General features: G+C 47.7%; 60 protein-coding genes and 12 tRNA genes (1 of these 72 only partly in view). 53 read left to right on the forward strand and 19 right to left on the reverse strand.

The genetic code is table 11. The features are described from left to right. Window positions 1-86 precede the first annotated feature (86 nt). The 12 genes from ACTRXI_RS06545 to ACTRXI_RS06600 all read left to right on the forward strand — a co-directional run bounded on the left by ACTRXI_RS06545 (window position 87) and on the right by ACTRXI_RS06600 (window position 1,249). Window positions 87-163, forward strand: a tRNA-Met gene (locus ACTRXI_RS06545). A gap of 3 nt (window positions 164-166) precedes the next feature. Next, window positions 167-242: transfer RNA gene (locus ACTRXI_RS06550), tRNA-Asp, on the forward strand. 91 nt (window positions 243-333) lie between these two features. Then, window positions 334-409, forward strand: a tRNA-Phe gene (locus ACTRXI_RS06555). Between the two features lie 10 nt (window positions 410-419). Further along, a tRNA-Thr gene (locus ACTRXI_RS06560) sits at window positions 420-495 on the forward strand. 3 nt (window positions 496-498) lie between these two features. After that, window positions 499-583: transfer RNA gene (locus tag ACTRXI_RS06565), tRNA-Tyr, on the forward strand. Window positions 584-590: 7 nt separating this feature from the next. Further along, window positions 591-664 (forward strand) — tRNA-Trp (locus ACTRXI_RS06570). Between the two features lie 24 nt (window positions 665-688). After that, window positions 689-764, forward strand: a tRNA-His gene (locus tag ACTRXI_RS06575). A 10-nt stretch (window positions 765-774) separates the two neighbouring features. Then, window positions 775-849 (forward strand) — tRNA-Gln (locus ACTRXI_RS06580). Between the two features lie 3 nt (window positions 850-852). Next, window positions 853-927: transfer RNA gene (locus tag ACTRXI_RS06585), tRNA-Gly, on the forward strand. A 34-nt stretch (window positions 928-961) separates the two neighbouring features. Beyond that, window positions 962-1,036, forward strand: a tRNA-Cys gene (locus ACTRXI_RS06590). Between the two features lie 23 nt (window positions 1,037-1,059). Continuing rightward, a tRNA-Leu gene (locus ACTRXI_RS06595) sits at window positions 1,060-1,149 on the forward strand. A 14-nt stretch (window positions 1,150-1,163) separates the two neighbouring features. Beyond that, window positions 1,164-1,249, forward strand: a tRNA-Leu gene (locus tag ACTRXI_RS06600). Window positions 1,250-1,372: 123 nt separating this feature from the next. Here the strand turns inward: ACTRXI_RS06600 and ACTRXI_RS06605 are convergent. Continuing rightward, a complete protein-coding gene (locus ACTRXI_RS06605) occupies window positions 1,373-2,074 on the reverse strand; it encodes a hypothetical protein (protein WP_474261672.1) in 702 nt (233 codons plus the stop codon). 85 nt (window positions 2,075-2,159) lie between these two features. On the opposite strand from ACTRXI_RS06605, the gene queG reads away from it, so the two are divergent. Genes queG through ACTRXI_RS06630 form a run of 5 tightly spaced genes read left to right on the forward strand, consistent with a single transcriptional unit; the run spans window position 2,160 to window position 5,251 of the window. Then, entirely contained in the window at window positions 2,160-3,305 is a 1,146-nt protein-coding gene (gene queG, locus ACTRXI_RS06610) for a tRNA epoxyqueuosine(34) reductase QueG (RefSeq protein WP_474261673.1), read from the forward strand. A 29-nt stretch (window positions 3,306-3,334) separates the two neighbouring features. Then, on the forward strand, window positions 3,335-3,862 hold the full coding sequence (locus ACTRXI_RS06615) for a methylated-DNA--[protein]-cysteine S-methyltransferase (protein WP_474261674.1): 528 nt from the start codon (window positions 3,335-3,337) through the stop codon (window positions 3,860-3,862). 20 nt (window positions 3,863-3,882) lie between these two features. Beyond that, complete coding sequence (gene trmL / locus ACTRXI_RS06620) at window positions 3,883-4,356, forward strand: tRNA (uridine(34)/cytosine(34)/5-carboxymethylaminomethyluridine(34)-2'-O)-methyltransferase TrmL (protein ID WP_474261675.1); 474 nt, start codon at window positions 3,883-3,885, stop codon at window positions 4,354-4,356. Window positions 4,357-4,372: 16 nt separating this feature from the next. After that, complete coding sequence (locus ACTRXI_RS06625) at window positions 4,373-4,678, forward strand: antibiotic biosynthesis monooxygenase family protein (protein ID WP_474261677.1); 306 nt, start codon at window positions 4,373-4,375, stop codon at window positions 4,676-4,678. A gap of 15 nt (window positions 4,679-4,693) precedes the next feature. Next, window positions 4,694-5,251 carry a DUF5366 family protein gene (locus ACTRXI_RS06630; protein ID WP_474261678.1) on the forward strand — a complete coding sequence of 186 codons (558 nt, stop codon included), beginning with the start codon at window positions 4,694-4,696 and terminating at the stop codon, window positions 5,249-5,251. A gap of 13 nt (window positions 5,252-5,264) precedes the next feature. Here the strand turns inward: ACTRXI_RS06630 and ACTRXI_RS06635 are convergent, their stop codons facing one another. After that, window positions 5,265-7,136: a transglycosylase domain-containing protein gene (locus ACTRXI_RS06635; protein ID WP_474261679.1), complete on the reverse strand. Its 1,872-nt coding sequence runs from the start codon at window positions 7,134-7,136 to the stop codon at window positions 5,265-5,267. 185 nt (window positions 7,137-7,321) lie between these two features. Between ACTRXI_RS06635 and lepB the strand changes: the two genes are divergently transcribed. Next, window positions 7,322-7,876, forward strand: a complete 555-nt coding sequence (lepB, locus tag ACTRXI_RS06640) for a signal peptidase I (RefSeq protein ID WP_474261680.1) — start codon at window positions 7,322-7,324, stop codon at window positions 7,874-7,876. A 57-nt stretch (window positions 7,877-7,933) separates the two neighbouring features. Here the strand turns inward: lepB and msrA are convergent, their stop codons facing one another. After that, a complete protein-coding gene (msrA, locus tag ACTRXI_RS06645; protein WP_474261682.1) occupies window positions 7,934-8,491 on the reverse strand; it encodes a peptide-methionine (S)-S-oxide reductase MsrA in 558 nt (185 codons plus the stop codon). A gap of 118 nt (window positions 8,492-8,609) precedes the next feature. On the opposite strand from msrA, the gene ACTRXI_RS06650 reads away from it, so the two are divergent. The 5 genes from ACTRXI_RS06650 (at window position 8,610) to ACTRXI_RS06670 (ending at window position 15,326) form a co-directional block, all read left to right on the forward strand. Next, window positions 8,610-9,155: a glycerol-3-phosphate responsive antiterminator gene (locus ACTRXI_RS06650; RefSeq protein WP_474261683.1), complete on the forward strand. Its 546-nt coding sequence runs from the start codon at window positions 8,610-8,612 to the stop codon at window positions 9,153-9,155. A gap of 26 nt (window positions 9,156-9,181) precedes the next feature. Continuing rightward, a complete protein-coding gene (glpK, locus tag ACTRXI_RS06655; RefSeq protein WP_474261684.1) occupies window positions 9,182-10,678 on the forward strand; it encodes a glycerol kinase GlpK in 1,497 nt (498 codons plus the stop codon). A gap of 153 nt (window positions 10,679-10,831) precedes the next feature. Continuing rightward, the gene (locus ACTRXI_RS06660; protein ID WP_474261685.1) at window positions 10,832-12,520 is read left to right on the forward strand and encodes a glycerol-3-phosphate dehydrogenase/oxidase; all 1,689 of its coding nucleotides are present in this window, start codon (window positions 10,832-10,834) and stop codon (window positions 12,518-12,520) included. A 169-nt stretch (window positions 12,521-12,689) separates the two neighbouring features. Further along, window positions 12,690-14,429, forward strand: a complete 1,740-nt coding sequence (locus ACTRXI_RS06665) for a phospho-sugar mutase (RefSeq protein ID WP_474261687.1) — start codon at window positions 12,690-12,692, stop codon at window positions 14,427-14,429. 72 nt (window positions 14,430-14,501) lie between these two features. Further along, on the forward strand, window positions 14,502-15,326 hold the full coding sequence (locus ACTRXI_RS06670) for an arylamine N-acetyltransferase (protein ID WP_474261688.1): 825 nt from the start codon (window positions 14,502-14,504) through the stop codon (window positions 15,324-15,326). A gap of 48 nt (window positions 15,327-15,374) precedes the next feature. On the opposite strand, the gene ACTRXI_RS06675 is transcribed toward ACTRXI_RS06670, so the two are convergent. The 6 genes from ACTRXI_RS06675 to ACTRXI_RS06700 form a co-directional block, all read right to left on the reverse strand. Then, window positions 15,375-15,647, reverse strand: coding sequence for an acylphosphatase (locus ACTRXI_RS06675; protein ID WP_022793755.1), 273 nt, complete (start codon window positions 15,645-15,647; stop codon window positions 15,375-15,377). A gap of 21 nt (window positions 15,648-15,668) precedes the next feature. Next, window positions 15,669-15,896 (reverse strand): hypothetical protein, encoded by a 228-nt coding sequence (locus tag ACTRXI_RS06680; protein ID WP_474261689.1) that lies wholly within the window; start codon window positions 15,894-15,896, stop codon window positions 15,669-15,671. 43 nt (window positions 15,897-15,939) lie between these two features. After that, window positions 15,940-16,758: a pyridoxine/pyridoxal/pyridoxamine kinase gene (pdxK, locus tag ACTRXI_RS06685; RefSeq protein WP_474261690.1), complete on the reverse strand. Its 819-nt coding sequence runs from the start codon at window positions 16,756-16,758 to the stop codon at window positions 15,940-15,942. 31 nt (window positions 16,759-16,789) lie between these two features. Further along, the gene (locus ACTRXI_RS06690; RefSeq protein WP_474261691.1) at window positions 16,790-18,022 is read right to left on the reverse strand and encodes an aminopeptidase; all 1,233 of its coding nucleotides are present in this window, start codon (window positions 18,020-18,022) and stop codon (window positions 16,790-16,792) included. 340 nt (window positions 18,023-18,362) lie between these two features. Next, window positions 18,363-18,932, reverse strand: a complete 570-nt coding sequence (locus ACTRXI_RS06695; RefSeq protein ID WP_474261692.1) for a LemA family protein — start codon at window positions 18,930-18,932, stop codon at window positions 18,363-18,365. Between the two features lie 81 nt (window positions 18,933-19,013). Beyond that, window positions 19,014-19,637 (reverse strand): NAD(P)-dependent oxidoreductase, encoded by a 624-nt coding sequence (locus tag ACTRXI_RS06700; RefSeq protein WP_474261693.1) that lies wholly within the window; start codon window positions 19,635-19,637, stop codon window positions 19,014-19,016. Window positions 19,638-19,741: 104 nt separating this feature from the next. Between ACTRXI_RS06700 and ACTRXI_RS06705 the strand changes: the two genes are divergently transcribed. The 8 genes from ACTRXI_RS06705 to ACTRXI_RS06740 all read left to right on the forward strand — a co-directional run bounded on the left by ACTRXI_RS06705 (window position 19,742) and on the right by ACTRXI_RS06740 (window position 27,264). Continuing rightward, complete coding sequence (locus ACTRXI_RS06705) at window positions 19,742-21,541, forward strand: AMP-binding protein (protein WP_474261694.1); 1,800 nt, start codon at window positions 19,742-19,744, stop codon at window positions 21,539-21,541. Between the two features lie 38 nt (window positions 21,542-21,579). After that, entirely contained in the window at window positions 21,580-22,719 is a 1,140-nt protein-coding gene (locus ACTRXI_RS06710) for a DUF445 domain-containing protein (protein WP_474261695.1), read from the forward strand. 93 nt (window positions 22,720-22,812) lie between these two features. Further along, window positions 22,813-23,178 carry a YlbF/YmcA family competence regulator gene (locus ACTRXI_RS06715; protein WP_462867612.1) on the forward strand — a complete coding sequence of 122 codons (366 nt, stop codon included), beginning with the start codon at window positions 22,813-22,815 and terminating at the stop codon, window positions 23,176-23,178. A 133-nt stretch (window positions 23,179-23,311) separates the two neighbouring features. Then, entirely contained in the window at window positions 23,312-23,968 is a 657-nt protein-coding gene (locus tag ACTRXI_RS06720) for a lytic transglycosylase domain-containing protein (protein WP_474261696.1), read from the forward strand. A gap of 1 nt (window position 23,969) precedes the next feature. After that, window positions 23,970-24,239, forward strand: a complete 270-nt coding sequence (locus tag ACTRXI_RS06725; protein WP_462867609.1) for a hypothetical protein — start codon at window positions 23,970-23,972, stop codon at window positions 24,237-24,239. A 35-nt stretch (window positions 24,240-24,274) separates the two neighbouring features. After that, complete coding sequence (gene yidC / locus ACTRXI_RS06730; RefSeq protein WP_474261697.1) at window positions 24,275-25,039, forward strand: membrane protein insertase YidC; 765 nt, start codon at window positions 24,275-24,277, stop codon at window positions 25,037-25,039. 159 nt (window positions 25,040-25,198) lie between these two features. Further along, entirely contained in the window at window positions 25,199-25,888 is a 690-nt protein-coding gene (locus ACTRXI_RS06735) for a response regulator transcription factor (protein ID WP_474261698.1), read from the forward strand. Then, window positions 25,885-27,264 carry a sensor histidine kinase gene (locus ACTRXI_RS06740; RefSeq protein ID WP_474261699.1) on the forward strand — a complete coding sequence of 460 codons (1,380 nt, stop codon included), beginning with the start codon at window positions 25,885-25,887 and terminating at the stop codon, window positions 27,262-27,264. Before ACTRXI_RS06735 ends, ACTRXI_RS06740 begins: the two co-directional genes overlap by 4 nt. Before the next feature lie 26 nt (window positions 27,265-27,290). Here the strand turns inward: ACTRXI_RS06740 and ACTRXI_RS06745 are convergent, their stop codons facing one another. Continuing rightward, window positions 27,291-28,214, reverse strand: a complete 924-nt coding sequence (locus ACTRXI_RS06745; protein ID WP_474261700.1) for a peptidylprolyl isomerase — start codon at window positions 28,212-28,214, stop codon at window positions 27,291-27,293. A gap of 121 nt (window positions 28,215-28,335) precedes the next feature. Beyond that, window positions 28,336-28,521, reverse strand: coding sequence for a hypothetical protein (locus ACTRXI_RS06750; protein WP_022793771.1), 186 nt, complete (start codon window positions 28,519-28,521; stop codon window positions 28,336-28,338). A gap of 161 nt (window positions 28,522-28,682) precedes the next feature. Here ACTRXI_RS06750 and ACTRXI_RS06755 point away from each other — a divergent pair, with 161 nt between their 5' ends. Continuing rightward, window positions 28,683-29,252 carry a YpmS family protein gene (locus tag ACTRXI_RS06755; protein ID WP_474261701.1) on the forward strand — a complete coding sequence of 190 codons (570 nt, stop codon included), beginning with the start codon at window positions 28,683-28,685 and terminating at the stop codon, window positions 29,250-29,252. A gap of 41 nt (window positions 29,253-29,293) precedes the next feature. On the opposite strand, the gene ACTRXI_RS06760 is transcribed toward ACTRXI_RS06755, so the two are convergent. The 5 genes from ACTRXI_RS06760 to ACTRXI_RS06780 form a co-directional block, all read right to left on the reverse strand. Further along, the gene (locus tag ACTRXI_RS06760; protein WP_474261702.1) at window positions 29,294-29,842 is read right to left on the reverse strand and encodes a DUF3267 domain-containing protein; all 549 of its coding nucleotides are present in this window, start codon (window positions 29,840-29,842) and stop codon (window positions 29,294-29,296) included. 184 nt (window positions 29,843-30,026) lie between these two features. Then, complete coding sequence (locus ACTRXI_RS06765) at window positions 30,027-30,590, reverse strand: HTH-type transcriptional regulator Hpr (RefSeq protein WP_474261703.1); 564 nt, start codon at window positions 30,588-30,590, stop codon at window positions 30,027-30,029. A gap of 39 nt (window positions 30,591-30,629) precedes the next feature. Next, entirely contained in the window at window positions 30,630-30,854 is a 225-nt protein-coding gene (locus tag ACTRXI_RS06770; RefSeq protein WP_474261704.1) for a hypothetical protein, read from the reverse strand. A gap of 312 nt (window positions 30,855-31,166) precedes the next feature. Next, window positions 31,167-32,252 carry a 3-phosphoserine/phosphohydroxythreonine transaminase gene (gene serC, locus ACTRXI_RS06775; protein ID WP_474261705.1) on the reverse strand — a complete coding sequence of 362 codons (1,086 nt, stop codon included), beginning with the start codon at window positions 32,250-32,252 and terminating at the stop codon, window positions 31,167-31,169. 34 nt (window positions 32,253-32,286) lie between these two features. Then, window positions 32,287-32,715, reverse strand: coding sequence for an HIT family protein (locus tag ACTRXI_RS06780; protein WP_474261706.1), 429 nt, complete (start codon window positions 32,713-32,715; stop codon window positions 32,287-32,289). Window positions 32,716-32,891: 176 nt separating this feature from the next. Here ACTRXI_RS06780 and ACTRXI_RS06785 point away from each other — a divergent pair, with 176 nt between their 5' ends. Beyond that, window positions 32,892-33,638, forward strand: coding sequence for an ABC transporter ATP-binding protein (locus tag ACTRXI_RS06785; protein ID WP_474261707.1), 747 nt, complete (start codon window positions 32,892-32,894; stop codon window positions 33,636-33,638). Then, window positions 33,635-34,846, forward strand: a complete 1,212-nt coding sequence (locus ACTRXI_RS06790; RefSeq protein WP_474261708.1) for an ABC transporter permease — start codon at window positions 33,635-33,637, stop codon at window positions 34,844-34,846. Before ACTRXI_RS06785 ends, ACTRXI_RS06790 begins: the two co-directional genes overlap by 4 nt. Window positions 34,847-34,890: 44 nt before the next feature. On the opposite strand, the gene ACTRXI_RS06795 is transcribed toward ACTRXI_RS06790, so the two are convergent. Continuing rightward, window positions 34,891-36,027, reverse strand: a complete 1,137-nt coding sequence (locus ACTRXI_RS06795; RefSeq protein WP_474261871.1) for a M20 family metallopeptidase — start codon at window positions 36,025-36,027, stop codon at window positions 34,891-34,893. Window positions 36,028-36,279: 252 nt separating this feature from the next. Here ACTRXI_RS06795 and liaF point away from each other — a divergent pair, with 252 nt between their 5' ends. The 4 genes from liaF to hemH all read left to right on the forward strand — a co-directional run bounded on the left by liaF (window position 36,280) and on the right by hemH (window position 41,454). Further along, window positions 36,280-37,071 (forward strand): cell wall-active antibiotics response protein LiaF, encoded by a 792-nt coding sequence (gene liaF, locus ACTRXI_RS06800; protein ID WP_474261709.1) that lies wholly within the window; start codon window positions 36,280-36,282, stop codon window positions 37,069-37,071. A gap of 68 nt (window positions 37,072-37,139) precedes the next feature. Continuing rightward, window positions 37,140-39,296: a transglycosylase domain-containing protein gene (locus tag ACTRXI_RS06805; RefSeq protein ID WP_474261710.1), complete on the forward strand. Its 2,157-nt coding sequence runs from the start codon at window positions 37,140-37,142 to the stop codon at window positions 39,294-39,296. Window positions 39,297-39,472: 176 nt separating this feature from the next. After that, a complete protein-coding gene (hemE, locus tag ACTRXI_RS06810; protein ID WP_474261711.1) occupies window positions 39,473-40,525 on the forward strand; it encodes a uroporphyrinogen decarboxylase in 1,053 nt (350 codons plus the stop codon). Beyond that, window positions 40,522-41,454, forward strand: coding sequence for a ferrochelatase (gene hemH / locus ACTRXI_RS06815; RefSeq protein ID WP_474261712.1), 933 nt, complete (start codon window positions 40,522-40,524; stop codon window positions 41,452-41,454). Before hemE ends, hemH begins: the two co-directional genes overlap by 4 nt. 46 nt (window positions 41,455-41,500) lie before the next feature. On the opposite strand, the gene ACTRXI_RS06820 is transcribed toward hemH, so the two are convergent. After that, window positions 41,501-42,454, reverse strand: coding sequence for an agmatinase family protein (locus ACTRXI_RS06820; RefSeq protein WP_474261713.1), 954 nt, complete (start codon window positions 42,452-42,454; stop codon window positions 41,501-41,503). A 185-nt stretch (window positions 42,455-42,639) separates the two neighbouring features. Between ACTRXI_RS06820 and ACTRXI_RS06825 the strand changes: the two genes are divergently transcribed. From ACTRXI_RS06825 to pheA, 4 genes are all read left to right on the forward strand, one after another. Continuing rightward, complete coding sequence (locus tag ACTRXI_RS06825) at window positions 42,640-43,182, forward strand: Spo0B C-terminal domain-containing protein (RefSeq protein ID WP_474261714.1); 543 nt, start codon at window positions 42,640-42,642, stop codon at window positions 43,180-43,182. Between the two features lie 22 nt (window positions 43,183-43,204). Beyond that, complete coding sequence (gene obgE / locus ACTRXI_RS06830) at window positions 43,205-44,494, forward strand: GTPase ObgE (protein ID WP_474261715.1); 1,290 nt, start codon at window positions 43,205-43,207, stop codon at window positions 44,492-44,494. Between the two features lie 100 nt (window positions 44,495-44,594). After that, a complete protein-coding gene (locus tag ACTRXI_RS06835) occupies window positions 44,595-44,990 on the forward strand; it encodes an ACT domain-containing protein (RefSeq protein WP_474261872.1) in 396 nt (131 codons plus the stop codon). Between the two features lie 28 nt (window positions 44,991-45,018). After that, complete coding sequence (pheA, locus tag ACTRXI_RS06840; protein WP_474261716.1) at window positions 45,019-45,909, forward strand: prephenate dehydratase; 891 nt, start codon at window positions 45,019-45,021, stop codon at window positions 45,907-45,909. Here pheA and ACTRXI_RS06845 read toward each other — a convergent pair. Continuing rightward, window positions 45,906-46,463, reverse strand: a complete 558-nt coding sequence (locus ACTRXI_RS06845) for a 3H domain-containing protein (RefSeq protein WP_474261717.1) — start codon at window positions 46,461-46,463, stop codon at window positions 45,906-45,908. The two genes, pheA and ACTRXI_RS06845, sit on opposite strands and share 4 nt — an antisense overlap. Before the next feature lie 122 nt (window positions 46,464-46,585). On the opposite strand from ACTRXI_RS06845, the gene ACTRXI_RS06850 reads away from it, so the two are divergent. From ACTRXI_RS06850 to recJ, 11 genes are all read left to right on the forward strand, one after another. Then, window positions 46,586-47,344, forward strand: coding sequence for a YebC/PmpR family DNA-binding transcriptional regulator (locus ACTRXI_RS06850; RefSeq protein WP_474261718.1), 759 nt, complete (start codon window positions 46,586-46,588; stop codon window positions 47,342-47,344). 141 nt (window positions 47,345-47,485) lie between these two features. Continuing rightward, window positions 47,486-48,094, forward strand: a complete 609-nt coding sequence (ruvA, locus tag ACTRXI_RS06855) for a Holliday junction branch migration protein RuvA (RefSeq protein ID WP_474261719.1) — start codon at window positions 47,486-47,488, stop codon at window positions 48,092-48,094. A gap of 24 nt (window positions 48,095-48,118) precedes the next feature. Continuing rightward, window positions 48,119-49,126, forward strand: coding sequence for a Holliday junction branch migration DNA helicase RuvB (gene ruvB / locus ACTRXI_RS06860; RefSeq protein ID WP_298788075.1), 1,008 nt, complete (start codon window positions 48,119-48,121; stop codon window positions 49,124-49,126). A gap of 115 nt (window positions 49,127-49,241) precedes the next feature. Further along, window positions 49,242-50,285: a tRNA preQ1(34) S-adenosylmethionine ribosyltransferase-isomerase QueA gene (gene queA / locus ACTRXI_RS06865; protein WP_474261720.1), complete on the forward strand. Its 1,044-nt coding sequence runs from the start codon at window positions 49,242-49,244 to the stop codon at window positions 50,283-50,285. Beyond that, window positions 50,282-51,421: a tRNA guanosine(34) transglycosylase Tgt gene (tgt, locus tag ACTRXI_RS06870; protein WP_022793795.1), complete on the forward strand. Its 1,140-nt coding sequence runs from the start codon at window positions 50,282-50,284 to the stop codon at window positions 51,419-51,421. The genes queA and tgt overlap by 4 nt, the downstream gene beginning before the upstream one ends. A 33-nt stretch (window positions 51,422-51,454) precedes the next feature. Next, window positions 51,455-51,706 (forward strand): preprotein translocase subunit YajC, encoded by a 252-nt coding sequence (gene yajC / locus ACTRXI_RS06875; protein ID WP_474261721.1) that lies wholly within the window; start codon window positions 51,455-51,457, stop codon window positions 51,704-51,706. 110 nt (window positions 51,707-51,816) lie between these two features. Further along, window positions 51,817-52,137: a post-transcriptional regulator gene (locus ACTRXI_RS06880; protein ID WP_474261722.1), complete on the forward strand. Its 321-nt coding sequence runs from the start codon at window positions 51,817-51,819 to the stop codon at window positions 52,135-52,137. 160 nt (window positions 52,138-52,297) lie between these two features. Next, the gene (gene secD, locus ACTRXI_RS06885) at window positions 52,298-53,599 is read left to right on the forward strand and encodes a protein translocase subunit SecD (RefSeq protein WP_474261723.1); all 1,302 of its coding nucleotides are present in this window, start codon (window positions 52,298-52,300) and stop codon (window positions 53,597-53,599) included. Beyond that, a complete protein-coding gene (secF, locus tag ACTRXI_RS06890; protein ID WP_474261724.1) occupies window positions 53,589-54,539 on the forward strand; it encodes a protein translocase subunit SecF in 951 nt (316 codons plus the stop codon). Before secD ends, secF begins: the two co-directional genes overlap by 11 nt. A gap of 99 nt (window positions 54,540-54,638) precedes the next feature. Further along, a complete protein-coding gene (locus ACTRXI_RS06895) occupies window positions 54,639-54,959 on the forward strand; it encodes a LapA family protein (protein ID WP_474261725.1) in 321 nt (106 codons plus the stop codon). Between the two features lie 163 nt (window positions 54,960-55,122). Beyond that, window positions 55,123-55,770 carry the beginning of a single-stranded-DNA-specific exonuclease RecJ gene (gene recJ / locus ACTRXI_RS06900; protein ID WP_474261726.1) on the forward strand. Its footprint extends 1,716 nt past the window's final position, so 648 of the gene's 2,364 nt are visible here — the first part of the coding sequence; it begins with the start codon at window positions 55,123-55,125; its stop codon lies off the right edge, out of view.

The raw sequence follows: 55,770 nt of genomic DNA on the forward strand, positions 1-55,770 counted from the left end.
AGGATTAGCTCAGCTGGGAGAGCACCTGCCTTACAAGCAGGGGGTCGGCAGTTCGATCCTGTCATCCTCCACCATTTATTATATATCGCGGGGTAGAGCAGTCTGGTAGCTCGTCGGGCTCATAACCCGGAGGTCGTCGGTTCAAATCCGTCCCCCGCAACCAATAGGGCCTGTGGTGTAGCGGTTAACATGCCTGCCTGTCACGCAGGAGATCGCGGGTTCAAATCCCGTCAGGCCCGCCACTTTACTTTTATTCATATTGACAAACAAAATGAATAAGGTATAATTTCATTCGAGTCGTAAACATTTCACTCGAAATCAATCATTCAATATGGCTCGATAGCTCAGTCGGTAGAGCAGTGGACTGAAAATCCTCGTGTCGGCGGTTCGATTCCGTCTCGAGCCACCATTTAAAAAACGCCGGTCTAGCTCAATTGGTAGAGCAACTGACTTGTAATCAGTAGGTTGGGGGTTCAAGTCCTCTGGCCGGCACCACGTGGAGGGGTAGCGAAGTTGGCCAAACGCGGCGGACTGTAAATCCGCTCCTTCGGGTTCGGCGGTTCGAATCCGTCCCCCTCCACCACTTATACAGGGGTATAGTTTAATGGCAAAACAGCGGTCTCCAAAACCGCCAATGTGGGTTCGATTCCTACTACCCCTGCCATTTTTAATGTGTTATGTTCATATGGCGGTTGTGGCGAAGTGGTTAACGCACCGGATTGTGGTTCCGGCACGCGTGGGTTCAATTCCCACCAATCGCCCCATATTGGATAATGGGCTATAGCCAAGCGGTAAGGCATCGGGTTTTGGTCCCGTGATGCGCTGGTTCGAATCCAGCTAGCCCAGCCAATTGCGGAAGTAGTTCAGTGGTAGAACACCACCTTGCCAAGGTGGGGGTCGCGGGTTCGAATCCCGTCTTCCGCTCCATTATTAACATAAGCATTGAGCCATTCTCTGGAATGGCGGTATAGCCAAGTGGTAAGGCACGGGTCTGCAAAACCCTTATCCCCCGGTTCGAATCCGGGTACCGCCTCCATTATTAAAGAGAAGCAAACGCCTGCCGGGGTGGTGGAATTGGTAGACACACAGGACTTAAAATCCTGCGGTTGGTCATCAACCGTGCCGGTTCGAGTCCGGCCCTCGGTACCATTTTTCAGTTAAACGGCGAAGTGGCGGAACCGGTAGACGCGCTTGACTCAAAATCAAGTGTCCTCTGGACGTGTGGGTTCGAGTCCCACCTTCGCTACCATTTAACGAGTCAGGAAGACGTTTCTAAAGGGAAACGTTATTTTTATGTTTAATTTTAAATACCGAAGCTGACCATAAAGAAAAAGTCTTTCCTTTTCAAAAAAAGGAAAGACTTTTTTTATAATCATGAAGAGAACTCCCAAACAGGAGAAGCTGCCCGCAGCAGTCGGCTTTCTGAGGTGCCGCCATGTATTTGAGTAAACATGTCCCCGACCGCCTGGGTGAGTTCAGCAGCAGACTCTTTGGAAAGCTGGGGCCGCATAAAGGTTAATTGTATTGCTGTCGTAGTTGAACGACTGGTCCGGCTGTAAAGACTTGGCCCGCTTAATGAGCCCAGTGTTTTCTTGCGGTCCTTGGCTATAATCTGTCCGTACATCGGATGGACATGGTTTTCACTAATCTTAAGCTCATCCTGTTCAACGCCGAAACCGATTTTCAAATAATCGAAGACAGTATCTGCATCGATTAATATAATCGGGGTTTCATACTGCAGGTTAAAAAAATGAATGAGGTCTTCCCCGGAATGCTCGGAGGGAGTGGTATTATTTTCCTGTAGGTTTTTGTACAGCTGCTCGTGAAGAGGTGGGAGAGACCGGTCGATAAGTCCTGCCTGTTCTAATATTTGTTGCCACTGCCGAACACCTGTATAGTCATAGATAGACTGGTCAAGCAGGTCCATCTGGATTTGTTTATGAAAGAAGTCCACCCGCCCCCGAAGCATCCCCGGGGAGTCATCAATAACGATGTCACGGTAGATGTTGACGCCGCATTGAAAAGAAGGAATAATTTTAAAAACAGAAGAAGAAATAGAAATGTCTTTGATCATATACATCCCCCTTTGTGTCTAGCTCATAGTGTATCATATCACTTTTACAGACTCCGGCGAAACGATTTATAAAGGAGGGCCGTCCATGCGAACGGCAGAGGAATTAAAAGAGGAGATTCAGGTGTTTGCAGAGTCTATCGGTATCGATAAAGTAGGCTTTGCTTCTGCTTCTCCCTTTGTGACTTTAAAAGCGAGGCTGAAAGAACAGCAGCGGCTGAACTACCAGTCGGGCTTTGAAGAAGACGACATTGAAAAAAGAACGCACCCCGAGCTGCTTCTGACTGAAGCAACAACGATTATCTCTATTGCCCTCGCATATCCGACGAAGCTTCCAGAGGCTCCAAAAAATCGTCCTGGAGCACGCAGGGGCCAATTTTGCAGGGCCTCCTGGGGTAAGGATTACCATGACGTTCTGCGGGATAAATTAAACCAGCTGGAGGCCTTTATACAAGAAACCGTGCCTGGGGCCGAATGCAAATCCATGGTTGATACCGGTGAACTATCGGACCGGGCGGTTGCAGAGCGCGCCGGGATTGGATGGAGTGGCAAAAACTGCGCCATTATCACTCCGGAGTTTGGTTCGTATGTATATTTAGGCGAAATGATTACGACGCTGTACCTGCCGGAGGATACACCCCTGATGGATCAATGCGGCACGTGCAACCGATGTGTGGATTTATGTCCAACGGATGCTTTGATCCAGGGTGGGCAGCTTGACGCGAAAAAATGTATCGCTTATCTGACGCAGACGAAGGAATCCCTGCCGGAGCGCTACCGCCATAAACTAGGCAATAGATTATACGGCTGTGACACCTGTCAGCAGGTGTGCCCGGAAAATAAAGGTGTGGATTTTCATAATCATCCAGAGTTTGAACCCGACCCGGAAGTGGTCAAGCCGCTGCTTGAGCCTTTACTAACCATTTCCAACAGAGAGTTCAAAGAAAAATTTGGGTATATTGCGGGCTCCTGGAGAGGAAAAAAACCAATTCAGCGTAATGCGCTGATCGCCCTCGGCCATATGAAAGAAAAATCCTCGATACCAACGATTATACAGCTTCTCCATAACGATCCGCGGCCGGTCATTCGCGGTGCCTGTGCCTGGGCTTTGGGAGAAATGCCTACGCAGGAAGGGATGGTGGCCCTGCACAGTGCTAACAGCAGAGAAGAAGAGGCAGAAGTGCTTGAAGAGATTGCAAAAGCATTGGATAAAACCTCCCCGGAACGAGTATAATAGAAGAAAACGTAATAAGGAGGGTCTTCATGGAGGCTTGGGCTGCATCACAAGCAATTGGTGATATCGGTGAAGTGACCATAGTATTATATGAAGGTCGTATCTGTATGCTGAATTTCGGTTCCTTGGAAGAAAATGAAGACCGGATAAAGCTTTGGCTGAAGAAGCATATTGGTGCTTCCTGCGGACTGCGGAAAGAGCTGCACCCCGTGCACGCAGACGTGTTTCGGGAGCTCGAAGAATATGCAGCGGGTGAACGCACAACGTTTACCGTATCGCTCGATATGAGAGGAACGTCTTTTCAAAAGAAAGTGTGGCAGGCACTTCAGAGTATTCCTTATGGAGCGACAAAATCATATGCAGAAATTGCTGAAAAGGCCGATTCCCCGAAAGCTTTTCGGGCAGTGGGAATGGCTAACAACAAAAATCCAGTTTCCATAATCGTGCCATGCCACCGGGTCATTGGGAAAGATGGAAAAATGGTAGGCTTCGGCAGCGGAGTACACTTAAAAGAAACACTGCTCGAATTAGAAAAAGCGCAGGCAGTTTCGCGGTAGGAAAAGAAGGAGAGAGCGACTTGGCTTTACATGTAGTATTATTTCAACCAGAAATACCGGCGAACACCGGAAATATTGCAAGAACATGCGCAGGAACAGACACCCACCTGCACCTGATACGGCCGCTCGGTTTTTCCACGGAAGACCGGATGCTGAAGCGGGCAGGCTGTGATTACTGGCCAAATGTGCAGATTCACTATTATGATTCACTCGAAGAATGGATGGATACGTATCCGGAAGCGGAGTTCTTCTTTGTAGAAACAGTAGGGTCATCGTCGTATGCCGTTCATGACTATTCAGATCCTGTGAAAGACTATTTTTTTGTGTTTGGACGTGAAACAACCGGTCTGCCGGAATATGTAACAGAAAAGTTTCAGGAAAATTGCATCCGGATACCCCAGAATGATAAAGTCCGTTCCTTGAATTTGTCCAATACGGCCGCTATTTTAGTTTATGAAGCACTCCGCCAGCAGGCATTTCCACAATTACAATAATGAAAGAGGGATCAAGATGTACGTTGTTATAAATGAACTCGAGGTACCAGAAGAAGCAAAAGAACAAATCCAGGAACGCTTCGGTGCCAGCGCTGAAAAAATGAATCAGGTACCGGGATGTCTGGAATTTTTGTTTCTAGATGAAGCGACCGAAGATGGAAAACAGCTTGTTTTCACCAAATGGGAAACCAGGGAAGATTTTGAAAACTGGCTCGAAAGTGACTCATTTAAGTCCTCTCACCGTGCAGGAGGGCAGGAGAAAAGAGAGAGTGCAGCTACCGGTAACCAGATCCGCCAGTTTCGCGTAGTCCATGCCAGTTAAAACCGGAGGCCCGTGGTGAAAAATGCATATTTAACCAGTCACTTTCCGATTCTTGCCATTTTATTTTTTTGTTTATCCTTTGGCATTTGGTCGCAGCAGTATATCGCCGCCTTTTTAGAATCAGCCGGCATTTATCAGGGAATGCTCGAATTTTTCTCAGACAGTGGCATTAAATTGACCATGCTTTTTGTGCTGATGCTTGCGTTTTTTATGATTATTGCTGCATTAAAATTAATTTCAGACACGATGATGGGGCTGTCACTGTTATTTTTTTTGAGTGAAGAAAAAGGGGATAGCCGCTCCTATCTTCAGAGCTGCGCCTGGATTTATTTAATGGCAGGGGGCGTGTCGCTGTTCCTTACTTCTCATCTCTATGTACTTGGAGGGCTTTTCATAGGAGCGACGCTTGTTTCCTTTGTCTATTTGATCATCCGACTGGCTCCTTCCCTTCGTTTTGCCGGAGTGGCTGGTTTTTTGCTTCTTCATCTATCCTTCTGGGGGCTTTTTATTTTTGGTACAGGGTACGCCGGTTTGCGGCTGTACAATAGTTTTCTACATAGTTTGCCAGTATAAAAAAAGCGGACGGCTAAGGCTGTCCGCTTTTTTTATATAGTAAGGGGTACATCGCTTTCCAGAAAGAGAGGGCGCTGTCTTCAGGATCTAAAGGACGGGGGTCGTCGTATCCGTGCCAGACTCCCATGGTATATCTGCTGTCATAGCCGGCAAACCAGCTGTCTTTAGTATTGTTTGATGTACCGGTTTTCCCGCTGACGTCTTCAAAATCTTTCAAGGTTGAAGCCGTGCCTGAAACGGCAGTGGTGCGAAGGGCTTCACGCATCTGGTCATTTGTTTCCGGAGACCATACAATTATTTCCTTCTTTTCCCACTCAAATAAGATTTCTCCATTTGCATCAGTAACAGAAGTGATAGCGCGCGGCGGCTCATACGTGCCACCGTTGGAAAATACGGTATAAGCACTCGTCAATTCTACCGGGGAGACCCCGTGTTCAATACCGCCGAGGGCGGCAGCGTATTGCCTGTCTTCCGTGGTTAATTTTTGCCACTCAAATTTTTCAAGATAGTGAAAGGAAGATTCCAGCCCGGTTTGATGCATGAGACGAAGAGCGGAGGTATTGTAGGAAAAGGCAAGGGCATGTTCAATCGTTACCCTATCCTTTGCCGTTCCGCCTTCATTTGCGGGACAATAGGAGGCTACGCAGTATTTCTTTGTGGAAACCAGGTCGTTAATAGAGCGCTCTTTTTCTTCAAGGTATGGCCCGTAGACGAGCAGCGGCTTCCACACCGAGCCTGGCTGCCGGTATGCCTGAAAGGCCCTGTTAAATTCATGTTCCCGATAATCTGCCCCGCTGCTTATGGCCGTAATAGCGCCGGCCTCGTGATCAGCAATGACAGCGGCTCCTTCAATGCCCCGCTGCTGCCAGTAGGAGCGGGATTTTTCTGTGAGCATGGTCTGGAGCTCAGAGTCCATGGCGGTATGGATAGTAATGCCGGATTGAAGGAGCTGTTCTGTTCGTGTGTTCAGCTCTTCGTAAAGAGCTTCTTTTTCGCTTTCCGATGCCTGACTGATCTGTTCAGTCCATCCTTCATTTTGTGCAACGAGCTGTCTGAATTCATGTTTTACATAATCAGTGTAATCAGGATAAGGGTTGGCTTTGCTTTTTTGTAAGTCCACAGAGACAGTTTCCTGAACGGCCCGTGAATTTTCCTCATCAGTTACAGCACCCGTCTCTTCCATTTTATCCAGGATCCACTGCTGCCGCTCCCGCGTATGGTCCGGATGATCAATGGGGTGGTAGTAGGACGGGTTGGCTGGAATGGCAGCGAGAAAAGCTGTTTGTGCTAGCGAGAGGTCACTGCTTGGTTTACCAAAATAAGAAAGACTCGCCGTTTCAAATCCGTAAATTCCTTCGCCAAAATAAATAGTATTCATATACATTTCCAGAATTTCATTTTTTGTATAGGTTTGTTCAAGCTGATAGGCAAACAGCACTTCGGCAACCTTTCGTTCATACGTCTGCTGATGGTTAAAATAAATATTTCTTGTCGCCTGCTGGGTAATCGTACTTGCGCCTTCTTCAATACCTCCGCTGCTGGTATTGCTTATAAGAGCCCGGACAACGCCTAAAGGGTCAATGCCCTGATGCTCGTAATACTTTTGGTCTTCCGTTGCAATAAAAGCAGCTCTTGCACGTTCAGGAAAATGGGGGAGGGATACGTACCTCCGGTTTTCCCCGGGCTGAAATTCAGCAATTTGACTGCCCTGCCGGTCGGTCACGTAGCTGTTCTGGGCAATGGGCACGCCGGAGACGTCAATCTGCTCTTCGAGGAAAGAAGAGAGAGCCTGGGTACTGCTCATCTCCTTTGCAAACAACCAGGAAACGATGGTCCCGCCGATGATAAACAACAGTATCCATAGAAGCCCTAAAATTTTTCTCATGTGTGTAATTCCTTCGCTTAAGGATATTTATTATATCGACAAAGAGAGCTTTAAGGTTTAAAAAGGAAAAGAAAGTATATGTATAAATATGATATAATGCCTCTAGTCTGCGCGGATTTTCGGTTTGCCCGCCTGCAGAAACCGTGCTAAAGTAAAAAGGCAGATAGAAACGGAGGAAGTCGGTAATGACGAATTGGTCAAAAGAAATATGGGATTGGATTAAAGTAATCGTCGTCGTCGTTTTAATCGTCGTCATTGTGCGCGGCTTCTTGTTTGCCAACTATGTTGTCAGTGGACCTTCCATGCTTCCGACAGTGGAAGACGGGCAGCGGATGATTATTAACAAGATCGGATATGCCTTTTCGGAGCCCGAACGCTCAGATATCATTGTTTTTCATGCGAATGAAAACAGTGACTATATTAAAAGAGTGATCGGCCTTCCAGGAGATACGGTGGAGTACAGGGACGATACGTTATATATTAACGGAGAAGCTCAGGAAGAGCCGTACTTAGAAGAATTTCAAAACCAAACGAGCGGAGAGTTCACTCAGGATTTTACGCTTGAAGGAGTGACCGGTGAAACAACCGTGCCGGAAGACAGCTATTTTGTAATGGGTGACAACCGCCCTCGTAGTGAAGACAGCAGAGCCAGCGCTGTCGGTTTTGTAGATGAGGACCAGATTGTGGGAGAGGCGAGTATCAGATACTGGCCGCTCGATGATTTCACCTTCAGTCCATAAAAAGAGCTTCAGCAGGCAGCACCTGCTGAAGCTCTTTTTGATGGCTTATAATTTTTATTAATTTCCGGGAGAACTGTCCCAGTGTGCTTCAATAAATTCGTCCCGGCCGGAGAGGGCGCGGTCTTTTTTATATGCTTCCCTTTCCTTCTTATAAAAGTTCTGGTGGGATTCCTCAGCCGGATAAAAAGGTTCCGCCGGCCGGATCTCCGTAACTACGGGGGCACGGAACCGGCCGCTTTCTTCTACCTGCTGCCTCGATGCTTCCGCCAGCCGGCGCTGTTCTTCGGTATGATAGAAAATGGCCGTCTGGTATTGAGGCCCGCGGTCGTGAAACTGACCATGGGGGTCTGTCGGATCAATTTGAGGCCAGTATAGATCGAGCAGCTGCTGATAGGAAAACAACGCAGGGTCAAACTCAATCTGAACTGCTTCTCTATGCCCTGTTGTTCCAGCTTTCACCTCATCGTACGAAGGATGCGCAACGCTGCCGCCGGTATAGCCGGAGGTAATGGATATAATGCCGGGAAGCTCGTCAAACGGCTGCACCATACACCAAAAACACCCGCCGGCAAAGGTTGCCAGTTCTTTATTTTTTGTCTCGTTTTGCTGGGTCATTGCGAACACCGTCCATCACCTGTATAGTATTTTTTGTATTTGTGTAAAGTATAGCACAGCAAAAAGAAGTCGTAATTCAAAAAGCCTGAACACGAAAGACAAATAAAGGAGGGAAGATATGCTTACCGGCCAAAAAATTCTGCCAGCAGCCCGTAATGAAAGGGAGTTTGAAAAAGCACTCAAAACCTCCGGGCAGTACGTGGTCATTTTGAATGTGCATCTGGCGAAGCTTAAAAGCCTGATGCAGTTAAGCAAACGGGCAGATAAAAAAGTACTGCTGCATGCAGATCTGGTCCAGGGACTTGCTCATGATGATTCCGCGGCTCAGTTTTTATGCCAGAATATCCGCCCGGACGGATTAATCAGTACCCGCAGGCAGATTCTTACAACCGCTAAAAAAAACAATCTTATTACGGTGCAGCGTTTGTTTTTGCTGGATTCCCTGGCACTTGAAACAAGTTTTAAGCTGCTTGAAGACATTAAACCGGATATGGTAGAGCTTCTGCCGGGTATTGTACCGTCCATGATTAAGGAAGTAGCCGAAAATAAAAATGTACCTGTTATTGCAGGTGGTCTGATTCGTTCGCAGGAAGAAGTTTCTGCCGCCTGGAACGCAGGAGCATCGGCCATATCGACGACGGAAAAATCATTATGGCCAATATAGAGAATAGAAAAGTGGAGGAAACAACGATGACTGAAAAGAAATACATTCTCGCAATCGACCAGGGAACAACCAGTTCAAGAGCTATATTGTTTGATCAGGAAGGCCAGATTGTAGGCAGCGAACAGCGTGAATTGGAGCAGTATTTCCCCCGTGCCGGCTGGGTGGAGCACAATGCCAATGAAATCTGGTCCGGGGTGCTCGGCTGCATTGCCGGAGTGCTTGAAAACAATGAAGTTTCTCCAAAGCAGATCAGCGGCCTCGGTATTACTAATCAACGTGAAACTACAGTAGTGTGGGATAAGCACACGGGAAAACCGGTGTACCATGCCCTAGTATGGCAGTCCCGGCAGACCGCTTCGATCTGTGAGGAATTAAAGCAGCAGGGATATGAAAAAATGGTAAGAAGCAAAACGGGCCTGCTGCTTGATCCTTACTTTTCGGGAACGAAAGTAAAATGGATTCTCGATAATATTGAGGGAACAAAGGAAAAAGCAGAACAGGGAGAGCTGTTGTTTGGTACGATCGATACGTGGCTGATTTGGAGGTTAACCGGAGGAAAAGCTCACGTAACGGATTATTCCAATGCTTCACGCACGATGATGTTTAACATCTATGATTTAACCTGGGATGAGGAGCTTCTGAAAATGCTTGATATTCCGGAAACGATGCTTCCGGAAGTGAAGTCGTCGTCGGAAATATACGGCCATACCGTGGATTACCACTTCTTCGGTGAAGAAATACCAATCGCTTCGGCTGCGGGAGATCAGCATGCAGCGTTGTTCGGACAGACATGCTTTGATGAGGGCATGGTAAAAAATACTTACGGAACCGGCTGCTTTATGCTGATGCAGACAGGAGAGACTCCGATTCATTCTGACAATGGACTGCTTACCACCATCGCATGGGGACTCGACGGAAAAGTGAAATATGCCCTCGAGGGAAGTATATTTGTAGCAGGTTCAGCTGTACAGTGGCTGAAGGACGGGATGCGTCTGATTGACTCTTCCTCTGCTTCTGAAACCTATGCCCTGCGTGTGAACGACAGTGAGGGTGTGTACGTTGTGCCGGCCTTTACCGGCCTTGGGGCACCTTATTGGGACAGTGAGGTTCGGGGAGCTGTATTTGGCCTCACCCGCGGCACCGAAAAAGAACATTTTATCCGGGCGACCCTTGAAGCGCTCGCGTATCAGACGAAAGACGTGCTTGATGTTATGAGGGAGGACGCGGGCATGGAAGTAAAAACATTGCGTGTTGACGGCGGCGTTGTACCGAACAACTTCCTCATGCAGTTTCAGTGCGATATGGCTGAAGTACGGGTGGAGCGCCCGTACGTATTGGAAACGACGGCACTGGGGGCGGCTTATCTTGCAGGCCTTGCTACAGGCTTTTGGAAAAACAAAGAAGAGCTTATGGATAAATGGGAGCTCGAAAAATCGTTTGATGTGCATATGGAAGACGAAAAGCGGGAAGAACACTATGCAGGGTGGAAAAAAGCGGTTGATGCAGCACGTGCGTTTAAGTAAACATATCGGTTGCATTTGAATGAAAGAGCGATTACAATTAGGTTAAGTTAATAAATGGTCGGAGATGCAGAGAGACCGCAGATACCCTTCACCCTAGAAGAGGAGATCTGCGGTCTTTTTTACTCTCTGATATTGTAAAAGGGGATGAAATGAATGGCAGATCAGCATTTTTCAGCACTATCACGTAAATCACGTTTGAAAAATATGACAGAGACCCACCTCGACGTGCTCGTTATCGGAGGCGGCATTACCGGAGCGGGCATTACACTGGACGCCACAGCCCGTGGTCTTAACACGGCCTGCATTGAAATGCAGGACTTTGCAGCAGGTACTTCCAGCCGTTCCACTAAGCTTGTACACGGGGGACTGCGTTACCTTGAACAGTTTGAAATTAAACTTGTAGCCGAGGTAGGAAGAGAGCGGGCCATCGTGTATGAAAATGCGCCTCACGTAACCGAGCCGGAGTGGATGCTTCTCCCAATCGTAAAAGGTGGAAACCTTGGGAAAACATCTACCTCGTTCGGCCTGCAGGTGTACGACCGTCTGGCTCAGGTAAACAAGCACGAGCGCCGCTACATGCTCAACAAAAAAAGAACTCTGGAAAAAGAACCACTACTCCGCGAAGAAAATCTTCTCGGCGGGGGCGTCTATGTTGAATACCGTACGGACGATGCAAGACTGACCCTGGAAGCAATGAAAAAAGCTGTGGAGCTCGGCGCAGACGCCGTTAACTATGCCAAAGCAACTGATCTTTTATATGACAATGGCAAGCTCGTCGGTGTCGAAGTGAAAGACTTGATTAATAACGAAACCCACCGCATTTATGCGGACCATGTTGTGAACGCTGCCGGCCCATGGGTGGATACGCTCAGAAAAGTAGACGGCTCCAACAAAGGCAAACTCCTGCATCATACAAAAGGGATCCATCTTGTGTTTGATCTCAGCCGCTTCCCGCTCCGCCAGGCTACGTATTTTGACGCTCCGGACGGACGGATGATCTTTGCGATTCCACGCGGAAATAAAGCGTACGTAGGCACGACAGATACGGATTACGGTGCAAACCTGGAAGAGCCGCGCGTGTCCAGGGAAGACCGCGACTATATTTTAGAAGTCACAAATTATGAATTCCCAACCCTGAAGCTGAAGGCAGAAGATGTGGAATCGAGCTGGTCCGGCATTCGTCCGCTCATTCAGGAGGAAGGAAAATCAGCCTCTGAAATCTCCCGTAAAGATGAAATTTTCATTTCGGATTCCGGACTGATTTCCATCGCAGGCGGTAAACTGACCGGCTACCGCAAAATGGCAGAGCGGATTGTCGACGTAGTAGTTGATAAGATGAATATTCACGCACCGTGCCCAACCCAGGACATCCGGCTTTCCGGCGGTGAAGTGGGCGGATCTTCCGGCTATGAAACCTTCGCCGTTAAAGAAGCGTACCGCGGCGAAGCGCTTGGAATGACCAGAGATGAAACAGAAGATCTGTTCCGCTTCTACGGGGCGAACGGCCTGAAAATGCTTGAGCTGCTCGAAGAGAACCTTGAAGAAGCGAAAAACAGCGGTATGCCGTTAAAGCTCGCTGCACGGCTGTTGTACGCGCTTGAGTATGAAATGGCAGTTACACCGCTTGACTTCCTGAACAGAAGAACGGCCTTCCTTTTCTTTGATATGCCGGAGCTGAAGCGCTGGAAAGAACCGGTAACGGCATTTATGAAGAAATCGTTGAACTGGTCCGAGGAAGAAACAAAAGCCTACACTGAAGAGCTTGAGTCCGAAATTGCCTATGCGACGAAGCCTTATGAAGACGTTGAGGATCAAAAAGCCAGGGAAAAACAAGCAAATTAAAGAAATAGCATAAAAACGCCTGCTCTTTAACCGGAGCGGGCGTTTTGTTTTGGAAAGGAGAAAAGAACGAATACCGGAAAACCATGGTAGAAATACGTGCTTTCTTATATACTGGTAACAGGCATATTTACTGAGAAATACAATAAACGCTTCAGGAGTGATTGTACATATGAGTTGGACGGACCACTGGAATCGATGGAAAAACCATGCGTTTATAGAAGAAGCGTGGAAAGAAAAGCTTCACGAACTGGATGAAACAAATGCGGAGGATTACTTTTATCAATACCTGGCGTTTGGAACCGGGGGGATGCGTGGAGAACTCGGGCCTGGAACGAATAGAATGAATACATACACGATCCGCCGGGCAGCAGAAGGGCTTGCGCGTTATATTGAAAACGCCGGAGCTGAAGCAAAGTCCAGAGGGGTGGCTGTTGCGTTTGACCCGCGACACTATTCGGAAAAGTTTGCGCTTGAAACAGCACAGACGCTCGGGGCACACGGTATCCAGGTATACTTGTTTGAAGATCTGCGCCCGACTCCGGAGCTCTCGTTTGCGGTGCGCAGAACCTATGCATTTGCCGGTGTAGTAATTACAGCAAGTCATAATCCGCCGGAATATAACGGGTTTAAAGTTTACGGTGAAGATGGGGGACAGTTCCCGCCGGGGCCTGCAGACGAGTTGATCACCTACGTGGAATCGGTCGAAAATGAGCTGGAAATCCGGGTCAAGGACAGCGGAGACATGCAGGAGGAAGGCCTGCTCGTGATGCTGGGCGAAGAAACTGATGCAGCTTATGACAAGGCGCTTCAGTCCATTCTGCTGCAGCCGGAGATGATCAAAGAAAACGGCAGCGATTTGAATGTAGTGTTCACCCCGCTGCACGGAACAGCGAAGGATCCGGTGCTGCGGGCACTCTCTGCAGCTGGTTTTCACAACGTATCGACAGTGGAGGAGCAGTTAACGCCTGATCCGGAATTTTCCACCGTGCAGAGCCCGAATCCTGAAGAAAAAGAGGCTTTTGCAAAAGCTATCCAAGTAGGTGAAAACAGCAACGCGGATATACTGATTGGCACCGATCCTGACGCAGACCGGATTGGTCTGGCGGCAAAAGACAGCAGCGGAGAGTTTGCGGTGCTCACTGGAAACCAGACCGGGGCGCTTCTTCTTGATTATCTTCTTATGCAAAAGACAGAGGCAGGAGCCCTTCCGGCAAACGGCATAGTGATGAAAACGATTGTCACTTCTGAACTGGGAAGAGCTATAGCAGAGCATTACGGTCAGGCATGCGAGGATACGCTCACCGGGTTTAAATTCATTGGTGAAAAAATCAAAACCTATAATGAAACAGGAGAATACGCCTTTCAGTTTGGTTATGAGGAATCCTACGGATATTTGATCGGAGACTTTGTACGCGATAAAGATGCGGTGCAGGCGGCGCTTTTAATTGCGGAGATGGCCCTGTGGCATAAGAAGCAGGGGCGCACTGTGTATGAAGGGCTGATGGATATTTACAGTCGTTTTGGATATTTCATGGAAGGGCTGGATTCCTTAACGAAAAAAGGAAAAGAAGGCGCTGTGCAAATTGATCATCTGATCGAAACGTTCCGCAAGGAGCCGCCTGAGCGGGTGAGTGACGCTTCTATTCAGAAGGTGGAGGATTACAAAACAGGAGAACGCACGTACTTGCTTGAAAATGGGAAAACAGAACCTATTCAGCTTCCGTCTTCGAATGTGCTGAAGTTTTTTACAGATGATGAATCCTGGTTCTGTCTCCGGCCTTCAGGCACAGAGCCGAAAGTGAAATTTTATTTCGGTGTTAAGGGAGAGACGTTCAAGCAGACAGAGGAAAAGCTACTTCAGCTGAAAATGGATGTTATGGCAATGGTGCATGAACGTCTCGAAGATTAAGAAAACCTGTAGAGCAAAAAGAAGGCGCCGCCTGTTTTTGCCTTCTGACGGATCAAAAGGAGGTCGCTTTGCATGCAGTCATGGGTAGAAGACTATTTGCACATTTTGAAGCTGAAAATAGAACAGCCGGATGTTCGGTTTTTGACAAAATTGATTCGCTCCCATCTGCAGCAGTTTCCATTTGAAAACGTAGGTAAATTAATTGAAGCAGGGGAGAATGCAGAAAATAGGGCACCGATGTCAGTTGATTCATTTTTGTACCGGCGCCAGGTCTACCAGATGGGGGGCACATGCTATACGTTGAATATTCACTTTCAACAGCTGCTGGAGGCACTGGGGTTCTCCACCCGGCTCATTTATTTGAATGAAGACCACGTGTCGGTCCGGGTGGAAACAAACCAGCCGGGGTCTCCCCCTTATTTTGTAGACGTAGGTACGACCGCTCCGTTATTTGAGCCGATCCCTCTTCGCAGGGGGATAGAGCGCTCAAAAAAATTTGACGGCGAGCAGTTGATATTTCATTATCAGAAAGAGGCACGGCTGTACCGTTATATACGTATGAAAGACGGGAAGCAGGCGGATGAGTCGTGGGCGTTTGATCCTGACACAGAAGCAGGGGAGACAGATATGCGGGAGAAGGTCGGCAGGTCTTACGGCCCGGGCGCGCCGTATATGAACCAGCTGCGTCTGCAGCTTTGGGTCCCGGAAAAATATCTGCTGCTGTCTTTGAAAAACAATAAACTTATTGCCCGAAAAGCAAATGGCGCCACTGTGACAAAATATATACATGATTTTCCGGCTCTTGAACGGGTGGTTCAGGAGGATTTTCGCCTGCATTATCTGCCGGTTCTTCAGGCAGCTTCACAGCTCGAAAAACGTATGTCCTGGGCGTTCTAATAAAAAATGCTCCAGCTGATCATTTCAGCCGGAGCATTTTTTATTTAATTAGAAGCGGACGTCAAAGGATTCATTATGGTCGACAGAATCAAGGTCGGACGTTTCGAGGCGCTCTACCGTGGAAAAAGGGCTGCCTTCCTGTACTGCGACAAGAAAGCGGTCCATGTCCTGGGGCGTTCCTTCGGCTTCAATTTCAACAGCTCCGTTTGATTTGTTACGGACCCAGCCGTGAATGTTATGTTTAACTGCTTCTGACTGGGTGAACTGCCGGAAGCCAACGCCCTGGACGTTTCCGTGTACTTCTACATGATAGCGTTTCATTTGCATGCTCCTTTCTGCGGTTCATACTTTTTTAAAATGCTGCTGAAACCAGTGGTCCTGTTCTGGCGAAGGATGCTCACTGATTACATGCATCACGTCTTCTTCGTCGGTAGCCATCCAGACCCCGCTGTCATCAAAAAAGCCCGGGTATATATAGCCGTGACGAAAAAGCAGCTGGGGTGGATAAATTTCGACGACATCCATTTCGACGTGCTTATAAACACTTTTCGTGCATTGAAATAGTTCCAATTTGGTCACCTGCTTATTTTCGGCCTGGGAGCCGAAAACATATTTAAGACTGGGGAGCGCGGTGGCGGTAGGCAGTGTGGTTTACAGAACCAACATGTTCGTTCAGCTGGAAGGAATCCTGAATAGAAGCCTGAATGAACTGTTTTGCTGTATGAATTGCTTCCCGTACACTCTTTCCATTTGCAAGCTCCGCAGTAATAGCAGCAGAGAACGTACAGCCGGCACCGTGAGTATACTCCGTATTAATTTTTTCGGATTCGATATATTCAAAGCTGTTACCGTCATAAAGCACGTCAATTGACTTCTCTGCTCCGGTTTCTCCACCGCCTTTAATAATAACAAAGGACGGGCCGAGCTGATAAATTTTTTCGGCAGCTGCTTTCATATCTTCAAGTGATTGCGGCAGGGACACCTGGGCAAGCTGGGAGGCTTCAAATAAATTAGGAGTCACAATAAATGCCTTTGGCACAAGCGTGTCACGCAAATAAGCATCCATTTCCGGATTGACTGGCTCATCGGCGCCTTTACATACCATCACCGGGTCCACAACCAGCTGTTCTATATGGTGCTCATCTAATTTTTTCGCTACGAGCTCGATGACTTCCTTTGAGCCGAGCATCCCTGTTTTTGCGGCTTGAACCCCAATCCCTTTTAACACTGTGTCCAGCTGTGCTTCGAGCGTGGCCGTATCGATAGGATAGACGCGGTGAAACCAGTCGTTATCAGGGTCCTGGGCCACAATGGTAGTAAGGGAAACCATTCCGTAGGTGCCGAGCTCCTGAAATGTTTTTAAATCTGCCTGGATGCCGGCGCCTCCACTTGTATCGGAGCCGGCTATCGTCAGCGTTTTAGGTAGACTCATAATAATCTCCTTTCAAAAAGTGATAAAAAAGCTATTCTGCCCATTCGCCGTTCCGGAATACGGGCTCTTTTGTACCGTCGGGAAGAATGCCGTCTATATTCATATTTTCATTTCCAATCATAAAATCAACATGGATGATACTTGTGTTTAAACCAGCCTGTGCCTTCTCCTCTTTGTTCATTTCCGGGCCATTTTCCACATTAAAAGCATATGCACTGCCGAGCGCAATATGGTTGGAGGCATTTTCATCAAATAACGTGTTGAAAAATAAAATGCCAGACTGTGAGATAGGGGAGCTGTGCGGAACGAGGGCTACCTCCCCAAGACGGGCAGCACCTTCATCTGAATTGATCAGGTGACGGAGAGTTTCTTCACCTTCGCCGGCTTCCATGTCCGTGACAGCACCGTCCTTGAAATGCAGCGTAAATCGGTCAATAACGCTGCCGCCGTAGTTCAATGGTTTAGTATTGGTTACGTGCCCGTTAACGAAATCCTTATGCGGAGCAGTAAATACTTCTTCTGTCGGCATGTTTGGAATGAACGAAACGCCCGAGGAATTAGTGCTCCCGCCGCCGGCCCAAACGTGTCCTTCCGGCAGGCCGATTTCAAGGTCGGTGCCTGGAGCGGTATAATGAAGTGATTTATATTTTTTGGCGTTAAGCCATTCCACCTTGGCCCGCAGGGTACGGTTGTGGTCGTCCCACGCCTGTACCGGGTCTTCTGTGTCTGCCCGCACAGCGCTGAAGATCCGTTCCCAAAGCAGATCGATGGCCCGGTCTTCGGGTTCGTCCGGGAAAACTTTTTTTGCCCATCCTGCAGAAGGGGTGGAAATCACAAGCCAGCTGACGCGGTCAGCCTGAATATAATCCCGGAACCCTTCCATAGCAGCGCCGGCTGCGTTGTTCGCATTGGCAATTTTATCGGGGTCAACCCGCTTCAGGAGATCCGGATCGGTGGATTTGACCGTGATAAAAGCTGCACCTTCACGGGCCAGCTGTTCCCTGCTTTCAGCACGCCAGGAAGGGAATTCATGAAAGGCTTCTTCGGGCGCTTTTTCGTATTTAATTTTCGTCAATTCATCGTCTGCCCATTCAGGGTAAACATGTTTTGCACCGGCATCGTATGCTGCCTCGGCCAGTCTTCTGACAAAAGGAGCAGCATCAATCGGAGCTGCGATAACTAAAGTCTGCCCCGGCTGGATATTAACCCCTTTATCCACGGCAAGTTTTGCGTAATTGTGAAGTTTTTGTTCGAACGTTTTCATGTCTGAAGCTTCCTTTCTAATACAGTACTGGTTAGACGTAGACAGTGGTCTCAAATGTCTTTCATCATTATAACACGTGAGGATTCATCATTCTTTTGCCGTGTACTGCTTTTTTTAAACAGGCTGAAGGTATAAAAAAGCCCTGCCGGAAGATCCGGGCAGGGTACAAAAGGTATCGTACAGGTAAAGATGCATACATCTAAGGAGAACCTGCCTGTTCAGGGTAGCATAGAATGAATAATAGCCTAATGCCGATGAGAGCTTGTCTCCGCCTGTTTTCGGGAATAAGCGGAAAAGAAACAAACTCAAATCAAAAAATATAATTATATGCATATTTGGATTATACAGATGTTTCCGCCCTTGTTTCAGCACTGCTCCCGGGAGCAGAACTCTGTCCAGGAAGAGGACTGCGGGTTTTAAAATGATGCAGCTCTGCTACAAACCTGACCGGAAATGATGATATCTTGGTATTGTATTTATCTATCGTATTATTATAAACGTTTGAAGAATGAATGATTTTATTCTGCGCATCGTCAAACTGCTCACGCATCGACTTCAGCTCGGACTGCAGCTGCTTATCATCAGGCATAGAAGCGTCAAACACCTCGTGAAGAGTATCTTCAATGCGGGAGTTAATGTGCAGCTGTTCCTGTCTGCTCGATTCCGGGGATAACGCTTCGCTTCTGTATTGTACCAGCGTTTCCAGTTCATCCTGCTTGTGGCGCCATGCTTTTTGGGCAGATTCCACAAAGTCAGGAATTAAGTTCATCCGCCGGTGCAGTTGAAATTCCACCTGGGTCCAGGACTCTTCCACCCAGTTTAAATATTTTATTAAGGCATTGTAGCCGATAATCCAGCTTATAATAGCAGTAACAATAACAATACCGAGAATGATACCGAATATACTCATATCGCCGCCCTCCTTCTTTCGGGGTTTTTACTTAGATAATGGTAATTAGTATAGCATGTTTGTACCGTCAATTACACAGCCTTACTCACAAACACCTATCCTTTTTTTACAGAATTGAGAGTGATTTTCCAATACGTGTATTAAAAAATCAGCAGTGTTTCCTGTCGAGATCCGGGTGCCGTTTTCCGGCAGATAGTCATTTTCATAGCGCCAGGAAGCAGTATTTTCTCCCTCCGGCAGAAAAGTCGGGCAGACAACAGTCCAGCAATAGGACGTCTCCTTAATGTATTCATAGGCAGCTTTATGGTCCTCGGCGGCCATAGTGCTCCGGCGTTTGGATTCTGACGACTCGAACCGGTAAAGGTGCGGCTCTGTGCGCGACTGAAGAATTCCGGCAGTTCCTACGGTGATTAAACGGGTGATGCTTAGGTCGTTCATTTCTTTTAACAATAGCGGTGTGAAGCTGCTTAACACGTTCTGTTTGTCCGTGCCGAGGGCACTGACGACCGCATCCGCGCCCTGCAGTGTTTTTCTGATTTTCGCCTGATCAAGAGCATCGCCGTATATCTGCTCTGCAGAAGCAGGGAGGCTGCCTGCCTTTTCCGGTGAGCGGACAAGTATTTTTAATTCGTGTCCGGCAGCGTCAGCCATAGATGCAAATTGGGAACCGGTGCGGCCGGTGCCGCCAAATAAAGCTATTTTCATTTGAAGCACTCCTTTTTGTTTCACATATCTAAAAGCTATGTAAAAATAGATATACACCCCTATTCCCATTCTATAAAAGGAAAAACGTCGGGAGGCTATGAGAGATGCAGTGGACTACGTGGGAACCGCCTATTGTTCAATGGAGAACTAATGCGCTTTATCGCTGGACTAAAGCACTCGGACTGAGTGATACGGAAGAGCTGAAAACACATGCCGCAATTGATGTTTCCTGGTTTTGGCAGCAGGCTTCCAAACGACTTGAAACCCGTTGGTTCAAACGGTATAAAGATGTGGTGGAGCTTTCGCATGGAAGACGGAAGGCAGGCTGGTTTTACAAAGGTAAAATGAATGCTGCAGAGCAGCTGATAAATAAATCAAAAGAAGTAATGGAGCAGACTGCTTTCATTGATGAAAGCGGAGAGTGGACTTATGAGAGGCTGGCCAAAGAAGTGCAGGAAGCTGCTGGGAAACTGAGGAAAGCCGGTGTGCAAAAGGGCGGACGGGCAGCTGTGGTGGCCCGGGCCGATAAACAGTCGGCGGTGGTTTGCATGGCACTGCTTTATATCGGTGCTGTAGTTTGTCCGTATAACCCCCGCTGGACAACGGCCATAGATAACGAGGTTCATGTGCATTTCCAGCCGGAATGGCTCATTGCTGGTGCGGGAAGTTCTGCAGTTGAAGCTGAGAAAAGGTTCAGTGTGGAAGCTTCGCAAATTATTCAATTGGGCGGGGAGCCTTCCTCAAGACATAAGCAGTGGGAAACTATGACGGCCGGAAAGAATAAGGAGAAGCCTGAAAAAACAGACGGTGCTGATGCTGCACTTGTCCTTTTTGGTGAGAGTCCGGGAGAACCTGTACAGGGGTACGTCCTCAGTCATACTAGTTTATTTATGAAATCAGGAACCGAAATTGGTTTAGTATGGGACGTGCGTCCCGGCGACCGAGTCTGGTGGCTCACCCGGGAGTGGGGATTTGAGCGGCTGTTTGCTATGGTTGGAACGCTTGCAAATGACGGACAATACTGCCTGTTTTCCTGGGACGACGAGAGCGCTGATGCCGGCAGTACGATTGAAGCATACGGAATTACACATATCGGCGTGAATTCACTGTCAGCCCAGATGGCTTCCTCCCAGACACAAAGTAAATGGAAGGAATACCATCTCCATTCGCTGCGGTACGTACTGACTTGGGAGGCAGATTGGATGCGGAGCGACCTGCAATGGGTAATGGATGTATTAACCCGGGGGAGAATTCCACTTTTGAAAGCCTTCGGGGGTGCTCACGCCTCCGGAATGATTACTGCAGATCTGCCGGACCGCAGGGTGCATCCTGAAAAATACAACAGCCGTCTTCCAGGGATGGTGATGGATACCTGGGACAGCGAAGGATATGCAGTGCGTCACGCCCCCGGCAGAGTAGTGGTAAAAAAACCATGGCCGAACAGCCTGGAGGTAATGGTTGATGGACAGGTGCAGTACGACAGCTCTCCGTGGTCCTGGTGGAAGGACGTATGGGCCGGTGACCGATTTTTAATAGATGACGGAGAAGGGTATACGTATGCAGGGGAGTATTCAGACATTAATAAGGTGGAGCAGCAGAATGTTTCTTTGCTGCCGCTTGAAAAATGGCTTGAGGGCATGGACTCGGTGGAAACGGCGCTTTTGCGCTGGAACGGAGGAAGTGCAGAGGCGGTCATAGCTCCTGCTGAAGGATGGAGCGGTACTATAGGCTGGAGGCAGGATCTTTCGGAAAGGTGGCTCGAAGCGCAAAAGTTTCCTCTGAAAAGCATACAAATAGTTTCAACACCTCCGGATAATGTGAATAAACGAATGTGGAGAAGCGCATTTAAACGCGGGAAATTCATCATAGAACGCGAGGAATTTATTTTTACCGAAGAGAAATAACGTTTAACTAATAGACAACTGCCAAAGGAGCAATCATCATGAACGCAGTTATTACAATTATCATTATGATCGCTATTGGGGCAGCTATCGGGGGAGTAACGAATTCACTTGCGATCCGGATGCTGTTCAGGCCGTATAAGCCAGTGTACATAGGCTCTGTACGGGTGCCGTTCACCCCGGGGCTGATCCCAAAAAGACGTAATGAGCTCGCCGGGCAGCTCGGACGGGTCGTTACAGACCATCTGTTGACCCCGGAAGGCCTGCAGACAAAAATCCGCAGCGACATGTTTTCCCGTCAGCTAAATGACTGGGTAACCTTGGAGATGAAAGAGTATCTTTATTCTGAGAAAAGCTTATCCGATTATGTGGAGAAATGGACAGGTCTGAGCGATGCTCGCGGTTTTCTCCGCGAAACGTTAAGAGAAACGCTCGATATAAAATGGGAAGAGGCTAAGTACCGCCATGCTGATACTCCGATTAAAGAACTGCTGCCCTCCGGGGCGGTCCATCAATCGGAAGTGATGACCAAGGAGCTTACACAGCTAATAATGGTGAAGGCCGGTGATTATTTTCGGTCAAGCGCAGGTAAGCAGCAGCTGGCGCTTTTGCTCGAGCGTTTTTTAGAAGGAAAAGGCTCGATGATGAACTTCTTCGGTACAATGATCGGTAACGACCGGCTCGTTGACCGTATTCAACCAGAGGTGCTCCGTTTTTTTGAAGACCCTGGAACAGAAAAAATGATTTCCGGACTGCTTCAGCAGGAACGAAAAGCGCTGTTTGAAAAGCCGGCCGCGGCGGCTTTTGCCTATGTGGATTCCCGGGCCGCGGTGGATTACATTGTGGAAGCAGTTGATAAACATGTACCCGTGATGGAGAGGCTCGAGCAGCCTTTAAAGGAATGGGCTCCAGCATATGAGAAAAAATTGCTGGAGGAATGGGTTCCAAAAGCAGTAAAAAAAGGACAGGGATCCATTGCGAAGAGGCTCCCGAATTTGTTTGAACAGCTTCATCTTCATGATGTAGTTAAAGAGCAGGTGGATACGTTTTCGACAGACCGGATGGAAGCTATGCTGCTTACGATTTCCGGAAGGGAGTTTAAGCTGATCACATATCTGGGTGCACTGATTGGCGGTTTCGTAGGCTGTGTACAGGGAATAGTTGTGCTGTGGATAATGTGAATAAAAAAATACCATTGATTCTTCCGGAATGGATGAATTCTGCTGGCGGTTCATGTTATGCTCATACAGACAATCTTAAAGGAGGACTTATATATGTCCAATATTCATGACAAGGCTTACGAATTATCAGGTGCGCTTCGTGAGAGCGAAGAATTCCAGCAACTTAAAGAGCTTCATAACGAAGTAGAGCAGGACGAAGTCGCAAAGCGTATGCTCGATAACTTCCGTAATGTACAGCTTGAACTGCAGCAAAAACAAATGCAGGGAGAGCAGCCTTCGGAAGAAGAAATTACTCAGGCTCAAAAACAGTTTGAAATGGTGCAGCAGCACGAAGTTATTTCGAAGCTGATGCAGCAGGAGCAGCAGCTCAGCACAGTCATTTCTGACTTGAATAAAATTATTACAGAGCCGCTTGAAGAACTCTACGGTGTACCGGAAGAAAATAACGGCCAGCAGTAATAACAAAAACTTTCCTCGCGACGGGGAAAGTTTTTTATTTGCCTTCACGTTATAGATTCTGGCTGAAACGTGCTACAATAAATATGGCGGTATTCGTCTTTAGCCACGAGTTATGTTAACAGGAGGGGACGCTGTGCGCCCGCAGACCAAGCGTTATCGATACGTTTACTTAATTACAGCAGTGACAGCTCTACTCACAGCAGCTATTGTTTTTATTGCCTCATCAGTGCAGGACGGGAGCACACCGACATACAATTCCCAGGAAGACTTTGCGGAAAATGAAGTTCCAAAAGAATATATTTCTGTTTACAAACAGGCGGGAGAAGATTATGATATTCCGTGGACCCTATTAGCGGCCGTTCACCGGGTAGAAACTGTCTTTTCAACGATGGAAACCCTGGAAAGCCCGGTTGGAGCGATAGGACATATGCAGTTTATGCCATGCACATTTGTAGGATGGAATTATCCAGGCTGTGGGGGAAATGGCAGTGCTGATATACCGGAACAGGAATTAACCGATCCGGAAACGATTAATGAATACGGCGGCTACGGTGTTGACGCTGACGGCGATGGCAGGGCCGATCCATATGCTCTTGAAGATGCCGTGTACTCGGCGGCGAACTTTCTTGCGTCTAACGGAGCAGCGGGTGGTGAGGTACGGCCGGCAATATACCAATATAACCAGGCGGACTGGTATGTAGACGATATTCTTAATTATTACAACACATATGATGAAGAAGTGGAACTGGTGAATCTTGAAGAAAATCGCTTAGCAGAGGAGGGGGGATAAGTTGTTTTTTATTGAAACATTCGCAGAAATTAACTGGGTGGAATGGCTGCTCCTTGTAAGCGTGCTCATTACGACACTTTGGATCGTCAGCCAGCACATTACGAATACGAATGCTTATTCCCTCCATCAGGAGGAAGCAAGGGTCTGCTATGACGATTACAGCCGGGTGCCGGAAATGGCTGCTCTTCGCTTTGTTACTGTACAAAAGAAGATACCGGACCGCTCGGACAGCAGGCATGATGATGAAGACTCTTCTTATTTTTCATCATAATTTGGAAGCATGAAAAATAAGAAGGAGTGAATGTAGTGAATAGTAAGTGGAAATTAATAGCAATGCTAGGTGTTTTAATGCTGGTGCTTGCCGGTTGTGGCGGCGAACAGGAAGCTATATCGGCCGACAGTGAAGGAATTTGGAATCGTTTCTTTGTATACCCGTTTTCATGGCTTTTAATCACAATTGCCCAATTTTTTAATGGTGATTACGGCCTTTCAATCATTGTAGTGACGATTATCATCCGTATTGTGCTGCTTCCATTGTTTATAAAACAACAGAACAGCGCGGTGGCGATGAAGCGGCTGCAGCCGAGAATGAAAGAGCTGCAGGAAAAATACAGCTCGAAAAACCAGGCCGAAGCCCAGAAGCTTCAGCAGGAAATGATGAAGCTGTACCGGGATGAAGGCGTGAACCCAATGATGGGCTGTCTGCCTATTCTGCTGCAGATGCCGATTTTGATGGCCTTTTACTTTGCCATTCAGCGGACAGAAGAGCTCGCAGCCCACAGCTTCTTATGGGTAGACCTTGGAGAGCCGGATCCATTTTTCATTTTCCCAATCCTTGCCGGACTAATGATGTTTTTGCAAACGAGAATCACGGCGAAGGATATGCCGGAAAACATGAGACCAATTATGATGCTGATGCCGGTGATGATGATCGTAGCCGGAATCTTTCTGCCGTCCGCCCTTTCTCTTTACTGGGCGACAGGCGGTGTGTTTATGATTTTCCAGACTCTCGTGTTTACAAAGCGCAAAGAAAAAATGGAGCAGAGCCAGCAGGAAAAAACAACAACGTAACCATGAAAGAAAGCCGCCTGCAGGCAAGCAGTGCGGCTTTCTTTATAGAAACATTGAGGCGTTAATACCGTCTAACACAGAGGAAAGTGGAAACTGAGTAATAATACTGCTACGATAATAGCAGATGGACACGTATCTTCAGAGGAAGGAACGAGATAAATGACGACTGCATATACAATTTATTTAGTGGAAGATGAAGAAAACCTTTCCGGAGTATTGAAGCCCTATATGGAGAAGGAAGGTTGGGAAGTTACCGTCTTTGATAACGGTACGGACGCTCTGGAGGCCAAAGAAGAGCCGCCTCACCTGTGGGTGCTCGATATTATGCTGCCGGGAACGGATGGGTATCAGATATTAAAAGAAATTAGGTCTTCAAAAAAAGGGGAAGTGCCGGTAATTTTTATTTCCGCGAGAGACCAGGATCTTGACCGGGTGCTTGGTCTTGAAATGGGAAGCGATGACTACCTGGCGAAACCATTTCTTCCCCAGGAGCTGATTATCCGTGCTAAAAAACTGTTATCCCGGGTATACGGCGAATCGCAGACCGAAACAAAAAAAACAGAAGTAAATAATTACTACATTGACCCGGAAGCACGTACAGTAACGGATGCTGAAAATGATGACACCCATATCGAACTGACGACAAAGGAGATGGATTTAATTCTGCTTTTGACCGAAGAGGTGGGCAAAGCCCTGTCGAGGGAAGATATCATTGAACATGTGTGGGGCGAAAACTATTTTGGCTCGGAGCGGGCCGTAGATGACGTTGTGCGGAGAGTCCGGAAAAAAATGCCCAGAATTCATCTGGAAACTCTGTATGGATACGGATATCGTGTTCTGCCGTCATGATGAAAGTGAATTTGACCCAGCGCATTTGGCTCTCTTTCATTGCCATCATTGTTCTGGTCGGTCTGACAGTCATTATCGTATATCCTATTTCGATTCGTGGAACGCTGACGGAAGAAACGTACCGGATTATTGAAGAAGAACAGGCACAGCTCGTTAATCCGCTGAGTGATTATTTCACGCCGCCGGAGTCAGACGATCTGGATTTCATTGAACGACGGGAAGCAGAGCGTTCGGTTGGGCATGTTTTTGTTACTGAAAATGAAACGGTCAGCGGGGAGCCTCGTCCGCCGGCCGAGGTGGAAAAGGAAATGCTTGAAAATGCCGGCAATCAAAATGCGGAACGGGAGAGGTATGAGCTCACTTTTAATGATGCTACACTTTTTTATGTGATCACAAAAGTAGAGTCGGATGGGGAGGAAGCGTTCCAGATTTCCTACATGTGGGATACGTATAGAGACACAATGGTAAACCGTTTGTGGACCCGTCTGGTGTACATACTGCTCATCACAAGCGTCGTAAGCCTGCTGCCGGCGATCTGGCTGAAACGCTACCTGCGGCAGCCGCTGCGGGTGCTCGGCAACCGTTTTGAGCAAATTGCTGAGAGAAATTGGCGGGAGCCTGTCAATTGGAAAGGGGACCAGGACTTTCAGAAGCTGTCCGAGCAGTTTGAGCGGATGCGCCAAAACTTGATCCGTTACGACAATTCACAAAAAACCTTTATCCAGCACGCCTCCCACGAGCTTAAGACACCAATTATGGTGGTTAAATCCTATGCGCAGTCCGTTAAAGATGGCATTCTGCCTAAAAAGGATATGGAAAAAACGATGGATGTCATCATAGATGAAGCGAATCGCATGGATAAAAGGGTCAGAGATATGCTCTATTACACGAAACTTGATTCGCTGAAAACAGAGGCGATTGAATACGAAGAAATTATTTTCGGTAAACTGGCTTATGCGATTGAAGAACGTTTTCGTCTGCAGCGCAGCGATATCCGTTTTTATATTGAAGGGGCAAGCGTACGCATGTATGCGGACGCTGAACATATGCGGGTGCTGCTTGAAAACCTGGTGGAAAATGCGCTGCGCTACGCAGAGGACAGTATTTGGATTAAGGCAGTAAAGCATCCGGACGGGCGGGTGGAAATTACTGTCGAAAACAACGGCGAAAACATTAATGAAGAAGAGCTTGAATACATTTTTACGCCGTTCAGAAAAGGAAATAAGGGCCAGTTCGGGCTTGGTCTTGCGATTGTAAGCCAAATTGCTGAACTGCACGAAGCGTCAAAAGAGGCGGCTAATACGGAGACAGGAGTTCGGTTTACGATCAGGCTCCCGGCAGAAAACGAAATAGAAACGAAAAAAACCGAGGCGTAACCGCCCCGGTTTTTTGTATAAAAATGTCAGCTTCCTGAACTCTCTTTACTTGCCTCAGTGAATGTCTGCACCCAGTCCTCGTAATCTTCGTTTTCGACGTTAATGTCAGCATCCTGCATAAGTTCATTCAGCACCTGCTGGCCGTCCTGCTGTTCTTCAGCTTCAAGCGTCTGTTTAATATCGTCTTTTAATTCTTTATAGCTTTCTTTTTTGCCGGTGACATTAATAACGTGGAAGCCATGCTCCGTTTCGACAGGTTCTTCGGAAATGGAGTCCGTATCCATGTTAAAGGCAGCTTCTTCGAAAGCCTCTGTCATTTCACCTTTACCAAAATAACCAAGCTCTCCGCCGCTTTCACCAGAAGCAGTATCAATAGACTTTTCTTTCGCAAGCTCAGCGAAATCTGCGCCGCCTTCGAGTTCTTTGATTATTTCATCTGCTTCTTTTTCACTTTCAACAAGAATATGGCTTGCTTCGACCTGCACAAGATCTTCTTTATTTTCTTCGTAGTAATTTTTCATTTCTTTTTCGGTTACGTCAACATCCTGGGAGCCCAGCTCATCAACCACGATCTGCGGTTTTACATACTGCTCCTTGAAAGCTTTAACACTCTCGACCTGAACGCCCATATTTTCCTGTACAGTTTGAAGGAATTGATCATTATCATCTATGCCGTACTGCTCTTTCATAGATTTAAATTCCTGAGTGACCTGTTTATCTGAAATATCGAGGTCCTCGGCTTTATCGTTTAATACTTTTTGCTGAATGAGATTGTTTAAGGCACCTTCACCGTAGTTGTCCTTTAAATCATCCATCAAATCCTGCTCAGAGATACTTTCGCCATTTACTTCAACAATCGCATCGTCTCCCGCTGCGCTGCCTTCATTGCTGCAGGATGCAAGCAGAAGGGCTCCGCTGATCCCTGCGACTGTAAAAATATATTTTTTCATTTCTCCAGCTCCCTATGTATGTTCATGATACCTTAATAGTATATCATATTAAAAAGTTTAAAAATGTCGATAAATGTAAAAAATCCTATTGCATTATACAATAGGATCGAAATTCTCAGCTTCAGGCTGCCAAAAGAAGTTCAACATACGATGAAATCAACAGGATGGTCACAAGTATATTGATGGTGTTAAAAACCTTCGGCTGTTTTTCATCCGGGACTTCCCGCTGGGTTACAAACTTATTGGTCATGGAGTTCATGATAAACAGGTAAGCAACAGCGAATACAATAAAGAAAAGAATAAACATAAAATTCCCCCATTCCTAACGATACTACCATAACAAATCATAAAGCAAAAAGATAGGCAGAACCCGTAGGAGCAAAGAAAAAGATATTATATCTATAACGTTTTTGCCGAACATGATATAGTGAAAAAGCAGTTGTTACAAGAAAAAAGGAGTGGATCTGCTTGGCGCGGAACATATGGAAAATTTTATTCATTCTGCTTTTGGTTATCAACGTTATTATCATCGCTGCTGTAGTCTTCTGGTGGGCTTCTCTGGACCAGGAGAGTGGATCGAACGAAACAGAACCGCAGACTTCTGATGAGGAAGAATTTCAACCGTACTTTACCGGGGAAACAAATTCTGCCCAGGTGAATAATATTTTAGAAGCGGAAATGGAAAACGAAAGAGCCGACTTAGTGGTAGAAGACGGTCAGTTTAAAATTATTTCTGCGCTTGAGCTTCTCGGTCGTGAAATTGATATTGAGCTGAGCTTTGTGCCGGAGGCTTTGGAGAACGGAAATGTTGAACTGCAGAAGGATGATTTCTCTATTGCAGGGCTTCCGCTGCCGGGTCCGGAAGTGCTGACAGTCGTGCAGAACCAGACGGAATTTCCGGAGTTTGTCCAGATTAATCCGGAGGAAGAAACGATCAGAATACGCCTTGATCAGTGGAGTGAAGATGAAGAGTACACTGTACGGGCGGAGAAAGTCAACCTGGAGGAAGACGAGATTGTCTTTGTCGTAGGCAGATAAAAGAATCCCGGCGCCGAAGTGGCACCGGGATTCTTTTTTATTTAAGAAGGCTGTTTCAGTACAATATCCATGCCGTCAAGCTTGCGTTCCACTGTACAGTGTTTTGGAGCTTTAACCAGCTGACGGATAAAAGCAAAGTCTTTAAGGGCCATGCCGCTGTTTAATGAAAAAATAATAAGGAAGTAATGCATATAGCCGGGCATGAGTATGGCCCCTGCAATACTTGCGGCCCCAAGAACTATAAACGGACTGACCATAGCGATAACGTACATATTTCTCGATACGGGTTTACTGAAGCTGTATTTAATCACAGGAAGCTGCTTCCTGCGGTCTCTGTCGAATTTCCAGGTTGTGGCGATACCAATCATCCAAAGCGGTACGGCGTGCAAAATAGAATGCAGAGGGTAAATCATAAGCATTACTAAAAGAAGAACTTCCAGGCCGATACCTTTTAGCTGTGTTTCCGGCTGCAGCGAACTAAAGATTAAAAAAGTAAACATAAAAGTTAAAAAGGAAAATCCTACCGACATGATTGTCATTTTTGTTGTGTTGTTTTCTTTTCGTAGATTTACTGATTTCCAGCAATTCATGCGACGGCCTCCTCTCTCTCCAAACCCCAACTTTGAATAATGTAATACCAACAGAAGAAAAAATCAATAGGGTTATAAAAAAAATATATAGAACGAAATTTCTAACAATTCGCTCTACAGAAGAGAAAAGAAGCCAATATGCTGATGGAGGAAGCCTGAGTAGAGCAGGTGGTCTGTAAAAGGTTTATTTGGCAGATCTGTCCGCTGGAAGGAGGGCCCCGTCTTTATCCATAAAATCATTTTCAAAAGACTGGAGGGACTCTTCAAACAGATGCATAAATTCTTCTCCATAAATGTAGCGTACGATGGTCATAAGTTCAGAAAACTCGGGAAACTTTCCGTAAAGCTCCTTAATGGGAAGGGCTCCTTCAGAAACCTGAAACGTTTCTTTTTCATAGGATTCGAGGATGGAGAGAAGCAGGCTTTCGCCGTCTTCTGTCAGTTCGATATACGTATTGCGCTTATCATTCGTTTTCTTTGAAAATTTTAACAGGCTGCGGTCTTCCAGCTTTTTCGAAAAATTAAAGGCTGTTGATACATGCATAACCCCGAACTTCGCAATCCCGGAAACAGAAGCGCCCTCTAATTGATGCGCGACCCATAGGATTTGAAATTCATTGATATTTAAATTATAAGGTTTAACCCATTCCTGCCAATCTTTTTCCACCGATTTCCATAATGCTTTAGACAGCTGTGCAGCACGGAGACTGAATAGTATCGACTGCTTGGCATCAAATGAAGAGTCCAATTAAAGAACCCCCTCTCTTATAAGCTGGGTCATCAGTGACTAGGAACGCCTGGTTTCTTTTTTAATCTGCTTATTTAATTGAGAAATGGAATCAGAAATTTCTTTTACCTGTTCCTGAATAGAGGCGACCTCGGGTTCAACTTCCTGCTTGTACCGCTTATAGGTTTTTTTCATTTCTTTGGTCAGCACATCAAATGCCTGGAAGCCTTCTGTAGCGGCATACTGCCAGTCTTCCATAGCTGATTTCTTTGTTGAGGATTTCAAGCCGGGGCGACTCCATTCCGAGTGCTTAATGGAATGTCGTAAAGCAGGACCAGAAGCAGGTGTAGTAAAAAGTATAATTAAACTGCTAGCTAACGATCCTGTGAATATACCGGCAAAAAGAGATTTCAAATCCATCCGCCTCATTCCTTCCTTGAAATACATTTTTAATATATTATTCTTTAATAGTAGTATAGGCGAATTCAGTGAAAAAATAAACAATTTCAAACAATTTCGGGTGCCTCGAACGAAGAGACGCCTATAAATTTTTATTTTATAAAAATAATCAGCGGATAACTCCGCTGATTAAAAAACCTATTGATGATTCTTTTGAAAGGTAAGCATAAAGTCCTGCAGAGCCTGGCAGCTCTCCTTAGAAACAGCGTTATAAATGGAAGCCCGGCATCCGCCGACAGAGCGGTGGCCGTTTAATCCGACAAAGCCGGCCTGCTTAGCTTCAGCTAAGAATTGTTTATTTAATTCTTCCGTAGGAAGGTTAAAGGTGACGTTCATGGAGGATCGGCTGTCTGTTTCAGCATGGCCCCGGTAAAACCCATTGCTGCCGTCAATAGTGTCGTACAGGAGAGCCGCTTTTTCCTTATTGCGCTGCTGCATGCCAAGGACGCCTCCGCGTTCTTCCACCCAGCCGAGCACTTCATTCAGAAGGTAAACAGCAAATGTCGGCGGGGTATGGAAAAGCGAATTCTTTTCCGCATGGGTGTCATAGCGGAGCATGGTCGGTGTGTGTTCAGGAGCCTGGCTTACCCAGTCTTTTTTGACGATAACGACAGTAACGCCGGACGGACCGAGGTTTTTTTGAGCGCCTGCGTAAATCGCTCCAAACGATGAGACTGGGACCGGACGGCTTAAAATGTCGCTCGACATATCGGCGACTACCGGGGAAAGCCAGTTATAATCAAGCTCCTGCCACTGTGTGCCGAAAATAGTGTTGTTTGTGGTGATGTGTACGTACTTGTCCCGGCTGTCGAGCTGAAGGGCGTCAACGTCAGGAATGTGGGTGAATTTCTGCTCTTTTGCCGAAGCCCCGACCCGGGTCTGTCCGATCATCTGAGCTTCTTTTAACGCTTTTTCCGACCAGGAGCCTGTTAAAATATAGTTAGCCGTTTCCCCTGATTGGAGCACGTTCATCGGAAGCATCGAAAACTGCAGGCTTGCTCCTCCCTGCAGAAGCAATACGTCATAATCCTCTGGAATATCGAGCAGATGCCGGAGCCTTTCCTGGGCCTGGTTATGCACTTGTTCGTAATCAGAACTCCGGTGGCTGAGCTCCATGACGCTCATGCCTGTATCGTTGAAATTCAGCATTTCCTTCTGGGCTTTTTCCAAAACTTCGTCCGGCAGGGCGGCCGGCCCTGCGTTAAAATTATATGCGCGTGACATATGATCTCTCCTTTAGCCATCCATATTTATTTATCTATAAACGATCGGCAATCCCTTTAGCCATATCGGCTAAATCAGCGCTTGTGTACTGTTCATTATTATCGGTAAATGTAAAAGAAAACCCATCGTTTTCTGTGTAACGTGGAATGAAGTGAAGATGATAATGAAAAACGGATTGCGATGCCACGCTGTTATTATTGTTTAGAAGGTTCATACCTGCTGGTTGAAAGGCTTCTTTTATAGCGTTCGCAATTGCCGGGGCTTTTTTAAAAAGTGCCGCTGCAGTTTCGGGGCGCAGTTCATAAATGTTTTCCTGATGATCCTTCGGGATTAAGAGGGTGTGGCCTTTCGTGGTCTGGCCCAGATCCATAAACGCCAGAAGGTCGTCATCCTCGTAGACGACAGAAGCAGGAATCTCCCCGGCTGCTATCTTGCAGAAAATGCAGTTATCATTGTGTGCCATAGTGTTGATCTCCTTTCTAAACGTAAGTATATCTACTATCCTATTATACGTAGTTACAGTTTAGAGTTAAATGGAAATGTAAGAAGAAATGAATTCCCTGCAAAAATATACAAAATACGATGAAACTGTGTAGAATATAAAAAGACTGTATTTTACTTAGCTGAAGGAGCGTTTGTATGACAGCATTACTTACTATCGAACATATTACCGGCGGTTACAATATCCATAAGCCGGTGCTCCATGACCTGGAATTTGATGTGGGCCCCGGGGAAATTGTCGGCTTAATCGGTTTGAACGGCGCGGGGAAAAGCACGACAATCAAGCATGTTCTCGGGCTAATGGAGCCGGCGGAGGGCGAAATTTATATTAACGGTAAAACCATTCATGAGGATGCGGAAGCTTACCGAAGACAGCTGGCATACATTCCTGAATCACCTATATTATACGAGGAAATGACGCTCTGGGAGCATTTGCGCCTGACAGCAATGGCTTACGGTGTTCCAGAAGGCGTCTGGGAAGAACGAAGTGAAAAGCTGATGGAAACCTATCAGATGGCCCGGCGGAAAAACTGGTTCCCCAATCATTTTTCCAAAGGAATGAGGCAGAAGGTGATGATCATGTGCGCCTTTTTGGTGGAGCCGAAGCTGTATGTCGTCGATGAACCGTTTGTCGGGCTCGACCCGGTAGCTATTAAATCACTGCTCGATATGATGGTGGAAATGAAAGAAAACGGAGCGGGAATTTTAATGTCGACGCATATTCTGGCGACCGCAGAACGCTATTGTGACCGTTTTGTACTGCTGCATGAAGGACGGGTCGCTTTGAAGGGAACTATGAAAGAAATCCAGGAGCAGGCAGGTATGCCGGGAGCGAACCTTGATGATTTGTATATTGAAGTAACCAAAGGAGAAATCACATCATGACCGGGCAATGGTGGAATGAGCGGGCAGGAGCTTTCTGGGGGAAGGCCGGCCGTTACCTGCGGTTAATCGGGAACAGCGGGTTTATGTTTGCCCTGTATATTCTCCTGTTTGCCGGAGCAGTATTTTACCCGGCTTTTTTGGACTGGCTCCCGCAGTCTCCGTGGGTGGTGATTGCTCTCTGGGTGATTTTTTCTATATTAACGCTTCGCGGACCGATTCGGCCGTTTGTTCAGTCCGGAGACCTTGTATTTCTGCTTCCGCTTGAAAAACGGATGGCACCATTTTTTAAAAAGTCCATTCGCTACTCAGCGGCTCTGCAGGGAGTGGAAGTACTGGCTGTATATATCGTTCTCGGCCCGGTTATTCAGGAGCGTACCGCCGCCGGGGGCGCTGGTTATATCGGCATGCTGCTGCTTTTGCTCGTAATAACCTTTTTGACAACATTTATTAAATGGGAAGAATGGAAATGGCACCATCATACTCACCGTTACATATCCACAGCGGTCCGCTGGGTCTGGCCGGCTCTTTTAATGCTCGCTGCCTGGTGGGGGAGCATTTTTCTGGCCGGCGCTGGTCTCCTTGGATTGATCGGGCACTGGCAGCTGGTAAAGAGGCGTTCTGCTTCCCTGCTGCTGCGCTGGGAAGTGCTTCTTGAAGCCGAGAATCATCAGCTGGCGAAATTTTACCGGTTTGTTCAGTCGTTTGCGGAAGTCCCCCATATTGAAGTGAAAATTAAACGCCGGCGCTGGCTGGCATCACTTGTGGATAAATTTTCCCATAAGCAGGAAAATACGTATTTGTATTTGTACGGCAAAGCTTTTGTTCGTTCAGGAGAATATGCAGGTATGTTTATCCGTCTGCTCGTAGTCTGCGGATTGATTATGTACGCCTTTGCTCCGGAATGGATGCGGCTTGGGATTGGCGGACTGTTTCTTTATATGACCGCTGTACAGCTGCAGGCTCTGAAAAGCCATTATGCGACCATTGACTGGCCGGATCTGTACCCTGTTCCTGTCAAATGGAAGGAACGGGCATTTATTACGTTTACGAGGGCACTTTTGACGGTGCAGGGAGCGGGAATCGTTCTGCTTCACGCCTGGGTCGGGCAGTCGCTTTTGGTAACGGCAGCACTGGTTTTATTTGTGGCGCTTCTTCTTCTGTATTATCCCCGGTGGGTTACCCGGAGAAAGCAAAAAGAGATGGTATAAAAAACGACAGGCCCCCTTTCCGCGAGGAGAAAGGGGGCCTGTGATTATGAAGAAGTGCCGGGATATTCCAAAACGGCTCTTCCGATGACCTGGGCTGCGGTAAGCATCGCCCGTTCATCAATATCGAATTTCGAATGGTGGTGCGGATACGTCGTTTCCCAGTCCGGATGGCCGGCTCCTGTGAAGAAATAGGTTCCTTTCACATGCTGGAGATAATGCGCATAATCCTCTCCAGCCATCGATGGGCTCATATATTCTGTCTTCTGGACCGAATTAGTTTTTTCAGCACATTCAGCAATAAACTGGGCTTCGTTACGGTGGTTGTCCACCGGGGGATAGCCGCGCAGGTATTCATAGTCGGCTTCGGCTCCGGCGGCTTCGCAAATGCCGTGGACAATTTTTCCGATTTCTTCTTCGAACACGTCCCGCACGTTTTCATCAAAGCAGCGGGTAGTGCCGGTAAGCTTCGCGCTGTCGGCGATCACGTTAAAGGCGTTGACAGCTTCAAAAGAGCCGACGGACAGTACTCCGGAATGAAGCGGATCGAGGCGGCGGCTCACAATCTGCTGTAGGCTGGTGACCACCTGGGAGCCGATTACTATGGCGTCTTTGGTAAGGTGCGGCTGAGCCCCGTGTCCGCCCTTTCCTCGAATCGTAATATGAAAACGATCTGAAGCAGCCATCATCGGTCCTTCGCAGTACTGCACAGTTCCGTAGGGCACCGTCGCCCATAAGTGCGTGCCAAAGATGGCGTCCACTCCTTCAAGGCAGCCGTCCTGGATCATCTCAATCGCGCCGCCGGGAGCATATTCCTCCGCGTGCTGGTGGATGAAAACAACGGTGCCGCTTAAGCTGTGCTTCTCCTCCTGAAGGGCTTTAGCCAGGACAAGCAGATACGCGGTATGGCCGTCATGACCGCAGGCATGCATTACGCCGTCCGTCTTTGAAGCGAAAGGAAGACCTGTGTCCTCCTGGATGGGCAGGGCGTCAAAATCCGCCCGGAGAGCGATGACGGGACCGGGTTTGTCACCACGGAGAACTGCGGTGACACCGCGCCCTCCTACATTGGTACGCACCTCATGCCCCAGCTTCCGGTGGTAATCGGCTATGTAGGCTGGCGTCTGTTCTTCCTCAAAGGAAAGCTCAGGGTACTGGTGCAGATACCTGCGAATCTCGACCATTTCCGGGTAAAGCTCTTCTAATCTGCTGAATAAATTATCCACAAAGGTTCACATCCTTTATTGAAACGTAATGAACAGAATGAAAATAGGTGTGTCTCCATTCAGGAGTAGCGTATAATGGAAATATAAGCTGTATAGTATTTTCTTATCATACATGATCCTTTCCGGAAAATAAAATAAGGAAATCTGGAACGGGCAGACGGCCTGCTGCGTATATTTATAAAATAAACAGAAGAAGGGCGGAAAGAAAGCATGAGTCAAAGAACCGGTTTTATAGGACTGGGTATTATTATTGCCGGCGTAAGTATCGTATCCTCCCAGCTCGGTTTTGACGCGAGTTTATTCATATGGCCTATCATAGCATTAAGCCTTGCCTGCTTTTTTGTCTACCAGCGTAATTACTGGCTCAGTGCCATGTTTGTCGGTCTCGCCCTGCTGCACGTATCCAACCGGGTGGATGTGCCTTTTATATTTACAGCGGTCATCACTGTGCTCTTCCTTGCGGGTATTATTCTGTTTTATTTCTGGTGGAGCAGCTCCCGCAGAGAAATAGATATCGATAAAGACCTAAATACGTCTGAGGGAGAAAGCCGGAACAAAAGAAGCACCTCCTACGCACATGAGGTGCGCCGGGCCGGGCAGGAACGGGAGCTTCCGACACAGCACCGCTTTTTGGCAGGGCAGTGTGTATATATAAAGAAGCCTTTCAGACTCCGCGAAGCCGCCGTCCAGTACGGAGCAGGCGAAGTGATTATAGATTTTTCGAAAGCTAAAACTGAGGAAGAGACAGTACCTGTACGAATCAGAGGCATGGCCGGGAGCATTAAGCTTTTTGTCCCGGAGAACTGGGACGTTAACGTCGACGCAAAAACACTTGTTGGCGAAACGAAGGTGCTTGGCTATAAGGAAGAGGGCCTGAAGGCAGCGATGAAGGTCGAGCATAAGGCGAAAGAGCAGACACAGGTAACATTAAATATCGAGGCAGAGCTTGTCGTCGGCAGCATTCAGGTGAAGTATGCAAAACATCCCGCTGTTTCCGTGTAACTTAACGAAATGTCTGCCGACTAAAGCAGGATAGAATATTTGTGTAAAAAGCGAGGGTGGCAGAGCTCATGAATAAACGGAAATGGGGAAAACGGCTGCTGATAGCTGCGGCGGCTTTTCTTCTGATTTTTGGCATATATTTATCCTCCGTTGTTATCGGCGCTGCTGCGATCAGTGAAAAGCAGCTGACGATGAATGAAACAACGACAATAGTTGATGACAGCGGGGAACAGCTAGCGGAGCTGTATTCAGAGGATAGGGAAGTTATCGAGGAAGAACAGATACCGGATCATGTAAAAGAAGCATTTATTTCCATTGAGGATATTAGGTTTTATGACCACCGCGGCATTGATCCGAGAGCGATTGCGCGTGCGCTGTACCGTGATATTTTAGCCGGTGGAATTGTGGAGGGCGGAAGTACGATCACCCAGCAGCTGGCGAAAAATGCTTTTCTCTCGAGCGACCAGACCTTCTTACGTAAAACGAAGGAAGTGCTGATCGCTATGGGGCTTGAAAAGAAATTCTCTAAGGATGAAGTAATGGGATACTATTTAAACCAGATTTACTTCGGTCACGGAGCTTACGGAATCCAGTCTGCCTCTCAGCAGTATTTCGGGAAAGACGCTTCCGAATTGAACGTTGAAGAAGGCGCTATGCTTGCGGCTATGGTAAAGGGGCCGAGCAACTATTCACCGGTGGATGAGCCGGAGGAGGCCAAAGAACGAAGAGATACTGTCATTGCTATTATGGAACGTGAAGGGTACATATCAGAAGAAGAAAAAGCGGCAGCAACTTCTTCGTCTCTTCCTTCCGGTCTTCAGGAGCAGCAGACCCATCCGGAATACTACACGTATGTGGATATGCTCATGAAGGAAGCCCAGGAAAAATACAACATTGAACCTGAAGAAATTTACAAAGGCGGCTATACGATCCAGGTGCCGATGAATGAAGATATGCAAAAAGCTTCCTATAGCCTGATGCAGGAAGAGACGTATTATCCGGACGGATCGGAGGATGCGGAAAGTGCCTTCTTTATGATGGATCATAGCAGCGGCGGAGTTGTCGCGGTGCAGGGCGGCAGGGATTACGAACGTCAGGGGATGAACCGGGCGGAAGTGCAGCGGCAGCCGGGGTCTGCGTTTAAGCCGCTTGCTGTATATGCACCAGCACTCGAATCCGGAGATTATGAGCCTTATTCGACGCTCCAGGATGAACAATTGGACTACGACGGCTATTCTCCGAAAAATAACAGCGGGGAATATCAGGGGGAAGTGACGATGAGCGAAGCGCTGGAGCAGTCCATCAATACATCAGCAGTTTGGCTCTATGACAAGCTTGACCGCAGCGCCACGAATGATTTCTTAAAGAAAACAGGTATAGAGCCCCAGGGGAACGGGCTGGCGACGGCTCTTGGCGGTCTCGAAAACGGGGTTACCCCGGCACAGTTAACAGAAGCATATACGACGTTTTCAAATAATGGAACAAAAACAGAGCCGTACTTTATTACAAACATTAAAGATCGTAACGGAAATATTATTGTGGAAAATGAAAAAAAAGAGCAGGAGGTGATGGACCCGCAGAATGCATGGTACATGACCCGCATGCTTGAAAATGTAGTGGAAAACGGAACAGCATCAGCCGGGAGCACCTCCTACGATTTAGCCGGCAAAACAGGAACCACTTCATTTGAAGCGGTCGAAGACGGGGCGAGAGACGCGTGGTTCGCAGGCTATACACCGCAGTGGACGGGCACGCTTTGGATGGGGTATGACCAGACAACCGAAGACAATTATTTGACCGGCGGCAGCTCCCATGCGGTGGAGCTGTTTAAATCCATTTTGAACGAGACCCCTGCTGGAGGCAGTGCGGTAGAATTTGAAAAACCGGAAGGAGTACGTGATTTGGAAGAGCCTGTGGAGCTTCCGGAAATTGATTCGCTTGAAGGAGATCTTACATTTGCCGGTGATGGTTTCTTAAACGTGGAGCTTACGTGGGAAGCATCTGAAGACGACCGCGTTAATTACACAATTTACGAAGTGACAGACGGAGAACGCGAAGAAATCGATCAGGTCCGCGGCCAGGGGAGCTACACGATCCAAAATGCAAATCCATTTAATTTAAGAGAGTATATTGTTGTCCCTTCCTATGAACCGACAAACCAGGAGGGTGAGGAGTCGAACACAGCAGAGGTACAGGCCCGTTCTATTTTTGGAATAGGAGGGTGAGAGAGGATTGGAGGCAGCCTTGGCGGGCTGCCTTTTTTGTGCTGAACTTTCATGAATTTTTTATGAATGTTGTCGAAATGCACTATACATGACAGGATCGGGCAGGTTATGGTAAAAACAGAAAAGGTGATTGTGCGAACTTGAGTGGTGAGCAGGCAGAGAGGAAGTGCCCAAAAATGAAAGAAACCTTATACAATAATACTTTTTTAGAAGCAGCAGGAGGAAACTATACCGGACATGTGCCGGTGTGGTACATGCGTCAGGCAGGCAGGTCACAGCCTGAATACCGTAAATTGAAAGAGAAGTATTCGCTGGTGGAAATTACTCATGACCCTGAACTGTGTGCATATGTAACCCGGCTTCCAGTGGAGCAGTATCAAAACGACGCGGCTATTTTATATAAAGACATTATGACACCACTGCCGTCTATCGGCGTAGATGTAGAAATAAAACCAGGCATCGGGCCGGTGATTGACCGCCCGATTGAAACGCTGGCCGATGTAAAACAGCTTGGAACGCTTGAACCAGAAAAGGATATCGACTACGTGCTTGAAACAATCAAGCTTCTGCGTCAGCAGCTGAATGTACCTTTAATCAGCTTTAGCGGAGCCCCGTTTACCCTGGCGAGCTACATGATTGAAGGGGGCCCGTCGAAAAACTATCACCGGACGAAAAGCTTTATGTACTCGCAGCCGGACGCCTGGTTTGCATTGATGGAGACGCTTGGTGATATGGTGATTCGGTACGCCGGCGCCCAGATAGAGGCCGGTGCCCAGGCTATTCAAATCTTTGACTCCTGGGTTGGTGCTTTAAACGCCACCGATTACCGGCAGTACGTGAAGCCGGTCATGAGCAGAATTTTTGCAGCTTTAGAAGAAAAGAATGTGCCGGTGTCCATGTTTGGAGTCGGTGCCGGTCATCTGCTTGAAGACTGGAACGATCTGCCGCTTTCCATCATTGGACTGGACTGGCGGACCTCTATTCTTGAAGCAAGAAACCGTGGCGTCACTAAAACGCTTCAGGGCAACCTGGATCCGAGTTTACTTCTCGCTCCGTGGCCGGAAATAGAGAAAAGAGCTGCCGCTATTATTGATGAAGGCATTCAGCATCCCGGGTTTATTTTTAATTTGGGGCACGGGGTATTCCCGGATGTGGAGCCTGATACGTTGAAACGTTTAACAGCTTTCGTTCACGAATATTCGAAAGAACAGTTGGAGGGAAGACGATGAAAAAGAAAACCGGCCTTTTGGTGATGGCTTACGGGACTCCGAGAAGCCTCGACGAAGTAGAAAGCTACTACACCCATATCCGGCGAGGGAACAAACCGTCCGAAGAAGCTTTGGAGGATCTTGTCTCCCGCTATAAAGCAATCGGCGGGGTATCCCCGCTTGCAAAAATTACGGAGGATCAGGCCTGTGGCCTGGGCGAGGTGATGAATGAACGTCATCCGGAACGGGAATTTCATGTTTATATCGGTTTAAAGCATATCGACCCGTTTATCGAGGATGCTGTTGCTGAAATGAAAGAGGACGGCATCGAAGAGGCGTACAGTATCGTCCTCGCGCCGCATTTTTCGACATTCAGCGTAAAGTCTTATAATGGACGGGCCCAGGAAGAATCCTCCCGCATTAATGGCCCGGCGATTCACAGTGTAGAAAGCTGGTACGACCAGCCGAAGTTTCTGCACTACTGGGCTGAACGGGTGCGTACTATGCTTGACGGGCTTGATGAAGAGAAAACGTGTGTTATTTTTTCTGCTCACAGCCTGCCGGAAAAAATCATCGCCAAAGGAGACCCGTATCCGGAACAGCTGAAAGAAACCGCCCAATGGATCGCAGAGCGTGCCAATGTTCAGCACTATGATATTGGCTGGCAAAGTGAAGGGAACACCCCGGACCCATGGCTCGGACCGGATGTGCAGGACTTAACAAAAAATTTGCACCATCAGTACGGCTATGAGTCATTCGTCTACTGTCCGGTAGGATTTGTAGCCGATCATCTTGAAGTATTGTTTGATAATGATGTTGAATGTAAAGATGCCTGCGACAGTGTAGGAGCGGCATATTACCGGCCGGAAATGCCAAATAGCCAGCGTGAATTTTTAGAGGCGCTTGGTGATGCGATTGATTCTTTAGTGGAACAGAGGGTTTCCTCGTAATATAAAAAGGCGTCCTTTCAAAGGTGAAAGGACGTCTTTTGTATGGCTATGCTTTTCCTTCCTGCTTTAATCTGCCGGCAAGTACATAGAGTACAGCCAGTGTGACAAAGTGGGAGGAAAAATCATTATGGTCCTGCTGTGGATAGACTTCAACAAAATCCATACCGCAGACTCCATGTATACCGAATTCATGAATGAGAGTCAGCAGCTGCTCGGGGCGGAGACCGTTGGCATCCGCCGGGCCGCCCGGATTGTAGGCGTAATCTAAAATATCGCTGCAGATACTTAAATATACTTCGTCGGTACCCTCAGAAGCGGTATCGTAGACTTCTCTGGCAAATGCCTTTAAATCCGGGGCATTGCGGATTTTATCGATGGTAATCGTAACAGCGCCCGCTTCTTTGGCGGATCTGCCATTGACGGCTTTATTGCGCGGACCATGAATGCCGAGGTGTACGAGGCTTTCATTTCTCACCTGTTCATATTCATACAGGCGTGCAAACGGGGAACCGCGTCCGAACTCATCGCCCATCGATTCGTCGTTATTATCAAAGTGGGCATCAATATGAATGATTCCTACTTTTTTTCCGGTAGTTTCACCAAGCGCCCGAACAATCGGGTAGGTGATGCCGTGATCGCCCCCGAGACCGACAGGGAAAGTGCCGGAAGCCCATAAAGAAGAAGCGAAGGACTCGATTGTTTCCATTGTGGCCGGAACGTCGGCCGGGGTGGTGGAAATATCACCGGCGTCTGCGAGGCTGTAGTGACTGAGTACATCGATGTCGCCGAGCTCGGGCAGGTAGCCGCTGTAGCGCTCGGAGCACTGGCGGATCACCTTCGGTCCAAGCTCACAGCCTGTGTACGCTCCCCAGGTTACCGCTCCTTCCCATGGCACACCGTAAATAGTTGCCTGATAGTTTGCTGCTTTCGATAAATCCTTTGCCACTGAAGAAGCGTGAAGGAAGGTCGGTGTATTTCCGTAAATGAGTGGTCGATTCATATGTCAGCACCCTCTCTGTGTATGATTTTCAATGTATAGGGAGTGAAGAAGTGTCCATGCCCGGATACGTTTACCACGTGACATGTGATACAATAAAGTGTACCATATGTGAGTAGTTTTGCGTTCGAAGCAGTGGAACAAACTGTACGGCAGCGGCGCAGTGAAGTGGAAAGGCGGTAATTCCTATGAACGCTGAAGAGAAATTGGACGTATTGAAGCATTCCCGTCATGACTGGATGAATGTCCTGCAGCTTCTAAAAACACACGCTGCGCTTGGTAAAGTGGAAGAGCTTCAGAAAGTGATCGAAAAAACGACCTTTAAAGCTTCCCATGAAGCCAAGCTGTCAAATGTCCAGGCTCCGGCGTTCGCTGTCGAACTGATAACGTTCCACTGGAAGGAACACTGGTTTTCCATTGATTTTGAGGTGGAGGATACGTTCAGTGCCAAACCGGACGATCAAAAATGGACTGGTTTTTTTCAAGAACTGGCAGCGCGCATTGATGAACAGGCCAATCGAACGAGAGATAACCATCTCGAGATTTCCATCAACGAGAACGATGGCGGGCTTCCGTGTCTGGAACTCGATTTTGAAGGTGAATTAAAGAGTCCCGAGAGGCTTGAACAGTGGATACGAAAAGAGTCCGTAATGATAGATATGATTGAGTATATAGAAGTAAGCACAGAACACCTATATTGCGTCATTGTCGATCAAGCAGGCGGTCAGTAAGAATACTAATGAGGTGAAAGAGTTGTTTGTAGATCACGTAAATTTATATGTAAAAGGCGGCGATGGCGGAGATGGCATGGTCGCCTTTCGTCGGGAAAAGTATGTCCCGGACGGCGGACCGGCCGGAGGCGACGGAGGCAGAGGCGCAGATGTAGTTTTTGAAGTGGATGAAGGGCTTAGAACATTGATGGATTTCCGGTATCAGCGCCATTTTAAGGCAAAGCGCGGAGACAATGGAAGATCCAAAAACCAGCACGGCAGAGGCGGCGAAGATTTAATTGTCCGGGTACCGCCGGGTACTATTATTCGTGACCGCAGCTCCGAGGTTATGATTGCGGATTTAACAGAGCATAAACAACGCGTGGTAGTGGCAAAAGGCGGCCGTGGCGGCCGTGGTAACACACGGTTTGCTTCGCCTTCTAACCCGGCCCCGGAAATCAGCGAAAAAGGCGAGCCTGCGGAGGAAAAAGACATTCAGCTTGAACTGAAGGTGCTGGCAGATGTTGGTCTCGTCGGTTTCCCGAGCGTTGGTAAATCCACGCTGCTTTCTATTGTATCAGCGGCACGGCCGAAAATTGCCGATTATCCATTTACTACACTAAAGCCGAACCTCGGCGTTGTGGATGTAGGAGAAGGAAAAAGCTTTGTCATGGCGGATCTCCCGGGACTTATTGCCGGAGCCCATGAAGGCGTTGGGCTCGGAGCCCAATTCTTACGGCATATTGAACGGACACGGGTGCTTGTGCATATCGTGGATATGGCCGGCGAGCTTGAAGGCCGGGACCCGTTTGAGGATTTCCAGCAGATCAATGCGGAGCTGCGGGAGCACAACCTTCGTCTGCTCGAACGTCCAATGATAGTAATGGCTAACAAGATGGATATGCCGGGCACAGAGGAACAGCTTGAGGAGTTTAAAAAGAAGCTCCCGGAAGGTATTGAAGTGTTTCCTGTATCGACACTTAGAAAGCAGGGCATTCAGCCGCTTTTGCAACGAGTAGCGGACCTTGTGGAAACGACCCCTGCCTTTCATTTATATGATGAAGAGGACCAGGAAGAAAAAGTGGTGTACACGCTCGATGAAAAAGAAGCTCCGTTTTACATCGGCCGTGCCGACGACGGTGCTTATGTACTGTACGGGCCGGATATCGAAAAACACTATAGAATGGCGGATCTCTCCCACGAAGATTCGATGCAGCGCTTTTCAAAAAAATTACGCAACATGGGTGTGGATGAAGCACTGCGCGAGCGCGGAGCTAAGCACGGCGATACAGTAAGGCTGCTGGACTTTGAGTTCGAATTTGTTGATGGGTAATCAGTCAGTATAAATCAGAGTATAAAAGAGTGTGGTGAAAGCAGTGGCAGACAGAATTGATCATTTCTATCTTGTACGGGAAGATCTGTTGACAGATGCAATGCAGAAAACGTTAGAAGCAAAAGCACTGCTCGAAAGCGGGAAGGTGCACAAAGTGGCAGAGGCGGTACAGCATGTGGATCTGAGCCGCAGCGCTTTTTATAAATACCGGGATGCTATATTCCCGTTCCATACGATGATACAGGAGCAGATTATTACATTATCGATCCAGCTTGCCGATCGTTCAGGCTCCCTTTCGGAGCTGCTGCGTATTGTAGCGGAAGCGAATTCAAATGTGCTGACTATTAATCAGACGATCCCGCTGCAGGGACGGGCAAATATCACGTTAACTGTTGATACATCGGTGCTCAGTCTGGAAATCCGTGACTTTGTGCGCAAAATTCAGGGAATGGAATTTGTGGAAAAAGCTGAAATAGTTGGCTCCGGATCGCTGTAAAGAGTAGGAAGGTAAAGGAGTGGAGAGAGTGAAGCGAGTAGGATATCTTGGCCCGAGGGGGACTTTCACAGAAATGGCAGCCCGGGTGCTGTTTCATGAGCAGGTGCTCGAGCCCTTTGATACGATTGCAGAAGGGATGAAGCTGACGGAGCAGCAGGAGATAGATATTGCTGTCGTACCGCTTGAAAATGCGATTGAAGGCTCGGTGAACGTGACCCTGGACTATTTGATTCATAAGCATGAACTGCCGATTATTGGGGAAGTGACCGTGCCGATTGAGCAGCACCTGCTGGCTCTTCCCGAGGAAAAGGAACAATGGCAGCAGGCGGAATTTGTACATTCGCACCCGCATGCCATCGCCCAGTGCCATGAATTTTTAAGCAGGTGGATGCCGGAGACAAAAGCACAATTCACGAATTCCACGAGCGCCGCTGCAAAAAAACTGAGTGAAGGTACTGCTGAAGGCGTGGTTATTGCGACGAGGCTTGCTGCGGAGCAGTATGGTCTCGAGATCGTAAAGGAAAACATTCATGACTATACGAATAACCATACCCGATTTGTGGTTCTTGCAGGCAGTGAAGAGCGAGCGGAAAGCCTTTCGGAAGAAAAAAAAATAACCGAAAGGACGACGATGGTCATTACGCTGCCGTCCGATTACCCGGGCGCTCTGCATCAAGTGCTCGCAGCCTTTTCATGGCGGAAATTAAATTTAACAAAAATTGAATCCCGTCCAATGAAGACCGGGATTGGAAACTACTTTTTTGTCATGGACGTGGAGCAGCCGGAAGACGATATTTTGATTCCAGGCGTTATTGCGGAGCTTGAAGCGCTCGGGTTCGGCGTCCGGGTTCTCGGGCATTATCCGTGCTTTGAACTTTCTACAGCCGAGGCGAAAGTAGACAGCCGGACATCAGGCTAATTGTCTTCGTTAATCAGGTAGGCATGATTTTTCAAAGCTTCAAGCAGAACATCAAACTGGGTATGCGAAGGAATTTCAATGGTATGAAGATGCACGCCGGCAGTCAGCTCTGAGAGCATGGAAGCATTTGTGTTTTTCATATTCTCAATAAAGCGGTCCGCATCAATCCGGCTTTCAATCATTAAGGATGCGGTGATGTCGCCATAGACGGGATGCTCGACGGAAACATCAATAATTTTCCCCCCGTGATCTACGATCAGGTACAGCTCCTCGAGGGTACTGTCCGGATCGGAAGGGTGGGAGACGGCTACGCGCTTTCGTACTGTCTGTCCCGTATCCTTATTTTTGATAATGATGTAGCCCTGGGACGTAGCGAGAATAGGGTGCCCCTGGGCTTTCAGTAAAGACATGTCCTGGACGATGACCTGGCGGCTGACGCTCGCCCTTGAAGCAAGAGAGCTCCCGGTCAGCGGCCGGGTGGAGATTTCAAGCCATTCGAGCAGCTGCTTGCGCCGGTCGGCTCCAAGCATTTTTTTAGAAGGATGATTAGGCATAACAATACCTCACTTTGTTGGTTGCTACTCTATATCATAGCGGTAAAGTGTTTTTATTGTAAATTAAAAACTGCCGCCGTTTTATTCTATATCGGGCGGTGAAGACAGGAAGGGGAAACGTAATGGCAGGACATTCGAAATGGAATAATATTAAACGCCGCAAGGAAGCTCAGGATTCCAAGCGGGCAAAAATATTCACGAAATTGTCGAAGGAGATTTTCGCCGCTGTGCGGGAGGCAGGAGATGATCCCGACCAGAATCTTCGTTTGCGTATGGCGATTACAAAAGCACGGGCAGCGAATATTCCAAATGAAAATATTACGCGGACCATCAAAAAAGCAAAAGGACAGGGCGCGGAACTGCAGTATGAAGAAATGACGTACGAAGGCTACGGCCCTGGCGGAGCTGCTGTAATGGTAAAAACGTTAACGGACAATAAAAACCGGACTGTGGCGGATATCCGTGCCGCCTTTAACAAAAATGGAGGAAACCTCGGGGAGAATGGCTGCGTTTCTTTTCTTTTCAATAAAGAAGGCTTTCTGGCCGTGGACCGTGAAAATGTTGAAGCCGATGAAGACACGTTCATGCTTGAAGCGGTAGAAGCCGGAGCGAATGATGTGGAATACGATGACCACGGCTTTTACATTTACACGGAGCCCGATGATTTTGAAGCTGTAAAAGGGGCTATGGAGCATACGTATCATTTTTCTACAGCGGAGGTTACCATGATTCCGGAAACGAAAGCCCATTTAGAGGATGAGCATGCCCGGAAAATGCTCAAATTGATCGATACGCTTGAAGATAACGATGATGTGCAGAGCGTGTACCATAACTTTGAAGCAGAAGAAGAGCAGATGGAACGTCTGGAAGTTTCCTCGTAAACCTTTCACCCCGCCGGTGGAAGGTTTTTAATGCCCGGGCGTTTGGAAGACTGGGCGAATAGTCATTTTTCAACAGGGACGATCTTTGCTATGATATAGGAAAGCATGTTCGCATTTCAATAAGGCAAGGAGAGGACCACAGTGATCGAATTCGTAAAGGGACGCGTGGATCATATAAAGGGAGATACCGTCACGATTGAAAACAACGGCATCGGCTATTTAATCTATTGCTCCAATCCTTTTGTGTTTAACGGCCAGCAGCCGGATGAAGAAACAGTAGTATATACATATCAGTATGTAAAAGAGGACGTGAATCGTCTGTACGGCTTCCGCTCAAGAAAAGAGCGCGAGCTGTTTGAACAGCTGCTGCAGGTGTCGGGGATAGGGCCAAAAGGTGCCCAGGCGATTCTTGCCTCCGGAGATCCGGGGCAGGTGGTAGGAGCTATTGAAAACGAAGACGAAACGTTTTTAACGAAATTTCCGGGAGTCGGTAAAAAAACGGCAAAGCAGATGATTATCGATTTGAAAGGAAAATTGACCGGTGTTTACGATGCGGTAACAGTAGCAGGAGCGCCGGTGTCTCTGCTTGACGAGCAGCAGCCGGGGGGAGACCTTGAGGAAGCACTTGAAGCACTGACGGCTCTCGGTTACGGGGAAAAAGAAATCAAAAAAGTACGCCCTCATCTGGAAAAAGAACAGCTGAGTGCGGATGAGTATGTAAGAAAAGCCCTGCAGTGGATGCTCACATAGCAGAAAATGGAGGAGGAAAAATTCTTGGAGGATAGAATTGTTTCTCAGGAAGCAGAATCAGGAGAAGATTTGGTGGAACAAAGTATTCGCCCGGATCGCCTCCGGGAATATATCGGCCAGCGGAAAGTAAAGGAAAACCTCGAAGTGTTTATTGAAGCGGCGAAGCTTCGGGAAGAGCCGCTTGATCATACGCTGCTTTACGGGCCCCCTGGGCTTGGGAAAACGACGCTCGCCATGATTATCGCCCGTGAGATGGATGTGAACATCCGGACGACGAGCGGCCCTGCTATTGAAAGGCCCGGAGATCTGGCCGCGGTCATGACAGCTCTTGAGCCCGGTGACGTACTTTTTATCGATGAGATACACCGGCTCCCACGGGCGGTGGAGGAAGTCCTCTACCCGGCGATGGAGGATTTTTGTATCGATATCGTAATTGGCAAGGACAGCTCTGCTCGTTCTGTCCGCCTTGATCTTCCCCCGTTCACGCTGATTGGCGCCACTACGAGGGCGGGCCTGCTCTCCGCTCCGCTCAGAGACCGTTTCGGGGTGCACGCGCGCCTGGAGTACTACGTGGAGGAGGACCTGGCTGAAATCGTCCGGCGTTCGGGGGATTTGTTCCAGCTCAATATTGATAAAGGAGCAGCCTACGAGCTCGCCAGAAGATCCCGTGGAACTCCCCGGGTGGTGAACCGGCTGCTGCGCCGGGTACGTGATTTTGCGCAGGTGCAGGGAGACGGAAGCATCACGATGGAGCTGGCGAATCATGCACTCGAACGGCTGCAGGTGGATAAGCTCGGCCTTGACCACATTGACCATAAATACCTGCTCGGCTTGATTGAAACCTTCCGGGGCGGTCCGGCCGGCGTAGAGGCAATAGCGGCGAAGATCGGGGAGGAGGCCCATACGCTTGAAGACGTGTATGAGCCGTATTTAATGCAGATCGGATTTTTACAGCGGACCCCGCGAGGAAGAAAAGCAGCTCCGCTTGCGTACGAGCATTTCGGTTATCCGTATCAGGAAGAAAATACATGAGATTTTTTAAGGAGCCAGTACTCTGCGGTGCTGGATTTCTTTCGTGCATAAAACAGTAAACTCCTATATAATAGCTTTTGGTTTTACGTGATTGAACGAATAGGAAGGGTTAGTCATGAATATAAATGAATTTGATTTTGAACTGCCGGAAGAGCTGATTGCACAGCAGCCGCTGAAAGAACGGGATCAGTCGCGGCTGCTTGTGATGAATACGAAGGAAGAGACAATTGCGCATGAACGCTTTCATCAAATTGAAGATCACCTTGAGGCCGGGGACTGTTTAGTGCTCAATAATACAAAAGTATGGCCCGCAAGACTAATCGGGGAAAAGAAAGAGACCGGTGCCGGGATTGAAGTGCTGCTGCTGCAGCAGGAGGGTGACACGTGGGAGACGCTTGTGAAGCCGGCGAAACGAGTGAAACCTGGAACCGTAGTCACCTTCGGGGACGGACGTTTGACTGCAGAATGCACGAAGGTGCTTGAGCACGGGGGCCGGGAGATGGTGTTTACCTATGAAGGTATTTTTCTTGAGATTCTTCAGGAGCTTGGTGAAATGCCGCTGCCTCCGTATATCAAAGAAAGGCTCGAAGACCAGGATCGGTACCAGACTGTGTATGCCGAGCATTACGGATCCGCTGCAGCCCCTACGGCAGGCCTTCACTTTACGTCGGAGCTGCTTGAACGGCTGAAAGCAAGAGGTATTCGTACGGCGCATCTAACACTGCATGTCGGACTAGGGACGTTTCGCCCGGTATCCGCCGAAACGGTGGAGGAGCATGATATGCATGCGGAATTTTATCATCTGCCGCAGGAAACAGCCGAAATTTTAAATGAAACGAAATCAGCGGGCAAACGTATAGTTGCAGTGGGGACGACGTCAGCGCGTACGCTCGAAACCGTGGCAGGCAAACAGGAAAATAAATTTATGGAAGCGAGAGGCTGGACGGATATTTTCATTTATCCAGGCTACACGTTCCGGGGAATTGACGCGCTTTTGACGAATTTCCATCTGCCAAAATCTACACTGGTGATGCTTGTGAGCGCTCTTGCCGGGAAGGAATTTCTTTTCCGGGCCTACGGGGAAGCCATACGCGAAAGGTACCGCTTTTTCAGTTTTGGGGATGCAATGCTTATACACTCGGGAGGAAATAACGAATGACCGCAGTAACATACGAACATATTAAGACGTGCCGACAGTCAGGAGCGCGGCTCGGCAAAGTGCACACACCGCACGGGTCGTTTGACACTCCTGCCTTTATGCCGGTGGGGACGCTTGCCACCGTAAAAACATTAAGCCCGGAGGAACTGGAGTCGATGGGTGCAGGGATGATTTTAAGCAACACGTATCATTTATGGATACGGCCCGGCGAAGATATTGTGGAAGAAGCCGGCGGCCTGCATAAATTCATGAACTGGAATAAGCCAATTCTCACCGATTCCGGAGGGTTTCAGGTCTTCAGTCTAAGCAAGCTGCGGGATATTAAAGAAGAAGGCGTTCATTTCCGGAACCATATTTCCGGAGCCAAATTATTTCTCTCTCCGGAAAAAGCGATGCAGATCCAAAATTCTCTTGGTGCCGACGTGATGATGGCATTTGACGAATGTCCGCCTTATCCGGCCGAGGAAGAATACATGAAAGCATCTGTTGAGCGGACGACCAGATGGGCTGAACGGTGTCTTGAGGCACATGCCCGTCCAGAGGATCAGGCGTTATTTGGAATCGTGCAGGGCGGGGATTACCGGCATTTGCGTGAAAAATCTGCAAAAGAGTTGATTTCAATGGACTTTCCGGGTTACGCTATAGGCGGATTATCTGTTGGAGAGCCTAAGGAAACGATGAACCGAGTGCTGGAATATACGGCCCCGCTTCTCCCTCAAAACAAACCACGCTATTTGATGGGAGTCGGGTCGGCAGATGCGTTAATTGACGGATCTATCCGTGGGATAGACATGTTTGATTGCGTTCTTCCAACAAGAATCGGCCGAAACGGAACGTGTATGACAAGCAAAGGCAGGCTGGTCGTAAGAAACGCTTCAAATGCCAGAGACTTCCGCCCGATCGATGAAGCGTGCGGGTGCTATACCTGCCGCAATTACTCGAGGGCTTACATCCGGCATCTGATCAAAAGTGAAGAAACGTTCGGCGTCCGGCTTACTTCGTACCATAACCTGTATTTCCTACTGTCTTTAATGCAGCAAGTACGCGAGGCTATCCAGCAAGATCGTCTGCTCGATTTTCGGGAAACTTTTTTTGAACAATACGGCTTTAACCGTCCGGATGCTAAAAATTTCTAGATCGGGGAAGCTAAAGGGACAAGGGGTGAAACAGTGAGTACAATTATCGTATTGGTTTTGATGTTTCTCATATTCTATTTCCTTTTGATTCGTCCGCAGCAAAAGCAGCAGAAGCGGATCAAGGAAATGCATGCGAATCTGCAGAAGGGTGACCGTATCGTTACTATCGGCGGTATACACGGCACCATCGATGCTATTGATGAAAACAAACTTATCGTGGAAGTAGACGGCAACATGAAATTGACGTTTGATCGTAACGCGGTCCGCGAAACAGTAAATGAATAGTTTGTACAGAATTCCCGTTTATGAATAAACGGGGATTTTTTCATCCTGTGAAAAAAGTATGTTTGCCACATCTTCATGGTTAAGTATAATGAAAAGCAGGAGGTGCTCTAATGGAAAAAGCCTGGGAAGAATGGAAGCTTGTTGTTTATCCGGTACTTGAGAGCAAAGTGAAGGAGTTTGAAACTCTGGGATACAAAAACATACATATAGACGAAATCTGGGAAATGAGCATAAACCAAATGAAAAAGCGTCAGGCAGAGCCGGCATTACATACAATTGTGCAAACAATACTGCATATGAAAATGCACGATTACATGCAGCAGAAAACGATCGAATCGTATAAAAAGATTGAACAAAAGAAAAACTATGATGAAGCACTGGAGGAAATACTGGCCCAGGTCAGCGGTAATATAGCAGAAAAGGTCGATTGACATTTAATTCTGCGCATACGTATAATTGCTTTTGTTTGAGAAACACTGAACGGCACGGATACAAAAGAGATGGACCAGGCGGCACGCTCCGCTCTGGTTTATTTATGGGAGCGGAAGTATCATATAACGGCGGATCGAAGCACGGAAGGATGAACCTGTAATGGTAAAGAAATCAAGGATTGTTTATTTCTTTTTAATTATTTTTGCGCTGGCGGCGTTAATGATCCCAACGTCGGAGAAAATTGTGAACGGTATCGACCTCGGGCTTGATCTTCAGGGCGGATTTGAAGTGCTCTATGAAGTGGAGCCTCAGGAAGAAGGACAGGAAATTACAGATGAAACTTTGCAGAACACGGTAGCTGCGCTGACGCAGCGGGTGGACATTTTAGGTGTCTCCGAGCCGAATATTACCATTGAAGGTGACAACCGTATACGGGTGCAGCTCGCTGGTGTTGAAGATCAGCAGTCCGCACGGGAGCTGCTTTCTACAGAAGCGAACCTGAGCATCAGGGACGTGGATGATAATGAACGGCTCTCCGGAAGTGACATCCAGGAAGAAAGTGCTTCGGTAAACTTTGACGATTCAAACAACCCAATCGTCACAGTTTCCTTAAGAGACGGGGACCAGTTTGGACAAGTAACGGAAAATATTATTAATGAATACCAGCCTCCAAACAACCGGCTGGTCATCTGGCTGGATTACGAAGAAGGGGATTCCTACGAAGAGGAAGCCATGAAGGATGATCCAAAATTCATCTCTGCTCCGGCAGTGAGCGAGCCACTGTATACACAGGACATCCAGATTGAAGGCGACTTTAGTGTCGAAGAAGCGGAAAATCTTGCGGATATTTTGAATTCGGGATCGCTTCCTGTAGAGCTCGAGGAGGTATATTCGAACTCGGTTGGTGCTTCGCTAGGTGAACAGGCCATGGATAAAACCATTTTTGCCACGTTTATTGGCGTTGGGCTGATTTTCTTATTCATGCTCGTGTTCTATCGTTTTACTGGGTTTATCGCTGTGTTAACGCTCAGTACATACATTTATTTTGTACTTGCGATGTTTAACTTTATCCAGGGCGTGCTCACACTCCCTGGCATAGCGGCACTTGTCCTTGGGGTCGGCATGGCTGTGGATGCGAATATTATTACGTATGAACGAATTAAAGAAGAGATCAAATACGGCAGATCCATTTTATCGGCGTACCGTTCAGGAGCAAGAAGGTCTCTCGGTACAATTATCGACGCGAACGTCACAACCCTGATTGCTGCCGGGGTGCTTTTCTACTTCGGAACAAGCTCGGTTCAGGGCTTTGCCTTGATGCTGATCGTGAGCATAATGGTAAGCTTCATTACGGCAGTGCTTGGTACAAGGCTGCTTCTCGGTCTATGGGTGAACAGCCGGATCTTTAATAAAAAACCGAAGGTGTTTGGCGTAAAGGAGCGTGACATCCATGAACCTTAATAACAGCAGGAAGATCTTAAAACGAGTGATTCCTTTCGTCAAATTCCGGAATGTCTTTTTTCTGATTACTCTCGCCTATGTTCTTGCCGGAGCCATCCTTTTGTCAACGATCGGCTTAAACCTGGGCATCGACTTTCAAAGCGGATCAAGAGTAGAGGTCTCTGCAGATGAGCCATTAACTGAAGAACAGGTTCGCTCTGATTTTGAAGAGGTGGAAGGGAATTTGGAGCCGGACGATATTACACTTGGCGGAGATAATAATACAATTGCTTCCGCACGGTTCATCGGAGAGCTTTCCCAGGAGGAAATAGCTGCGGTGCAGACGTATTTTGAAGAAGAATACGGAAGCGTTCCAAATACGGGCACCGTTTCTCCTCAGGTCGGCCAGGAGCTGGCGCAGAATGCATTTATATCTGTGCTGATTGCTTCGCTCGGACTGATAATTTATATCACGATCCGCTTTCAGTTTTTATACGGAGTTGCTTCGATTATTGCCCTTCTTCACGATGCCTTCTTTATTATTGGCTTTTTCAGCCTGCTGCAGGTGGAAGTGAATGTGCCGTTTATTGCAGCGGTTCTCACGATTGTAGGTTATTCCATTAACGATACGATTGTGACGTTTGACCGGATCCGGGAAAACATGCCCCCGGCAGAGGAAATTGAATCGTTTGAAGATCTTGCAGAAGTAGTGGATGTCAGCCTGAACCAGACGCTCACCCGCTCCATCAATACTGTGCTGACAGTAGTATTTGCGGCAGCGGCACTGTTTATGTTCGGAGGCGAAGGCATACGGTCCTTTTCTCTGGCACTGCTTGTCGGCCTGGTAGCTGGAACGTATTCCTCCATTTTCCTGGCTGCCCAGGTGTGGGTGATCTGGAACTGGAAAAAAATTAAACGGGCCCGTGAAAAGGCGCCGGGAGAGGAAGAACCGGAGTCCTGAACAGAAAGCTTCCCTTTTTGAAGGGAGGCTTTTTATGGTTATTTTTGCAATTATACGGGTATAATAAAGGAGAACACAGATTGTGAAGGGAGTGAAAAAATGAAAGCACAAACAGGTTTAATCATGGGACTTATTTTAGCACTTATTATCGCTGTTTTTGCCGTGATTAATGTAAATAGTGTAGAAGTGAATTTATTGTTTGGCACAGGAGAATGGCCGCTGATTATTGTCATTTTGGTTTCTGTATTGCTTGGAGCGATGGTGGCAGGATTTCTCAGCATGTTCCGTATCTATAAGCTGAAAGCAGAAGTGCGCCGGCTCCGAAAAGCTACGAATGATCACAGCGCTGCTGTCGGATCAAGAACAGCCGGCACCACGCATGAAGATAATGATAAAGACAAATCGAGCCGTTCATCATAAATGCAGTAAATTTCGCTTCTTTTCCCTTTCCCGGGAAAAGAAGCTTTTTTTATGGAAGGTGGTGCAGATAAAATAGCTTTTATCCCGCGAGTATTTTCGATACAATAGTGAATGCAGATTAGGATCGTTTGAAACGCTAAAGCAAGAAAAGAGGAAGAGATATATGCTGCAGTCACGAACAAGATGGCATCAGCCCGATGTGGACGAACGTCTTGCAGAACAGCTTAAAAAAGAGCTGAATGTAAGTGTAATATCTGCGCGGCTTCTTGCTGCAAGAGGATTTGAATCAGCAGAGAAAGTCCGGCAGATGATTCATAATGACTGGTCTATTGTACATAACCCGTATTTGCTTGATGGAATGGAAGAAGCTGTCCGCCGTATTCAGCAGGCGGTTGAAAATAAAGAACGTATTCTCGTTTTCGGAGATTACGATGCGGACGGAGTGTCGAGTACCACTATTATGATCCGGCTCTTAAGCGAGCTTGGAGCTTCGTTTGGCTGGTATATTCCTAACCGGTTTACGGAAGGATATGGACCGAACGTTCCGGCTTTTCAATCGGCTCATGACGAAGGAGCCTCACTTATTATTACCGTGGATACGGGCATCGCGGCGGTTAATGAAATCCAGGCCGCCAATGATTTAGGCATGGATGTTATTATTACCGACCACCACGAACCACCTCCGGAGCTGCCGCCTGCGTACGCGATTATTAACCCGAAGAAACCGGGCTGCGCGTATCCGTTTAAAGAGCTTGCGGGGGTCGGGGTCGCCTATAAGCTAGCGCATGCTCTTCTTCCCGAGGAGCCTGTT

The organism is Marinococcus sp. LNHM4E3-1, assembly GCF_056034405.1.

What these genes read in the sequence shown, in the direction of transcription:
- ACTRXI_RS06605 (WP_474261672.1), bottom strand. Translation starts at nt 2,074, where the DNA reads ATGATCAAAGACATTTCTATTTCTTCTTCTGTTTTTAAAATTATTCCT.
- queG (WP_474261673.1), top strand. Translation starts at nt 2,160, where the DNA reads ATGCGAACGGCAGAGGAATTAAAAGAGGAGATTCAGGTGTTTGCAGAG.
- ACTRXI_RS06615 (WP_474261674.1), top strand. Translation starts at nt 3,335, where the DNA reads ATGGAGGCTTGGGCTGCATCACAAGCAATTGGTGATATCGGTGAAGTG.
- ACTRXI_RS06625 (WP_474261677.1), top strand. Translation starts at nt 4,373, where the DNA reads ATGTACGTTGTTATAAATGAACTCGAGGTACCAGAAGAAGCAAAAGAA.
- ACTRXI_RS06635 (WP_474261679.1), bottom strand. Translation starts at nt 7,136, where the DNA reads ATGAGAAAAATTTTAGGGCTTCTATGGATACTGTTGTTTATCATCGGC.
- lepB (WP_474261680.1), top strand. Translation starts at nt 7,322, where the DNA reads ATGACGAATTGGTCAAAAGAAATATGGGATTGGATTAAAGTAATCGTC.
- msrA (WP_474261682.1), bottom strand. Translation starts at nt 8,491, where the DNA reads ATGACCCAGCAAAACGAGACAAAAAATAAAGAACTGGCAACCTTTGCC.
- ACTRXI_RS06650 (WP_474261683.1), top strand. Translation starts at nt 8,610, where the DNA reads ATGCTTACCGGCCAAAAAATTCTGCCAGCAGCCCGTAATGAAAGGGAG.
- glpK (WP_474261684.1), top strand. Translation starts at nt 9,182, where the DNA reads ATGACTGAAAAGAAATACATTCTCGCAATCGACCAGGGAACAACCAGT.
- ACTRXI_RS06660 (WP_474261685.1), top strand. Translation starts at nt 10,832, where the DNA reads ATGGCAGATCAGCATTTTTCAGCACTATCACGTAAATCACGTTTGAAA.
- ACTRXI_RS06665 (WP_474261687.1), top strand. Translation starts at nt 12,690, where the DNA reads ATGAGTTGGACGGACCACTGGAATCGATGGAAAAACCATGCGTTTATA.
- ACTRXI_RS06670 (WP_474261688.1), top strand. Translation starts at nt 14,502, where the DNA reads ATGCAGTCATGGGTAGAAGACTATTTGCACATTTTGAAGCTGAAAATA.
- ACTRXI_RS06675 (WP_022793755.1), bottom strand. Translation starts at nt 15,647, where the DNA reads ATGAAACGCTATCATGTAGAAGTACACGGAAACGTCCAGGGCGTTGGC.
- pdxK (WP_474261690.1), bottom strand. Translation starts at nt 16,758, where the DNA reads ATGAGTCTACCTAAAACGCTGACGATAGCCGGCTCCGATACAAGTGGA.
- ACTRXI_RS06690 (WP_474261691.1), bottom strand. Translation starts at nt 18,022, where the DNA reads ATGAAAACGTTCGAACAAAAACTTCACAATTACGCAAAACTTGCCGTG.
- ACTRXI_RS06695 (WP_474261692.1), bottom strand. Translation starts at nt 18,932, where the DNA reads ATGAGTATATTCGGTATCATTCTCGGTATTGTTATTGTTACTGCTATT.
- ACTRXI_RS06700 (WP_474261693.1), bottom strand. Translation starts at nt 19,637, where the DNA reads ATGAAAATAGCTTTATTTGGCGGCACCGGCCGCACCGGTTCCCAATTT.
- ACTRXI_RS06705 (WP_474261694.1), top strand. Translation starts at nt 19,742, where the DNA reads ATGCAGTGGACTACGTGGGAACCGCCTATTGTTCAATGGAGAACTAAT.
- ACTRXI_RS06710 (WP_474261695.1), top strand. Translation starts at nt 21,580, where the DNA reads ATGAACGCAGTTATTACAATTATCATTATGATCGCTATTGGGGCAGCT.
- ACTRXI_RS06715 (WP_462867612.1), top strand. Translation starts at nt 22,813, where the DNA reads ATGTCCAATATTCATGACAAGGCTTACGAATTATCAGGTGCGCTTCGT.
- ACTRXI_RS06735 (WP_474261698.1), top strand. Translation starts at nt 25,199, where the DNA reads ATGACGACTGCATATACAATTTATTTAGTGGAAGATGAAGAAAACCTT.
- ACTRXI_RS06740 (WP_474261699.1), top strand. Translation starts at nt 25,885, where the DNA reads ATGATGAAAGTGAATTTGACCCAGCGCATTTGGCTCTCTTTCATTGCC.
- ACTRXI_RS06745 (WP_474261700.1), bottom strand. Translation starts at nt 28,214, where the DNA reads ATGAAAAAATATATTTTTACAGTCGCAGGGATCAGCGGAGCCCTTCTG.
- ACTRXI_RS06750 (WP_022793771.1), bottom strand. Translation starts at nt 28,521, where the DNA reads ATGTTTATTCTTTTCTTTATTGTATTCGCTGTTGCTTACCTGTTTATC.
- ACTRXI_RS06760 (WP_474261702.1), bottom strand. Translation starts at nt 29,842, where the DNA reads ATGAATTGCTGGAAATCAGTAAATCTACGAAAAGAAAACAACACAACA.
- serC (WP_474261705.1), bottom strand. Translation starts at nt 32,252, where the DNA reads ATGTCACGCGCATATAATTTTAACGCAGGGCCGGCCGCCCTGCCGGAC.
- ACTRXI_RS06780 (WP_474261706.1), bottom strand. Translation starts at nt 32,715, where the DNA reads ATGGCACACAATGATAACTGCATTTTCTGCAAGATAGCAGCCGGGGAG.
- ACTRXI_RS06785 (WP_474261707.1), top strand. Translation starts at nt 32,892, where the DNA reads ATGACAGCATTACTTACTATCGAACATATTACCGGCGGTTACAATATC.
- ACTRXI_RS06790 (WP_474261708.1), top strand. Translation starts at nt 33,635, where the DNA reads ATGACCGGGCAATGGTGGAATGAGCGGGCAGGAGCTTTCTGGGGGAAG.
- ACTRXI_RS06795 (WP_474261871.1), bottom strand. Translation starts at nt 36,027, where the DNA reads ATGGTCGAGATTCGCAGGTATCTGCACCAGTACCCTGAGCTTTCCTTT.
- liaF (WP_474261709.1), top strand. Translation starts at nt 36,280, where the DNA reads ATGAGTCAAAGAACCGGTTTTATAGGACTGGGTATTATTATTGCCGGC.
- ACTRXI_RS06805 (WP_474261710.1), top strand. Translation starts at nt 37,140, where the DNA reads ATGAATAAACGGAAATGGGGAAAACGGCTGCTGATAGCTGCGGCGGCT.
- hemE (WP_474261711.1), top strand. Translation starts at nt 39,473, where the DNA reads ATGAAAGAAACCTTATACAATAATACTTTTTTAGAAGCAGCAGGAGGA.
- hemH (WP_474261712.1), top strand. Translation starts at nt 40,522, where the DNA reads ATGAAAAAGAAAACCGGCCTTTTGGTGATGGCTTACGGGACTCCGAGA.
- ACTRXI_RS06820 (WP_474261713.1), bottom strand. Translation starts at nt 42,454, where the DNA reads ATGAATCGACCACTCATTTACGGAAATACACCGACCTTCCTTCACGCT.
- ACTRXI_RS06825 (WP_474261714.1), top strand. Translation starts at nt 42,640, where the DNA reads ATGAACGCTGAAGAGAAATTGGACGTATTGAAGCATTCCCGTCATGAC.
- ACTRXI_RS06835 (WP_474261872.1), top strand. Translation starts at nt 44,595, where the DNA reads ATGCAGAAAACGTTAGAAGCAAAAGCACTGCTCGAAAGCGGGAAGGTG.
- ACTRXI_RS06845 (WP_474261717.1), bottom strand. Translation starts at nt 46,463, where the DNA reads ATGCCTAATCATCCTTCTAAAAAAATGCTTGGAGCCGACCGGCGCAAG.
- ACTRXI_RS06850 (WP_474261718.1), top strand. Translation starts at nt 46,586, where the DNA reads ATGGCAGGACATTCGAAATGGAATAATATTAAACGCCGCAAGGAAGCT.
- queA (WP_474261720.1), top strand. Translation starts at nt 49,242, where the DNA reads ATGAATATAAATGAATTTGATTTTGAACTGCCGGAAGAGCTGATTGCA.
- tgt (WP_022793795.1), top strand. Translation starts at nt 50,282, where the DNA reads ATGACCGCAGTAACATACGAACATATTAAGACGTGCCGACAGTCAGGA.
- ACTRXI_RS06880 (WP_474261722.1), top strand. Translation starts at nt 51,817, where the DNA reads ATGGAAAAAGCCTGGGAAGAATGGAAGCTTGTTGTTTATCCGGTACTT.
- secD (WP_474261723.1), top strand. Translation starts at nt 52,298, where the DNA reads ATGGTAAAGAAATCAAGGATTGTTTATTTCTTTTTAATTATTTTTGCG.
- secF (WP_474261724.1), top strand. Translation starts at nt 53,589, where the DNA reads ATGAACCTTAATAACAGCAGGAAGATCTTAAAACGAGTGATTCCTTTC.
- ACTRXI_RS06895 (WP_474261725.1), top strand. Translation starts at nt 54,639, where the DNA reads ATGAAAGCACAAACAGGTTTAATCATGGGACTTATTTTAGCACTTATT.